Here is a 57671-nt window from a genome sequence, read left to right as displayed (position 1 = left end):
GTCGCGCCATGAGCCGCCGCCGGCGGCGTCGGGCGACATATGGGGCGTCACGGGTGGCGTCAGTTCCCGCGCAACTGCTATGCTGGGTTTCCGCGCGTGCGACACACCGTCGCGCGCCACGCCTCTTTAGCTCAGATGGCCAGAGCGGCCGCCTTGTAAGCGGCAGGTCGTCGGTTCGATCCCGACAAGAGGCTCGTCGCGTGCGGAACAGGCGTATACTGTGTGATGCGCCGGGGAAGCGCGCAGAACAATGCTTAACACGGGTAAGTCGTCTAGGAGCCTTCCCCCGATTACGGCGTCCTAGACAGGGTCAGGAGCGTCCCCCAACCAGCTCCGGCCCAGGTAATAAGGGGGCGGGAACTTCCCCTTCTCTCCCGCCCCCTTTTTCTTTTTCCTTTTCTTCGCAGACGGTGCGCTACGATGGGCACCGAGTGCGCCCGAAACCCGGCGGGCGGGAAAGAGGTTGATATGGCACGGCGATGGACCCCGCAACGATTCGTGATGTTGCGCCGTATCCGTGTGGCCGTGAGCGTCGTGGCGGTGGTCGCGGCGTGTGTGGCCACGTTCGCATTGTCCACGCGCAAGTCGGTGTCGTTGAACGTCAACGGCAAGACCACGACGGTCGAGACGTACGCGATGAGCGTCGACCGCCTGCTCGAGGAGCAGGGCGTGTCCGTGAAGACCCACGATCTCGTGCAGTCCACGTCCGGGAACACGCTGACCGACCATGCGGTGGTCACCGTGCGCAGCGCCTACCAGACCACCGTGAACGTGAACGGCGAGGAGATCCCGTTCTGGACCGTGGCGGACAGCGCCGACCAGCTCATCGGGTTCTTCAAGGCGAACGAGAAGCAGGCCACGAAGGTCACCGTCGACATCGACAACATCTACAACCAGTTGACCGGCGGGTTTGTCATCAACAAGGAGGGCCCGGTCACGGTCATCGCGGACGGCAAGACCTCCGAGGCGCCGAACGGCAAGCTGCCGGCCGCGTCCATCCTCGATTCCAAGGGCATCAACGTGGGCAAGGAGGATCGCGTCAGCGTCGAGGAGGACGGCGACCAGACCATCCTTCGCGTCAAGCGCGTGACCCACGGCCAGGAGACCCGCACCAAGTCGGTGCCGTTCGGCACCCAGACCGTCATCGACTCCTCGCTGGAGTCCGGCCAGACGGTGATCCGCCAGCAGGGCCAGGACGGCGAGGTCACGCAGGTGTACAACGTCACCTACGTGGACGGCGTGGCGGAAAGCGAGACGCTCGCCAGCGAGACCACCACGAAGGCGGCCATCGACCAGATCGTCGCGGTCGGCCCGGAGAAGGTCGAGAACCCGAAGCAGGACACCGGCAACGGCAAGGCCGACTCCGGCTCCAACAACTCGAACAAGAGCGACTCCTCGAACAAGAACAACGGAAACTCCGGTAACAGCGGCAATTCCGGCAACTCCGGGAACTCCGGCAACAGCGGGAACTCGGGCAACAATAACAACGGCAATTCCGGAGGCAACAACAACGGGAACTCCGGCAACTCCGGAGGCAACTCGGGCGGTAATTCCGGCGGCAACTCGGGCGGCAACAGCGGCGGCAACTCCGGTTCGGGCCGCCTGTGGCACCCGAGCGTGAGCCAGGCCCAGACCTACGCGGCCGCCGCGGCCGCCCAGCGCGGCTGGACCGGCGCCGACTGGGACGCCCTCGTGTGGCTGTGGAACCACGAGTCCGGCTGGCTGTGGTACGCGGACAACCCCACCTCCGACGCCTACGGCATCCCGCAGGCGCTGCCCGGATCGAAGATGGGCACCGGCTGGCAGGACGACGGCGCCGTGCAGATCGACTGGGGTCTGAGCTACATCGCCGGCCGCTACGGCACCCCCAGCAACTGCAAGCGCATCTGGCAGCAGCAGGGCTGGTACTGATCGCGGGACCACGCATCCCGCTCCCCCTCCCCGATCCCCTGTGGCATCACGACCCATGCGAAAGGTGATATGAACGACGTGACGACCGAATCCACGGAAACCGGCCATCTGCTCGGCGCGGCCGACATCCGCCGCATCGCCGACGAGGCGGGCGTGAGCCCGACCAAGAAGTTCGGCCAGAACTTCGTCATCGACCCGGGCACCGTGCGCCGCATCGTACGCGAGGCGCACATCGGCCCGGAAAGCCACGTGCTCGAGGTCGGCCCGGGTCTCGGTTCGCTCACCCTCGCGATCCTGGAGACCGGCGCGCGCATGACCGCCGTCGAGATCGACCCGCCGCTGGCCGAGCGTCTGCCGGACACCATCGCCGAGTTCATGCCGGACGCGGTGGACCGGTTCGCCGTCGTCAACCGCGACGCCCTCACCGTCTCCCCCGCGAACCTGCCGGATTTCGCGGACGGCAGGCCGTTCACGCTCGTCGCGAACCTGCCGTACAACGTGGCGACGCCGATCATCCTCACGCTGCTGGAACGTTTCGCGAACCTCGAATCGTTCCTCGTGATGGTGCAGAAAGAGGTCGCCGACCGTCTCGCGGCCACGCCCGGCAGCAAGATCTACGGCACGCCCAGCGTGAAGCTCGCCTGGTACGGCGAGGCTTCCCGCGTCGGCACGATCGGACGCAACGTGTTCTGGCCCGCGCCGAACGTCGATTCGGCGCTCGTCTCGTTCACCCGCACGCGCCATGATCCCGGCGAGGACGGGGCGGACGGCGACGCCGAGGCCCTGCGCCGGGAGACGTTCCGACTCATCGACGCGGCCTTCGGCCAGCGTCGCAAGACCCTGCACGCCGCGTTGAAGAAGACCGTGCCGGCCGGCGCGTTCGAGGCCGCCGGCATCGACCCGACCCGACGCGGCGAGACCCTCACCATCGGCGAGTTCACCGCGTTGGCCGGGGCGGTCATGGAGACGCGATCATGAGCGCCACCGCCGTCATGCCGTCGAGGACCGGCGGCGACAACGCCTACGGCCACGACGGTCGCCGTTCTCCCGCCATGGTGAGCGTCGACTGCCCGGCGAAGACGAACCTCACCCTCGAGGTGGGGCCGTCGCACGCCAAGTGGGGCGGACGCCACGAACTCGACACCATCTACTGCGCGCTCGACCTCACCGACACGGTCACCGCATGCGAGAAACCCGCGGGATCCGGCTTCTCGCTGGATCTCGCCGGCGAGCATCTGGGCGACCTGGCCTCCTCGTCGTCGGACATGCGCCGCAACCACGCCGTGCTCGCCCTGTTTGCGATGGCCGAGGAGGCCGGCCGCGAACCGGACGTCGCGCTCACCATCGACAAGCGCATCCCCGTGGGCGCGGGCCTCGCCGGCGGCTCGGCCGACGCGGCCGCCACGATCCTCGCGCTCAACGCACTGTGGGAGCTCGACTGGCCGCTCGACCGCCTGCGCAAGGTGGCGGCGACGCTCGGCGCGGACATGCCGTTCTGCGTGGCCGGCGGCTACGCGCGCGGCACCGGCTACGGCGAGGTCATCACACCGATCCTTCCCGGTTCCGACGAGGAACGTGCGCTGCGCGACGCCGGCTACGCGGGCGCGGTGCTGGTCGGCGCCTACCAGGCGCAGCTGAGCACGCCCGAGGTGTACGCCGCGTTCGACGCGGTCGGTGCGGGCGAGGGCGACCGGAACCATCTGCAGCAGGCCGCAATCAGCCTGCACCCGCGTTCCGGCAGGGCCGTCGAGGAGGCGCTGGCCGCGGGCGCGAGCCACGCGTTCGTCTCCGGATCGGGCCCGTCGGTGGTGGCGTTCACGCCCACGCCGGCCATCCGCCACGACGTGCTCGCCGCATGGGAACGTTCGAAGGCCGTGGACCGCATCATCGCGGCGCAGGCGCCCGCCGTGCCCACGGTGAGCGTCACGGTTGCACGCTAAGGTAAGTCAAGCACAGTGAACGAAAGGGAATCGAATGGCCGAACAGTATGACGAGCGCGAGGCACGCAAGGCGTATGTGCGTCGCCGTCAGAAGATCGTGTTCTCCGTCACCGGCGCGATTCTCGTGGTCGTGCTCATCGTCGCGTCGCTGTTCTACACCGGCGTCATCAACGTCAACCAGAAGGCGAAGACCGTCACCAAGCCGAACTACGGCGTGGCCGTGCCGTGCGCGGCGAAGAACGAGGACGGCAGTGCGATGAAGTGGTCGGACAACAACTCCGTCATCCTGCGCGTGCGCAACGGCACCGAGTTCTCCGGTCTGGCCGGCGCGGTGAGCGAGGCACTCAAGGACCGCCAGTTCGACGTGCGCACGGTCGACAACTACACCAGCTCCAAGGTGGAGCGCACCACCATCTACTTCGGCGTGAACGCCATCAACCCGGCGTACACCGTCAAGGAGTACATCCCGGACGCGGTGCTCGTCATGGACGACCGCCAGGACCGTCTGGTCGACGTCGTCGTGGGCGCCACCTTCAACAACCTCAACACCGAGAAGCAGATCAAGAAGGACGGCGACACCATCAAGGACTTCGAGGGATGCAAGACCGTCCAGGAGATGCAGAAGGCCGGTCTTCCCAAGGCCGCCGAGCACACCGCGATCAACTGACGTCGCAATCGTACGGGCCGCCGACTCCCCTGTGGGGCCGGCGGCCCGTATGTTTTCTCCGGTCATCTGTGAGTCAGCCGGAGCAAACGTATCCCAAGCACATCCTCCGCATACGAAAACCACGGTCTTACCCCGGGTAACCGGAGCAAACGTATCCTGATGAGATCCCCGAGTACGAAAACCCCGGTCTTAGCCCGTTCGGCCGGACAGAACGTACTGTAAAAATCTCCCCGGTTACGTTTATTCCGGCCCACCGGAGACGTTCACTCCGCCGCCGGGGCACCCACTTCTCCGGCCCACCGCTTCAGCTCCTCGACGGCGACGTCATGGTCGACGGGCCCGTTATCGAGGCGGTATTCGAGCATGTGCTTGTAGGCGCGGCCGACCATCGGGCCGGGCTCCAGGCCGAGGATCGCCATGATCTCGTTGCCGTCCACGTCGGGCCGGATCGCGTCGAAGTCCTCCTTCTCCTTGAGCTCGCGCACGCGCGCCTCCATCTCGTCCATCGCCTCGGCGAAGATGCGCGCCTTGCGGCGGTTCTGCGTGGTGGCGTCGGCGCGGGTGAGACGGTTGAGCCGCTCGTACAGGTGGCCGGCGTCCTTCACGTACCGGCGCACCGCGGAGTCGGTCCACGGCTCGTCCACGTAGCCGTGGAACCGAAGGTGCAGGTTCACCAGTTCGCTCACGTCGTCGACGATATGGTGGTCGAAACGCAGCGCCTTGAGGCGCTTGCGCGTGAGCTTGGCGCCCACCGCGTCGTGATGGTGGAAGCTCACCTTGCCGCCGGGTTCGAACCGACGCGTCTTCGGCTTGCCGACGTCATGCATGATCGCGGCGAGACGCAGCGTCAGATCGGGGCTCGGCACCGGGCCGTCGTCGTCGGTTTCGAGCGCGACGGCGCGGTCGAGCACGATCATCGTGTGCTCGAACACGTCCTTGTGACGGTGGTGTTCGTCGATCTGCAGTTCCAGCGCAGGGATCTCCGGCAGCACGATGTCCGCGAGCCCCGATTCGACGAGCGCCTCGATGCCGGCGCGCGGCCGGTCGGAAAGCAGCAGCTTGGTGAGTTCGTCGCGCACGCGTTCGGCGGACACGATGGAGATGCGTTCGGTCATCGCGCTGATCGCCTCGGCGGTCTCCGGTTCGATGGAGAAGCCGAGCTGGGCGACGAAGCGCACGGCGCGCATCATGCGCAGCGGATCGTCGTCGAACGACTGGCGCGGGTCGACCGGCGTGCGCAGCACGCCCTTGGCGAGGTCGTTCGCGCCGCCGAACGGGTCGACGAACTCCAGGTCGGGCACGCGCAGCGCCATCGCGTTGACGGTGAAGTCACGTCGGGACAGATCGCCCTCCAACGTGTCGCCGTAGGCGACCTCGGGCTTGCGTGAATCCGGGTCATACGTGTCGGAACGGTAGGTGGTGACCTCCACCTTGACCTCGGTGCCGTCCTCGCGCCGGCGCATCGCGCCCAACGTGCCGAACTTGCGTCCCATGTCCCAGAAGCCGTCGTGGCCGAAGCGGCGCAGGATCGGTTCGAACTGTTCGGGCCGGGCGGACGTGCAGAAGTCGAGGTCGTGGCTGCGGCGGTGCAGCAGCAGATCGCGCACCGGCCCGCCCACCAACGCCAGCTCATAGCCTTCGTCGGCGAACATGCGCCCCAATTCAATGGCTTCCGGCCAAACTTCGAAATTCACGCCAACCCTTTCGGACCGTTTCTGTATCGCCTACCAGCATACCGTCACTCGACATGCACAGGGACTTGAGTAAGGTGGAAGGCATGATTACGCCCGCGGACCTTGCGCGCATGCTCGGGCATGCCGACGATGCCGCGGTCAACCATGCCCGAAACGGCTTGGAACGGGACGTGTTGATGTACACGTCGCAGTCCGCGCCGCTGCGATCCGGCGACCGCGTCGAGACCGTGGACGGCATCGACGAAGACAGCGTGGAAGGTCCCGTGGAGGGGTCCTCCTCCCCCGATGTCAACGATGCGGACACGGATTCGGACACATCCCCCGTCCCCGACGCGCACCCGGGAACGACGGATCCCGGCATCCCCGCGGTCGCGGTGAGCGACGTCATCGACGCCGCCGGCACCATCGACACCGCGCAGACGGTCGCCTCGATGGTCGCGCGCGAGGCAGCGAAGGCGACCCCGATGTCGACGCCCACGCCGGCGACCGTGTTCGCCCGCGTGCGCGTCACCGGCTCCGACACGATGCCCGGCGGCCAGCGCGTCACCACGCGCGTGGAGACGTCCGTCACCGCGTCGGTCACGGTCGAGCCCGCCGTGCCGGCGGGGCAGACGGCGAACCCGCGCGTGCCGACGCCCGCCATGATGCCGCGCAAACGCACGTCCGACGGCCCCACGACGTTCGCGTCGCTGGATGCGCAGGAACTGCCCGTCGTGCGCGAATACTCCGCCGGCGGACTCGTGTTCGACGAACAGGGCCGTGTGGCGATCATCGCGCGTCATTCGCGCAGCGGGCATCTGGAGTGGTGCCTGCCGAAGGGGCATATCGAGAAGGGCGAATCGCCGCAGCAGACGGCGGTGCGCGAGGTGCACGAGGAGACGGGCATCCTCGGCGAGGTGGTCGAGTCGATCGCGACGATCGACTACTGGTTCACCGGCACGACGCAGCGCGTGCACAAGCTCGTCCATCATTTCGCGTTGCGCCAGATCGGCGGCGACCTCACGGTGGAGGGCGATCCCGACCATGAGGCGGAGGACGCGATCTGGGTGGACTTCAAGGATCTGGACGACGTGCTCAGCTACCCTAATGAACGCAAGATCGCATGGCTTTACGCCAGGAAACTGAACAGGCAGGCAGACGAGTGAACCGATACGCCCCCCTACGACGCGTGCAGGCATGGTGGCGCGTCATGGCTGGCCTTCTCCTCGCCGTGGCGTTCGTGGCGGGCGCCGTGGCGCTTCCGTCCATCGCCATGGCCGATGGGGCCTCCGCCGACGGGCAGACACAGACCGCCGCGAACGAAACCGCCGGCAAGAACGGGAACGCACAGACCGTGTCGCTGACCGAGGCCACGGCCGTCGTCACCGACACCTCCGGATACCATCTCAAGGCCACGGTGACGAACACCTCCGACACGGCATGGTCCGCCGGCGCGCTCACCCTGTCGGTCAACCCGATGTTCACGTTCAACTCCCGCACGGACATGCAGGAGTGGGCGCAGTCGGAAAGCCCGATCCCCACGACCTCGCAGCTCGGCGAGGCGGCCGTGCCCGCGCTGCAGCCGGGCGGCAACGCGACGGTGACCATCGACGCCGGCGCGGACGCGGACGCGCTCACGCGCATGCTCAACTGGGGTCCCAAGCCCCTGCTCGTCTCCTACACGCACGACGACACGACCGTCGAGACGCACACGTTCCTGACGCGTTCGTCGGCCGGGCTCAACAACGCGAACACCCCGCCGATGCAGATCACGATGGTGATGCCGCTGTCCAGCGGACATTGGACGACGGACGGCGAATCGCTGGAATCGCTCGTCACGCAGGGCACGACAGGCACGAACGGCGACGGCTCATCATCGCAGTCGTCGAACGGCTCGAACGGTTCGAACACCACGAACAACTCGAACAACTCGTCGACCACGACTTCCTCCGGCACGTCCGGCACCGGCGCCGCGGCCGCGGCCGTCTCGACCGACGCGGCCGTGCTCGACGGCGACCACACGCGTTTCGACCACACGCTCGAGCAGACGCTCACCAAGCATCCGAAGCTGCAGACCATCGCCGACCCCACGTATCTGGACGCGCTGGCGATGCCGCCCCAGACGAAGGCCATCATGCAGCCCGCCGGATTCGACATCACCGCCTACGCCGCGCAGGACAACGCGCAGCGCTACGCGGACGCCGGCGTGACCGACGCCTCATGGAACGCGGACGCCGCGCTGGCGCACTACCGCAGCGCGCTGGGCGACCAGAAGGCCGAGGCCTCCGCCATCGCATGGCAGGGCAAGGCCCAGTGGACGCTCAAGGCACTCACCGAGGCGCGCCGCCAGGGTTACACGACCGTCGTCTCCACGCATGATTTCGAATCGACGGACACCGACACCGTGCACACGGGCACGGCCATCGTGCCCACCGACGCGGGCGACGTCACCGTGCTCGTCGAACAGCGCGAACTGAGCAACCTGGCGAAAGGCACGGCCACCAGCCGCAAGGCCACGGCCGAGACCACCGAGGCGGGGCGTCTCGCCCGGTTCGTCGCGCAAAGCGCGTTCTACCAGATGGAGCAGCCGTACAACGAACGCAACCTGCTCGTCTGCTTCGACGAGGACGCCGACGCCGCCACCGTCGACGCGTTCATGAGTGCGGTCGAATCGGCCACATGGCTGGAATCCACCGATCTGGACACGCTGGCCAAGGCGTCCCCCTACACCACCGGCGACGAGGCGAAGGCGGCCGTGCCCGACGACGCCGGCCTGTCCAATACGGACGCGGCGGCCGTCGCGAACGCGCTGAGCGCGCTAGCCTCCAGCCGCGGCGACATCACGCGCTTCCGCGACGCGATCCTCGACAAGTCCGCGGTCTCCGCCGGCTCCTCCGCCGACGGTTCCGATTCCTCGAACGGCACGGCGCAGCGGGGCGCACGCCAATCCTCCGGAAGCCGCTGGGTCGGCGAGCTGCTCGCCGCGCACGACTCCCTCGCGTTGCACGCGCTGGCCGCCGGCGGCGGCAGCGACCGTCTCGCGGCATCCGGCACGACGGTCCTCGCCGGCGCGCAGCAGCTGTCCGCCGACGTGCTCGGCGGCGTGGCCATCACCCCGTCCGAGGCGGTGACGATGCTGTCGGAGACCGCGTCGATGCCGGTGACGATCAGCAACGACACCCCGTACCCGGTCACCATCCAGGTCTCCTCGATCACCGGATCGCCGGAGATCGTCACCTCGCGGCGCACCACCGTGACCGTGCCCGCCCGCTCCGAGGCGCAGGTGACGTTCTCGCTGCGCGCGGCCACCTCCGGTTCGGCCACCGCGCACATCACCCTGCAGGACCGCAACGGCGGCACGTTCGGCGGCGCGCAGGACACCGCCATCACCTGCGTGCTCAAGATCAACGACAAGACCGGCTTCGTCATCATCGGCTTCGCCGTCGCGCTCGGCGTGCTCGGCCTGTGGCGCCAGTTCAACCGTAAGAAGGACCCCGACGAATGAGTTCCAACGTCGGCCGCAACTCCCTGATCATGGCATCGGGGACGATGGCCTCACGCATCACCGGACAGATCCGCACGATCCTGCTCGCCGCATGCCTCGGCACCACCGGCATCGCGGCGAACGCCTACCAGACCGGCGCGATGATCCCGCAGGTCCTGTTCACCGTGATCTCCGGCGGCATCTTCAACGCGGTGCTCGTGCCGCAGATCGTGCGCACGCTCAAGGAGCATGACGCCCAGGAGCGCCTCAACAAGCTCATCACGCTCGCGATCGCGCTGCTCGCCGGCATGACGCTGCTCATGATGCTCGCCACGCCGCTGCTCACCATGCTCTACCTCGACCGCAGCTGGGGTCCGGCGGAACGCGCGCTCGTCAACGCGTTCACCCTGTGGTGCATGCCGCAGATCTTCTTCTACGGCCTGTACACGGTGCTCGGCCAGATCCTCGCCGCGAAGGACAACTTCGTCACCTACGCGTGGAGCTCGGTCGGCGCGAACGTGATCAGCTGCCTCGGCTTCACGATGTTCCTGTTCCTGTTCGGCCCGTCCTCCCGCGCACCGCTCGAGTTCTGGACCACCGGCAAGGTGGCGCTCACCGCCGGCGCATGGACGCTGGGCGTCGCGTTCCAGGCGGTCGTCCTGTTCGTCCCGCTCATGCGTCTCGGCCTGCACTACCGCCCGCAGTGGGGCGTGAGCGGCATCGGCCTGAAGGCGATGGGTCCGGTGGCCGCGTGGAGCGTGGGCGTGATGGGTGTGCAGGAGCTCGCCAACATCGTCAACGCGCGCATCACCAACGGCGCACCGTTCGCCGGCGGCGACCTGTACGGTATCGCCGGCAACGGCTCCTATCAGAACGCGTTCACGCTCTACATCCTGCCGTACTCGCTCATCGCCGTGTCCGTGGGCACCGCGATCTTCCCGAAGATCTCGCGCGCGGTCGCCGAGCATAACCTCGACGAGGCCCGCGACGACCTCAGCGGCGCCCTGCGCAACGTGGGCGTCATGATGATGTACTTCACGATGGCGATCGTCGTGATGCCGGTGCCGATCACCATCGCGCTGCTGCCCAGCGTCAACGTGCCCGAGGCGAAGCTCATCGCCGGGCCGATGGTCGCGCTGGCGCTCGGCCTGCCGCTCACCAGCGCGTACCTGCTCATCCAGCGCACGTTCTTCGCCTTCGAGGACGGGCGCCATCCGTTCCTGTTCCAGCTCACCGTGAGCATCATCCAGGTCGTGTTCGAAGTGGGCGTGATGCTGCTCATGCCGCCTCCCTACTGGACCGCCGGCGTGGGCCTGGCGATGACGGTCGGCTACCTGCTGAGCTTCCCCTCGCTCGTCGCCATGCTGCGACGGCGGTTCGCGGGCCGTCTCGACGGCCGCCGCATCGCCGCCGCCTACCTCAAGGCGCTCGTCGCCGCCGTCGCGGCGGGCGTGACGGCATGGCTGCTCACCGACCCGGTGATGGCCCTGCTCGGCGCCTCGCTGCCGCAGGACCGGCTCAACTGGCCGCAGGCGTTCGCCTTCTGCGCGATCACCGCGATCGTCACCGCGATCGTGTACGCGCTGGTGCTGCTGCTGCTACGTTGCGAGGAGTTCACCGCGATTGTGAAAGCAATGTCGGGACGTGTCACGAGAAGGGCGAACCGCTGACGTTTCGGCCATCCCCATGGCTAGAATGACAACAGCGTCATCGGCTCATCAGGTGGCGCATCAGCGCTTATGCATTACGGAGTCGAAGGAACTATGAAGCCTCAGCTGGGAGACACGCTCTTCAACCGGTACACCCTGGTCACCCTGCTTCGCGACGAGCCCGGCGTACAGGCCTGGAAGGCCAACGACCGCGTGCTCGCCCACGACTGCCAGCTGTTCGTGCTCACCGCCCCGAGCACCATCGAGGACATCTCCTCGCTCGCCTCGCAGCTGGGCCGCAAGAACGGCATCACGCCGGTGCTTCAGTTCCGCAGGGCGGACAAGGCCGCCGTGCTCATCACGCGCGTGGAGACCGGCCTGTCGCTGACCGAATACCTCAACGGACCGGCGAGCGGCACCATCAGCTTCGAGGCGATGCGCTCGATCATCGGCGAGGCCGCCGTGATCGCCGGCGCCCTCCAGCAGCCGCGCCTGTCCACCGACACGATCCGCATCTCGGTGCAGGGCGTGGAGATCGCCGACGCCCCGCTGTCCGGCATGCTCGCCGAACCGACGGGAGCCCCCGACACGATGCAGGGCGAGCAGCTCGCCATCCGCCAGCTGGCGGGCGTGCTGTACGCGCTGCTCACGCGCACCCCGTCCAAGCCGGGCACCACATACGACCTGAACGCCATCAGCGGCGACATCCCGCCGGAGTTCCGCGTGATCCTCTCCCGTGGCCTCGAACTGACCAACGAGCAGGGCCGCCGCGGCGAGCCGATGCTCACGCTCGGCGAGCTGACCGCGCTGCTGGGCGACTGCACGCCTCTCACCGCGCTGGCCGACCACGATCTGGCGCTGCCCACCGACCCGGGCAACGGGTCCATCTCCACCGCCATGCTGCGCCCGCTCGACGAGCAGGAATTCGTCGAACTGCCAGCCGGCGCCGTCACGTCGGAGAAGCTGCCGGACCTCACCATCCACCGTCCGCTCACGGAGGCCGAGGCCGCCCGTCACGCCGAACGCGTGGTGGCCGAGCAGAACCGACAGACCTTCGCCGAGATGCAGGCCGCGTTCGACAACTACTCCCCGCGCGTGCTGGGCCACACCGCGGGCACCGCCGGCGCGGACGCACCGTCGGGCATGGCCGCCAACGGCCGCCCGCTCGTCATGCCGGATCTGCCCGAGCGCCCGAAGTCGGCCGCCGCGGGCGGCGCGAACGCCGATTCCGGCAGGAATGGCCGCGGCCGCGGCGCCAAGTCGGACAACCAGTACCAGACGGTCGAATACCATACCGGCACCGACGACCTGTTCCACGATTTCTCGTTCCAGACCTACCCGTCCTCCGCGTCGGTGCCCGCGGGGCTCAACCCGGGCGAGGAGACGACGCGCATCCCCGTCGTGGTCGACCCGAACATGGCCACCGAGGCCATCAACGTGTCCGCCATCCGTCATCCGCATGACGCCGCCACGCACGGCACCGGCACCGCCGGCGCTCCCGCCGGTGCCGGTGCGGCCTCGTCCGCCCCGGCCGGCGCCCCCGACATGGATGCGACCATCACCACGTTCGGGCATCAGAACGCCGCCGCGGCGCCGATCGCCATCACGCCGCATCATGACGCCGCAGCCGGCAACGGCATGCCCGCCTCCGTGCCGCCCAGCTTCGCGCCGAGCCCGTCGCCGATCAGCGACGACACCTCCGCCGGCGAGGACCTGTCCGATCAGCGCCTGTTCGGCAAGATGACGACCACCGTGGTCGTGGTCATCGTCGCCGCCGTCGTGGTCATCGCCAGCCTGGTGTTCGCCCTGATGACGTTCACCAACACCAATTCGAACCCGCAGGACAAGGGCGTCGACAAGAACAACCAGTGGCCGGACCAGCAGAATCTGGACGACGTGCCGTTCGGCGACGAGTCCGGCAATGCCAACTCCTCCGGCCAGTCCGGTTCCTCGTCGAACTCGTCCTCCTCCGCCGGTTCCGAAGGCGGCATCGAGTACATCAACGTCACCGACGCCTATTGGCGCTGAGGCGCTGAATCGGGCGGGTCGTCTCCAGGACGGGCTGTTCGTCTTCGGCCTGGAGCTGATGCCCGTGCGCCTCGCTTGCTAGGCTGACGGGTATGACTGTACACAACGTTTGCATCATCGGCTCCGGCCCGGCGGGATACACCGCGGCCATCTATCTGGGCCGCGCCGGCCTGCATCCGGTCGTGGTCACCGGAGCCCTCGCGCCCGGCGGCCAGCTCGTCAACACCACGGAGGTGGAGAACTACCCAGGTTTCCCGGAAGGCATTCTCGGCCCCGATCTCATGGACGCGATGCGCGCCCAGGCCGAACGGTTCGGCGCCGAGTTCATCCCCGAGGACGTGACGTCCGTCGAATCCGTTCCTTCCGGTGAAACCGGCGAGGGCTCTTCCCCGCTGACCCGCTTGACCTTGGATTCCGGCGACGTGCTGGACACCCGTGCGGTCATCGTGGCCACCGGATCCTCCTACCGCAAGCTGGACGTGCCCGGCGAGGAGGAATATTCCGGCCACGGCGTCTCCTACTGCGCCACCTGCGACGGGTTCTTCTTCAAGGACAAGCCGATCGTCGTGGTCGGCGGCGGCGATTCCGCATTCGAGGAGGCCCTGTACCTCACGCGCTTCGGCTCGTCGGTCACGCTGATCCATCGCCGCGACGAGTTCCGCGCCTCGGCGATCATGGTGGAGCGCGCCCGCGCGAACGACAAGCTCACCCTGCTCACCAACACCGTCGTCACCGCCATCCACGGCGGCACGGCAGACACGGAGACCTCCGCGCCGACCGCAACGGGTTCCGCGGCAAGCGGCCTCAAGCTCGATCTCGGCGGCCGTACGATCTCACTGAACAAACCGCAGGGACAGCAGTCCCTTTCCCTTGGTCCCACACCGAACACCGGTGCCAACAATCTCCTCGGCGGCATCTCGTTGCCCGCCGCGGCACCGGCCGCCGGCAACGTCATGTCCATCGACATCCGCAACACCGCGACCGGAACGACCGGCACGCTGGACACGTCCGCCGTGTTCGTCGCGATCGGGCATTCCCCCGCCACCGCGTTCCTGGGCGACATCGTCGAGAAGGACGCCGACGGATACGTCATCGTCGACGGCGCGAGCACGCGCACCAGCCGTCCCGGCATCTTCGCCGCCGGCGACTGCGTCGACCGCGTCTACCGTCAGGCCATCAGCGCCGCCGGAATGGGATGCCGCGCCGCCCTCGACGCCCAGGAATACCTGTCCACGCTCGCCTAGTTTTCGTGGCGTTTGCCGTGAAGGGCGGTGAGGCACTATCGCGACACGACGCTGGAAATGAGCGGGAGATGAAGGAACGCGATGTCGGACCGTATGCTTGGCCGAGCGGCCTTGAGCGTGTCCGACATCGCGTTCCTTCATCTCCCGCGACAACGCACTTACCGAACGTTACGAACCGTATGCGTCACACCCACTGTCCGTCGGCGGACGACTGATCGCCACCTTCGGACTGACCGGGCATGAGGAGGCCGAGGATGCGGTCCATGTCTTCGGGGGACGAGAACACGATTTCGATGCGGCCGTGCTTCGGCGTGCCCTTGATGGACACCTTGGTGTCGAAGTGGTTCTCGAGGTTGCTCTTGATCGGCGAACCGGCCCACGGATCGTTCTTGCGCGTCTTCGGCTTCTTCGGCTCCTTGCTGTCGAGGTTCGCCAGCGCGACGATCTCCTCGGTGCTGCGCACGGACAGGCCCTCCGCGATGATGCGGTTGGCGAGCTTGTCCATCGCCTCGGGGTCGCTCAGGCCAAGCAGGGCGCGCGCATGGCCGGCGGTCAGGATGCCGGCGGCGACCTTCTTCTGCACGGAGCTCGGCAGGTTGAGCAGTCGCAACGTGTTGGCGATCTGCGGACGAGACTTGGACACCGACTTGGACAGCTGGGCCTGCGTCAGACCGAATTCGTCAATCATCTGCTGGTAGGCCGCGGCCTCTTCGAGCGGGTTGAGCGCCACGCGGTGCAGGTTCTCCAGCAGGGCGTCGCGGAGCATGTCGTCGTCGGCCGTGGTCTTGACGATGGCGGGGATCGTCTCCAGGCCGGCCAGCTGCGATGCGCGCCAACGGCGTTCACCCATGATGAGCTCGTACGGGCTGTCCATGCGACCGTCGAACTGGTTCGCCGGTTCGTGGCCGGCCTGCTCCTTGCGGGCGGCTTCGATCTGCGCGGCCGGACGCTTCCGTACGACGATCGGCTGCAGGACGCCGACCTCCTTGATGGAGGCGGAGAGCTCGTTGAGGTCGTCCTCGTCGAAGACGGACCGCGGCTGGTGCGCGTTGGGACCGATGTCCGTGAGCTTGAGCTCGGCAAGGTAGCCGCCCTCGACCGGCTTCAGTTCGACGTCCTCGGATTTCGCGGGCTTGTCATCCTTTACGGTTTCACGTGAAACGTTCTCGGCCGGGGCGACCGGAGCCGCTGCGGACGGTGCCGCCGGGGCGGCGATGGTCTCGCTGAAGAACATGTCGCTCGGATGGGCGATGTCGTTCAGCGCGGGCATGGCGGCGCGCTTCTTCGGTTTCGCTGGCTTCTTCACGGCCGGTTCGGCGGGCTTGTCGTCCTTCACGGTTTCACGTGGAACAACCGGCTGCACCTTCTTCAGCGCCGGCAGCGGCTTCTTCTGCTCGGTGGTCTCCTCCCCCGGCAGTTCCGGGAACAGGGCGCCGAGGCCTTTGCCGAGACGGGATTTCGATGACATGTCAGGCCTCCTTCATGCGAGTCGCGATGGCTTCCAATACGTTTTCGGAACGGCGCGCGATCTCCAGCGCGGCCTCGCCGTAGGAAATGGCTCCCATGCCGTGGGGATCGTAGGCGATGACGCTCTTGCTGAAGCTCGGCGCCTCGGAGATCTTCACGGTGCGGGGAATCGTGGTCTCCAGCACGATCGACGGGTAATGGTTCTTCACCTCGTTGAAGACCTCGCGGCTGAGCAGCGTGCGACGGTCGAACATCGTGACCAGCATGGTGGATACGGTCAGGCTGGGGTTGAAGTGGTCCTGCACGAGGCCGATGGTGTTGATGAGCTGGCCGAGACCCTCGAGCGCATAGTACTCGGCCTGGATCGGGATGAGCATCTCATGCACGGCGCACATCGCGTTGATGACCAGCAGGCCCAGGCTCGGCGGGCAGTCGATGAACACGTAATCGTAGTGGACGTCCGATTCGGCGAGGAACTTGTCGACGGCCTCCTTGAGCAGCGAGTTGCGGTTCGGCAGGTCGGCGACCTCGAGCTCGGCGCCGGACAGATCAATGGAGGCGGGCACCACGTCCAGGGTTTCGAAATCGGGGCACTGGTGCTTGACCTCGGCCAGGGTGAGCCGGCCTTCGAGCACGTCGTACACCGACGGCTCCCCCGACGCGTGACGCACACCCAACGCGGTGGACGCGTTGCCCTGCGGATCCATGTCCAGCACCAGTACCTGCGCGCCGTTGTTGGCCAGCGCCGCGGCGAGGTTCACGGTCGACGTGGTCTTGCCCACGCCGCCCTTCTGGTTGGCGACGGCGATGAGCCTGGTCTTGGACGGCTTCGGGAACGTCTGCTTCTGCAGCTGTGCGTAGCGGTCGGACTCCAGCGCGATCTCCGCTCCCACCGGGGACTGCCCCTCGGCGAAGATGCGTCTGATGGTCTGCTCGGCGGACTCCATCGGCTTCTTCTTTTCGGCCATGACTTCTCCTTGACGACTCAAACTTGCACCAGTTTCCCCATCCACATGGACAGGTGCGACCAGTGACCGATGTTATCCACAAAAATGTGGATAAGTGTGGATAACTCCACGGCTGGGTTGTGGACAGCGGTTATCCACAACCCCAAATCCTTGACGAGACAACGTTTTTCATCAACGCCCCCGTTTATTTGAAATTGTGGATAACTTTTGCATCCACGAAAAATTGTGGATAACCACAGGCTGTCGACGGTGCTCGATCATCGCTTGTCGACCAGCACGACATGCGTCGGATCCAGTCCCGGACCGACCTCGGCCTCGACCACACGCGGGTTCACGCCACGCTGCCTGCCGATCTCCTTCATCGCCTTGTCGATCTCGGCCTGTGCCGAACGGCCTTTCAGGGCGACCAACCTCCCCTGCGGTTTGAGCAAGGGCAGGGTCCAGCCGGACAGTTTCGTCATCGGCGCCACCGCACGGCAGGTCACCACGGCGTACGGATGGAGGCTGCGGTCGTGGCGCATCGCGTCGATGACCTCCTCGGAACGCGCGCGGAACACGGACACGTTCTTCAGTCCCATCTCGTCGCGGCATTCCTTCAGCCATGCCACGCGACGTTCCATCGGCTCGATCAGCGTGAACTCGTGATCCGGCAGGCATGCCGCGGCGACCAGGCCCGGGAATCCACCGCCGCTGCCGACGTCGGCCACCGTCTTGAAGCGCAGGCCGGAGGTCGCCTCGCGGATAAACGGCACGATCGCCGCCGAATTGAGGATATGCCGCTCCCAGATGATGTCGACGTCGCGCGGCCCGATGAGGCCACGCGGCTCCCCTTCCTTCTTGAGTTTCACGTGAAACTCCTGCAACGGCTCGAACGCATCGCCGAGGACTTCACGCAGAACAGGCGAACCATCCAACTGGTCGGTCATGAACGTATCCCTTGTTGTTCCTTATCGGACTATCGAATCGTACCCGTCACTCATCGTCGACGTCGGAGGCGTCGGCGTTGGAACGCAGGTAGATGGTGACGTAGCGGTGCGGCTCCTCGCCGTGGGAGCGGGACTTGAGCCCCTCCTCGCGCACGACGTCGTGGACGACCTTGCGTTCGAACGAGTTCATCGGCTTGAGGTCGACCGGCTCGCCGGTCTCCTTCACCTCGTCCACGGCGTCAAGCGCGATGTCGTGCAGACGCTGGCGCTTGCGCTTGAGGAACCCGTCCACATCCACGATGAGACGGGAACGCTCGCCGGTCTTCTGCTGCACGGCAAGACGGGTGAGCTGCTGGAGCGCGTCGACGACCTCGCCGTTGCGCCCGATGAGATGCTTGATGTCGGTGTCGTCGTCGGCGACGATCTGCACCATCGGGCGGCCGTTGCGCACGCCCATCTCGATATCGCCGTCGTAGTCGGCGATGTCCAGCAGTCCTTCAAGGTAGTCGGCCGCGATGTCAGCTTCGTCGTTGAGCTGATCCACCGTCTTGTCGTCATCCTGGGCCATGAGGTCCTCCTTCGATCATGGTTCGTATGTGAACAGTCTAAACCAGCCGTCCGTTCAAGCCCGGTAGGCGAGCCGGGGTGCTCCCCCGCTTCGGACAGCTCGGCCCGATGTTCCATGTGAAACATCGGGCCTTACTTACTCATCATTTCTTCTTGGGCTTGCGCTTGCGCTGTGGCTGCTGGCGCTGATAACCTTCGGATTCCTTGCGCTCGGCCTCGACCTTGGCCTTATCCAGAGCCTCCTCCTCGAGGGACTGCTGGCCGGACTTGGCGCGGCGCGCGTTCTCCTTTTCGTGGTCGCGGATCTCCTTGGCGTCGGCCGCCGGCGATCCCGGGGTCGGGAACGCGTACAGCTGCCAGAACGTACGCAGCAGGTTGCACACGTTGTTCGTCAGCCAGTAGACCAGCACGGCAAACGGCATGGTGATGCCGGAGAAGATGTACATGACCGGGAAGATCCACAGCATAGCCTTCTGCATCGAGGCGGCCTGCCCCTGCATGGTGGCGGGGTTCATGTTCTTGTTCATGCTGAGCCACTGCATGTAGAACATGCAGGCGCACATGAGCGCCACGAACACGCCGATGATGATCTTGACCGTCAGGTCGCCGGAACCGAAGGTGTCGGTGGTGTTGACCAGACCGAGGACCTTGGACTCGGAGAACTGCTTCGCGGTCTCCACGTCGAAGGCGCCGAGCGCAGCGCGCTTGCCGCGGGCGATGTACGGAATGGCGGACAGCACGTAGAACATGCACATGAAGACGGGGCCCTGGACCAGCATCGGCAGGCACGAACCGGCGGGGTTCGCATCGTTGTCCTGGTAGAGCTTCATCATCTCGCGGCTCATGGCCTCTTTGCTGGCCTGATCCGTCTTGCCCTTGTACTTGTTCTGGATCTTCTGCATCTTCGGCTGCAGCGCCTGCATCTTGCGCATCGACTTCATCTGCTTGTAGAAGATCGGGAAGATGCACGCCTGCACGAAGAGCACAAGGAAGATGATGGAGAAGACCCACGAGACACCGACCGGGTGCATGCCGAGCATGACCAGGAAGGAGTGGAACAGGTCCATGATCTGCGTCATGAGCCATTCGACCGGAGTCAGGATCTTGTACAACCAACCCCAGAAACCGGTGTCGAGATAGAATACGTTTTGGTTAATCATGGTAAGGGATCCCCCCATTCATCAGTCGGCAGCGGCGTCAATCGAGGTTCCTCATGGGCTTTGGACCAGCGGAAACGATAGAACGGCGAAAACCGCCGCGGCACGTCATCGATGCCGCCACGGCTCCACGGCCGGCATCGTAACAATCGCAGCACGGCCAACAGCCCGCCGCGGCAGGCGCCGAACCGACGAATGGCCTGGATGGCGTAGTTCGAACAGCTCGGGTAATACCGGCAGCAGGGTACGGCGCGATGCGCGGAGAAACGGCGCTGGTACCAGCGCACCCCGCGAATCATCAGCCCGCCGACTCCCCCGGCCGCGCGGTTCATCGTCCCTGCGCGATTCTGACGGCGACCTTCGCGAACCCGGACGCCACCTGCTCGTCCAACGAGGCGAACGAGGCGTGCGCGGCGGTGGGTTTCGCGCGCAGCACGATGTCGCATCCCTCGGGGAGGCGATCCTCATACTGCCGCGCCAATACGCGGAAACGACGTTTGACCGTATTGCGGGTGACGGCGTTGCCCACCGCTTTGGATACGGCAAGACCCATACGTCGTGCGTCACGCGGCACAACGCCTCGCGTATACGAATCGTCGCGCACCAGATAGTGCACGACGATGTCGTTGCGTGAAACCTTGTGACGGCGTTTGAGCACGGCGACGAAATCACCGTGGCTTTTCAGCCGTTCCACTGCGGTCAGCCGCCGACTGTCTGCGATCAGGCGGACAGGGACTTGCGGCCCTTGGCGCGACGACGGTTGATGACGGCGCGGCCGGAACGGGTGCGCATGCGCAGACGGAAGCCGTGCTTCATGTGACGGCGGCGGTTGTTCGGCTGGAAGGTCCTCTTCATAGTTGCTCCTAAGTCTTTCGGCCACGCTGACGCGCGGCTCCCACGTGAGTCAAGCTATATCAAACTACCCTCACCCCTCCCCCAACGTCAACACGAGGGGCATGTTATCCACATTTCGCCGGCGGACGCGACACGCCGCGACACGCCGGAAAGGCGTCATACCGCCGATTCCCGGCCCCGAGTTATCCACAAATTACACGAATGTTATTCACAACCCAATGATTGCAACACGCAAGCCTGTGGATAACTTCCAAGCATTGAGTAACAATGGGGGGCGCACTTTATTCGGACGGGCACCTGAGAGGAGGATCGATATGGCCGCCGAGTCGAATGACCCAGTGACGGAAGCCAACCATATCTGGTCCGACACGCTCACGCTGCTCAAGCACAACTCGTCGCTCACCCCGCGTGACAAGGGATGGCTGGAAGGCGTGTACCCGGAGGGCGTGTTCGGCACGACCATCGTGCTGTGCGTCGAGAACGCCGGGACCCGCCAGGCGTTGGAGAACGAACTGCGGCATCCGCTGCTGGACGCGATGAAGATGGTCACCGGTCAGGACATGACCCCCGCGTTCAAGATCGCGCCGCGCCGGGGTCCCGCCCCCGCGCCGGCCCCGAGCCGCAAGCCCGCGCCCCAACCGCAGAGGAACCGGGCCGAGCGCGCCGCCGCCGCGGCCGAATCGCCGACCATCGCCGATCTCGGCAAGGAGCAGCGGTTCGGTTCCAACGCGCCGGTGCCGAAGGTGCCGTCCACCATGCCGACGCCCATCGACGTGGCCACGTCCGCCGGATACCCGATGAGCCGCAACAAGGTGGCCCGCGATCCGGAGACGCATCTCAACAAGAACGCCACGTTCGACACGTTCGTCCCCGGCGATTCCAACCGTTTCGCCCGCACCGTCGCCCTGGCGGTGGCCGAGGGCTCGGGCCGCGACTTCAACCCGCTGTGTATCTACGGCGGATCCGGTCTGGGCAAGACCCACCTGCTCAACGCGATCGGCAACTACGCGCTCGTCAAGGACCCGGGGCTCAAGGTCCGCTACGTCAACTCCGAGGAATTCACCAACGAATTCATCGAGGCGCTGCAGAACACGACCCAGAACCAGGGGCAGATCGCCGAGTTCAACCGCCGCTACCGCGAGGTCGACGTGCTGCTCATCGACGACATCCAGTTCCTCGGCGGCAAGGAAGCCACGCTGGAGCAGTTCTTCCACACGTTCAACGCGTTGCATCAGGCGAACAAGCGCATCGTCATCGCCTCCGATGTGGCGCCGAAGAACCTCAAGGGCTTCGAGGCGCGACTCATCTCCCGCTTCGATTCGGGTCTGACCGTCGACGTGAAGCCGCCGGACCTCGAGACCCGCATCGCCATCCTGCGCATGATGGCCTCGATGAACCACAGCAACATCCCCAATGATGTGCTCGATCTCATCGCCGAACGCTTCACGGAGAACATCCGCGAGCTGGAGGGCGCGCTGACGCGCGTCACCGCCGTCGCCAGCCTGAGCAACCAGCCGGTCACGCGCGCGATGGCCGAGCAGACGCTGCAGGATTTCTTCACCACCGACGTGGAGGTGAAGCCCACCGACATCATCAGCCAGGTGGCGCGCTACTTCCACCTCACGTTCGAGGACATCACCGGCAAGTCGCGCATGAAGAACATCGCGATCGCGCGACAGGTGGCCATGTACCTCACGCGCGAGATGACCAGTCTGAGCCTCGTCGACATCGGCAAGGTGTTCGGCGGCAAGGACCACACCACGGTGATGCACGCCTGCGACCGCATCTCCAACGGCATGCAGGACCGTCAGGAGATCTACAACTACGTGATGGAACTCACCGTGCGCCTCAAGCAGGGCAACACCGACTTCAAACAAAAGCAGCAGTAGGCGTTTCGCCGGAATTCCGCGGCCTGCCAGCGGATCCTCCGGGCCCCGGTGCCCGTTGTCCGGGCGTATCCGGGCGTATCCGGGCGTATCCAGACGTGTTCCGGCACGTCGTTTCCGCGCCGCCACCGCGACCTTCCGTCCGGGAGAATCGTTTCTGACGAACGATTTCCGGGATTTTCGCGCACGCTCGGCCAAAACGCCGAAATCGTTCGCTGTGCGCCATCATGCCGGACGGCATGCCCGGACCGGGCCGGAGGAAACGGCCTCCATGAAACCGGTTCCCGAACGACGGCGACGATGCCGAATCCTCCCCTCGTCCGGGAGAATCACGCTCAGCGAACGTTTTCGACGGTTTTCGCAAGGCCTCGGAAAAATCATCGAAATCGTTCGTCAGGAGCGATTCTGCCAGCCGGAAACACCCTGCGACACTCCGACGAAGGCAAAAAAGTGGGGCAAAGTTATCCACATACTTATTCACAAATGTGGGTAACCACGGTGTATAACCGGTGGATTAGTCCCCTCTGGATGTGGAAAACCGGTGGATGAGATGCGTCCGATTGTGGAAAACCGTGGACGAAGCGTGGACCTGTGGATAACTCGGGTACTTATCCACACGATTTCCCGTGGGTTATCCACAATTCACCCACCATCGCGAGGCGAACAACCGCAAGCCCTGAACGGACTTTTTCCACACTATCCACAGGCCTTATTACGACTATTACCTTACGTTCTCCCTATCTCACCATCATCCCGACCCTTACGTCGGGTGCGGGCGAACGCGCGCAGCGCGGAGCCTCGCTAGAATGAGTCGCAGTTCGAAAAACCGATGAACATCTCCCGCATGCCGGACACGAGTGACCCGTCCGGATGCGCCAACCTCACGAAAGCAGGCACCATGAAGGTCGAAATCGATTCCGCCGCATTGGCCGACGCCGTGGCGTGGACCTCCCGCGTCATCGACGCCCGTCCGTCCAACCCGATTCTCGCCGGCGTCAAGCTGGAGGCCGCCGACGGAACGCTGCAGCTTTCCGCGTTCAACTACGAGATCTCCGCCCGTCACCACATCGAGGCCGGCGTCGACGAATCCGGCTCCGTGCTGGTGCTCGGCAAACTGCTCGCCGACATCACCAAGTCGCTGCCCGCGGAGAAGACCACCCTCGTCACCGACGAGTCCACGATGACCATCACCTCCGGCAAGTCGACCTTCACGCTGCAGCTCATGCCCGAGGCAGAATACCCGGATCTGCCCGGAATTCCGGCGAAACTCGGCCAGGTCGACGCACCGACCTTCGTGCAGGCGGTCGCCCAGGCGTGCGTCGCCGTCTCCCGCGAGGAGAACCGCCCGGTGCTCACCGGCGTGCGCATGCAGTTCGACGGCGACAAGGTGATCATGACCTCGACCGACCGTTTCCGCCTGTCGCGCGCCAGCTTCACCTGGACCCCGCAGGACATGGACGTCAACACGACGACCCTGGTGCGCGGTTCGCTGCTTCGCGATGTGTCCCGTTCCCTCGACGAGCACCAGAACGTGGTGCTCGACTTCGATGTGGACAGCCCGTCGCTGCTTGGTTTCGAAAACGCCGGCCGCACCTCCACCTCGCAGCTCATCGACGGCGAGTTCCCGGCGGTCGACCGTCTGTTCTCCGACGACTATCCGATCCAGGCGGTCATCGACAGGCAAGCCCTGGTCGGCGCCATCAAGCGAGTGGCCCTGGTCGCCGAGCGCAACGCCCCGATCCGCATGGTGTTCTCCGGCCAGGAGCTCACCTTGTCCGCCGGCGCCGTCGACGAGGCCCAGGCCACCGAGGTCATCGACATCGACATGGACGGCGAGGACATCACCGTCGCGTTCAACCCGTCGTACCTCATCGAGGGCCTGACCGCGATCACCGAACCGTTCGTGCGCATGAAGATGACCACCGCGGTCAAGCCGGTCGAATTCAACGGCCAGCAGGAGTCCGACTCCGACGAGTCGATGGACTACCGCTACCTGCTCGTGCCGATGCGCTTCAACAGCTGAGCCCGTTCCCCGAGCTCGAAAACCCCAAAAAGTGATAGCGATGGTGATATCGCAATAACGACACCGTCAAGCGATATCACCATCAATATCACTCTGATCACACAGTCCGTCCCCGTCGAAAGGCCGCAGCGTTGTACGTCTCCCGTCTCGCACTCGACCACTACCGCTCCTGGGAGCATCTCGTGGTCGACCTCGCGCCCGGCGTGAACGTGCTGCACGGCGAGAACGGCCTCGGCAAGACGAACATCGTCGAGGCGGTGGAGGTGCTGTCCACCGGCACCAGCCACCGCACCTCCTCCTCGCTGCCGCTCGTCGCACGCGGCGCGAGCAAGGCCACGATCCGCGCGAACGTGACCGACGGCGACACGACCACCACCTACGAGGCGACGATCGCGGCGCGCGGCGCGAACCGCGCCCGCGTCAACTCCGGTGCCTCCCGCTACCTGCGCGACATCGTCGGCGAGGTGCCGTCCGTCACCTTCGCCCCCGACGACCAGCGCCTCGTCTCCGGCGACCCCGCCACGCGGCGCAACTTCCTCGACCAGGCGGGCGCGCTGCTCGTGCCCCGCTACGCGGACATGCTCCAGCAGTTCACACGCATCGCCCGCCAGCGCGCGGCCCTGCTCAAGCAGCTCGGCGCGCGCGAGGGCGCGTTCGACGCGGCCCTGAGCGGCCTGGAGATCTGGACCGGCCAGTTCATCGAGGCCGGCCTCGCGCTCACCCGCGTGCGCGCCGACGTCGTGGACCGCCTCGCCGGCCCGTACGCCTCGATATACGCCCGTCTGGCGTCCGGACGCGGCGAGGCCGGCATCTCCTACGCCCCGTCGTTCGCCGAGGTCCTTCAGGCCCGGCAGACGGCCTCCGGGGCCGACGGGGAGGCCGCGGGCGACCCCCGTCCCGCGATCGCCGCGCACTTCCAGCGGCTGTACGCCGGCGAGGTGTCGCGCGGCGTGAACCTCATCGGCCCCCAGCGCGACGACCTGGCCGTCACGCTCGACGGGATGCCCGCCCGCGAATTCGCCTCGAACGGCGAGATGTGGACGATGGCGCTGGCGCTCAAGATGGCGCTGTTCGAGGTCGTGGCCGCCGACCGCGGTGCCTCGCCCGTCGTCATCCTCGACGACGTCTTCGCCCAGCTCGACGAATCCCGCCGCGAACAGATCCTCGCCTTCGCCGCCGCGCAGGACCAGGTGCTCGTCACCGTGGCCGCCGCGGGCGACATCCCGCGCATCGTCGGCGGCAAGGACGGCGACGATGCGCACGGCCCTGCCGTGAACGTCATCGACGTGGCTCGGCTGGCCCGCGGCGCGGATGCGCCGGACGCGCCCGGGGCGCCGCGAGGGGCGTCGGCGCGATGAGGCCGCCGATCGCCGTGACGCTGCGCCTCGACCCGCGCGAACTGCCGGCGCAGGTGTTCGAACGGTACGCGGCGCGCGAATCGTCGCGCAAGGCGCGCGCCGCCCGCGCCGAGGCCGCGTGGGAGAGCTTCGGCAAGCCCGGGCGCGACCCGGCTCGGCTCGGCGGCGTGGCGAACCTGCTCGCCCGCAACGGCGACTGGATCCCCCACCTCAAGATCTCCGAGCTCAACAACCACTGGGACCGCGTGGTGGGGCCCGCCATCGCGCAGCATTCGCACGTGATCGGCCTCAACGACGGCGTGCTCACCATCGGCACCGCCTCACAGGTGTGGGCCACGCAGCTCACCTACCTCATCCCCCAGCTCACCGACACCATCCGCCGCAACCTGGAGGGCCTGCCCATCGAGAGGATCCGCGTGGTCGGCCCCGCGGCCGGCTACAAGCGCCGGTGGACGGGACGGCGGTAGCGCCGCGGGCGGGCGACGCCCGGCCCGCGGCCGTGCCCCGCCCCCGGGCCGGCCGTGGAGGCCGCAATCCCCGCTAACGCGTTTCTACGGGGTCCTATAGCGCTCGTCGTGCAAAACGAGTAGAATCACATGCAGTATGGTCAAAACGCTCCATGACCCCGTAACGGGCGTTTTTGAGGCAATGGCCCGCGAAACAACCCTTCGCGTGGAGTTACATGCAGGGAACATGTAGGAAGGAAGCCCTGTGGCGGATTCGTTGGACAATGCCGAGAGCAAGGAAGAACAGCTCAAGGCGGCGGACGAACATATCAATACCACCGAATTGCAGGACGGCGAGCTCGACGAGTCGATGACCCCCGAGCATTACGACGCCTCCGATCTGAAGGTGCTCGAAGGCCTCGAGGCGGTGCGCATCCGCCCGGGCATGTACATCGGCTCGACGGGCCCGCGCGGCCTGCACCACCTCGTGTACGAGATCGTCGACAACTCCGTCGACGAGGCGCTGGCCGGCTACGCGAGCCACATCGAGGTGACGATCCTGCCGGACAACGGCATCCGCGTCGTCGACGACGGCCGCGGCATCCCGGTCGACATCGTGCCCGGCGAGGGCATCTCCGGCGTCGAGACGGTCATGACCAAGCTGCACGCCGGCGGCAAGTTCGGCGGCGGCGGCTACGCGGTCTCCGGCGGCCTGCACGGCGTGGGCATCTCCGTGGTGAACGCCCTGTCCACGCGCGTGGACGTCGAGGTGCGCCGCCAGGGCTTCCACTGGACCCAGACGTACCTCAACCAGCATCCGACCGACCGCCTCGCCAAGGGCGAGCCGATGGCCGAGGGCGAGTCCACCGGCACGTCCGTCACGTTCTGGGCCGATCCGGCGATCTTCGAGACCACCGTCTACGACTTCGAGACGCTGCGCTCGCGCTTCCAGCAGATGGCGTTCCTCAACAAGGGCCTCAAGATCTCCCTGACCGACCTGCGCCACGTGGACGAGGCCGGCGACGAGGTGGCCGGCGACGGCGACAACGCCGCCGAGGAGCTGCACCAGACCGTCACCTACCAGTACGCGAACGGCATCAAGGACTACGTCGCGTACCTGGTGAAGTCGCGCAAGGCCACGCCCGTCGAGGACGAGGTCATCAACTTCGACGCCGAGGACCTCAAGCTCGGCATCTCCGCCGAGATCGCGATGCAGTGGACCACCGCCTACTCCGAGGCCGTGCACACGTTCGCCAACACGATCTCCACCACCGAGGGCGGCACGCACGAGGAGGGCTTCCGCGCGGCGCTCACCTCGCTCGTCAACCGCTATGCGCGCGAGAAGAACATCCTCAAGGACAAGGACGAGAACCTGTCCGGCGACGACGTGCGCGAAGGACTCACGGCCGTGGTGTCCGTCAAGCTCACCACCCCGCAGTTCGAGGGCCAGACGAAGACCAAGCTCGGCAACTCCGAGGCGAAGACCTTCGTGCAGCGCGTCATGACCGACAAGCTCGGCGACTGGTTCGACGCGCACCCGGGCGAGTCGAAGAACATCATCCAGAAGGCCATCGAGGCCTCCCGCGCGCGTCTCGCCGCGAAGAAGGCGCGCGAGAACACGCGCCGCAAGTCGATCTTCGAGTCGGCCGGCATGCCGGACAAGCTCAAGGACTGCCAGTCGAGCAATCCGGAGGAGTGCGAGCTGTTCATCGTGGAGGGCGACTCCGCAGGCGGCTCCGCGATCCAGGGCCGCAACCCGATCACGCAGGCCATCCTGCCGCTCAGGGGCAAGATCCTCAACACCGAGCGCGCCAGCCTCGACCGCATGATGAAGTCCGACACCATCGAATCGCTGATCACCGCGGTCGGCGGCGGCTACGGCGAGGACTTCGACCTGTCGAAGGTGCGCTACCACAAGGTCATCATCATGGCCGATGCCGATGTGGACGGCGCGCACATCGCCACGCTGAACCTCACGCTGTTCTTCCGCTACATGCGCCCGATGATCACCGCCGGGTACGTGTACGTGGCCATGCCGCCGCTGTACCGCCTCAAGTGGACCAAGGGCCCGCACGACTTCGTGTACACCGACTCCGAACGCGACCGCGTGCTCGCCGAAGGCAAGGCGAAGGGCCGCCAGCTGCCGAAGGGCGAGGGCATCCAGCGCTACAAGGGCCTGGGCGAGATGAGCTACCAGGAGCTGTGGGAGACGACCATGGACCCGGAGCACCGCGTGCTCAAGCAGGTGCAGATCGAGGACGCCGCCGCGGCCGACGAGACGTTCTCGATGCTCATGGGCGACGAGGTCGAGCCCCGTCGACTCTTCATCCAGCGCAACGCCCGCAACGCCGCCTGGATCGACGCGTGATCCCCTGGGGATCCTTCTAGGACTTGGACGATAAAAGGACAATCAAGTGGCAGACGAGAACAACAACGACAACGGCCTGAACGAGGGCCAGGTCGACGGCCAGCCGACCGGCGACGGCTCGATGGAGCCGTTGAGCCCCCAGGAGGCCGACAACACCGACTACGGTCTGATGACCGGCGAACGCATCCAGCGCAAGGACCTTCAGGTCGAGATGCGCGAGTCCTACCTCGCGTACGCGATGAGCGTCATCGTGGACCGCGCCCTGCCGGACGTGCGCGACGGTTTGAAGCCCGTGCACCGCCGCGTGATCTACGCGATGTACGACGGCGGCTACCGCCCCGACCGCGGCTACAACAAGTGCTCCCGCGTCGTCGGCGACGTGATGGGCAAGTACCACCCGCACGGCGACTCCGCGATCTACGACACCCTCGTGCGCATGGCCCAGTCGTGGTCGATGCGCTACATGCTCGTCGACGGCCAGGGCAACTTCGGCTCCCCCGGCGACGACCCGGCCGCCGCCATGCGTTACACCGAGTGCCGCATGGCGCCGCTCTCGATGGAGATGGTGCGCGACATCGACAAGGAGACCGTCGACTTCGTGCCCAACTACGACGGCAAGACGCAGGAGCCGACCGTGCTGCCCGCGCGCTTCCCGAACCTGCTGTGCAACGGCTCGTCCGGCATCGCCGTCGGCATGGCGACGAACATCCCGCCGCACAACATGCGCGAGGTGGCGGACGGCGTGCACTGGGCGCTCGACCACCCGGACGCGAGCCGCGAGGAGCTGCTCGACGCGCTCATCGCCCGCATCAAGGGCCCCGACTTCCCGACCGGCGCGACGATCCTCGGCCACAAGGGCATCGAGCAGGCGTACCGCACCGGCCGCGGCCTGATCACCATGCGCGCCGTGGTGAACACCGAGGAGATCAAGGGCCGCATGTGCCTGGTCGTCACCGAGCTGCCGTACCAGGTCAACCCGGACCGTCTCGTCGTGTCCATCCGCGAGGCCGTGCGCGACGGCAAGATCCAGGGCATCGCCGACATGCGCGACGAGACGTCCGGCCGCACCGGCCAGCGCCTCGTGCTCGTGCTCAAGCGCGACGCCGTGCCGAAGGTCGTGCTCAACAACCTGTACAAGCACTCCCAGCTGCAGCAGACGTTCGGCGCGAACATGCTCGCGCTCGTCGACGGCGTGCCGCGCACGCTCTCCCTCGACGCGTTCGTGCGCCACTGGGTCGCCCACCAGCTCGACGTGATCGCCCGCCGCACCGCGTACCTCAAGCGCGAGGCCGAGGAGCGCGACCACATCCTGCAGGGCTATCTCAAGGCCCTCGACATGATCGACGAGGTCGTGGCCCTGATCCGCCGCTCCCCCGACGCCGACGCCGCGCGCACCGGCCTCATGGAGCTGCTCGACGTGGACCAGGTGCAGGCCGACGCGATCCTCGCGATGCAGCTGCGCCGCCTCGCCGCCCTCGAACGGCAGAAGATCCTCGACGAGCACAACGAGCTCATGAGGAAGATCGCCGACTACGCGGACATCCTCGCCAAGCCGGAACGCCAGCGCAAGATCGTCGGCGACGAGCTCGACGAGATCGTCGCCAAGTACGGCGACGACCGCCGCACGCGCATCCTGCCGTTCTCCGGCGACATGACCGAGGAGGACCTCATCCCGGAGGAGAACGTGGTCGTCACCGTCACGCACTCCGGCTTCGTCAAGCGCACCAAGGCCGACGAATACCGCGCGCAGCACCGCGGCGGCAAGGGCATCAAGGGCGCCAAGCTGCGCGAGGACGACGTGGTGGACCACTTCTTCCTCACCTCCACGCACAACTGGCTGCTGTTCTTCACGAACAAGGGCCGCGTGTACCGTCTCAAGGCGTACGAGCTGCCCGAGGGCTCGCGCGACTCGAAGGGCCAGCATGTGGCGAACCTGCTGCAGTTCGGCCCGGACGAGACCATCCAGGCCGTGCTGTCCATCCCGAACTACGAGGTGGCCAAGTACCTGGTGCTCGCCACGCGTTCCGGCAAGGTGAAGAAGACCGCGCTGGCCGAATACGATTCGCCGCGCCAGGGCGGCCTGATCGCCGTGCGCCTCATGGCCGACGAGAACGGCGAGGCCGCCGACGAGCTCATCGGCGCCGCGCTGTGCAACGCCGAGGACGACATCATCCTCGTCTCCAAGCTCGGCATGAGCCTCAAGTTCGCCGCGGACGACGGCCAGCTGCGCCCGATGGGCCGCCAGACCGCCGGCGTGCAGGGCATGAAGTTCCGCGACGGCGACGAGCTGCTCGCCATGGACGTGGTGCCCTCCGAGACCGACAAGGACCTGCTCGTCGTCACGGACGAGGGCTTCGCCAAGCGCACCGCCATCAGCGAATACCGTCTCCAGGGCCGCAACGGCTTCGGCGTCAAGGCGCTGCAGCTGGCCGAGGGCCGCGGCTCGCTGGTCGGCGCGGTCGTCGTCTCCGAGGACGACCAGGTGCTCGCCATCATGAAGTCCGGCAAGGTGATCCGCTCCGACGTGGCCGAGGTCAAGCGCACCGGCCGCAACACCCAGGGCGTCACCCTCGCCAAGCCCGACAAGGGCGACGAGATCATCTCCATCGCGCGCAACGAGGAGACGGACGGGGACGACGAGCCGCAGGAGGGCGGGGCCGCCTCCGAGGCCGCGCAGGCCGCCGGTGGGGCCTCCGATGGGGCCGTAGCCGCGGAAACCGTGAACAACGCCGGTCAGGCCGAGTAATCGTCTGCGAAGATTGCTAGTCTCGGCTAGAGATTCGCGGACATACGATCGCAATCGTGAAGGAGCAACATGAGCGACAACCAAGAAGAGCTGCACGAGGAGCACGTGCCTGAAGTGAAGCTGCCCGAGCGCCCCGAGTCCGGCGAGACCACCGCGCTGCCGGTGCAGTCCGTGCCGGAGGCTCCGACGGCCGCGGTGCCGGCCGCCGTCGCGCCCGAGGCCCCGGCCGAACCGGCCTCCGAGGCCGCGGAAGGCCATGAGCATGCTCCGCGCGTCGCCCGTTCCGTGTCCAACAAGCCGCTGATCGACGAGGAGAAGGCCCGCGAGCACGCCGAGTCCAAGGCGCAGTCGGGCATCAAGGTCCGTCCGGCCGTGCGCCGCGGCACCCCGCGCGCCCGCCGCATGAACCTGTCGCTCACCCGTCTCAACGTGTGGAGCGTCGGCAAGGTCTCCTTCATGATGTCGATCGCCGGCGCGCTCATCCAGATCGTCGCCGCCGCGCTCGTGTGGGTGCTGCTCAACGTGGTCGGCGTGTTCGATCAGATCACGCAGATCGTCGCCTCCACCGGTCTGAACGCCGACGGCTTCAACCTGGCGCAGGTGTTCTCGCTGCCCACCGTGTTGTCCGCGGTCACGATTTTCTCGATCATCGAGATCGTGCTGTTCACGCTCCTCGCCGTGATCGTCGCCGCGATCTACAACGTCGTGAGCTCCCTCGTCGGCGGCGTGCACGTCACGCTCGGCGACGACTGATCCAACGTACGGTCGGCGTACGGTCAAGCTTGCAGGGCCCGCTTCGGCGGGCCTTTCGCATATTCGGAGCCGATCATCGGGCTGCGTCGAAACTTCATCGAAGACGCGCCGCTATAGTGGTGCGCGATGCTTGGGTATTTGAGTTACTTCTCCACGTCGTTCATCATCGCCGTGCTGCTGTGGCCGTTCGTCGCGGCCGTGCTCACGCTGCCGATCCTCGCCGGCCTGTACCACCGCCACCACCGGTTGCGCGCGCTGTCCGTCGGCGCCTCGTACCTGAGCGTGCTCTACTTCACCGGTCTCGTCGCGTTCACGCTCTACCCGATGCCCGACGATCCGGACGCCTTCTGCGCGGCGCACGCGGGCGACTACGCGCCGCAGCTCGACCCGCTGCGCTTCCTCGAGGACCTGCAGTACGGAGGCCTGTACGGGCTGCTGCAGCTCGTCATGAACGTGGTGTTCTTCGTGCCCCTCGGCTTCGTGTTCGCCCGCTGGCTGCGCTGGCGCTGGTGGGCGGTGGTCGGCGGCGGGTTCGCCATGTCGCTGTTCATCGAATCGTCGCAGCTCACCGGATTCTGGGGCCTCTACCCGTGCGCCTACCGCCAGTTCGACGTCAACGACCTGATGACCAACACGCTCGGCGCGGTCGTCGGCCTCGGCGTCGCGCGGCTGTTCGGCGCATGGGTGCCGGCCGCGGCGCTGCCGGGCCGCGACGAGGTGAACACGCGGCCGGGCGCGCTGCACCGCACGGTCGCCTTCGTCATCGACATGATGCTCGTCGCGGCCGCCTACTTCCCGCTCACGATGGCCGTCGTATTGGCGTTCCATGCGCTCGCCACGCCGCTGGCGAACGGCGATTTCACGCTGTTCGGCGGGCTCGTCACGGTGGGTGTCGGCTGGATGAACGCGATCGCGCCGACCGCGGCCGCACTGGCGTTCCTGGTGTTCGAACTGCTCGTGCCGCTCACGCACCGCGGGCAGACGCTCGGCGGCATGTTCACGCATATGACCGTCGAGACGGTCACGCGGCACGGGGGCCGGCGTGCGGCGTTCTACGCCGTGCGCACGGTGGTGCTCGGCACGCTGACGGTCATGGCGATCACCGGGTTCGTGGCCGCCGGATCGGCGGATGATGGGGTCGCCGCGACCGACGGTCCGCTGCGCATCGCCGTGATCGGGTTCATCGTGCTGTTCCTATTCGCCATGGTCGCCCGCCGCATGCCGTGGGATTCCATTCCGGGCGAGCGGGCTGCTCATGTGGTCGGCGAGTCCGTTTCACCGATTTCTCCGGCCTCTCATTGCTGACCGTCGGTTCTGTGCCACAGCTGGCACGCAAGCGATGCGGAAGGCCGGCCAGGCGTCGGTTCCGTGCCGACCGTGGCATGGGGCCGACGCATATGGCTGGTCGCCGCTTCTTCGCCTCGCCGCAGCGGCCGGCTGGCGGCTGCTCCGCGATCAGAAGCTGGCGGCTACTCCGCGATCAGGGCCGTGGCGGCGTGCTTGGCGAAGCGGATGCTGGGCTTTTCGACCGCGTAGTAGAACGCGATGGCGAACGCCAGCGATCCGGCGACGGCAACGCCATCGGGCCGGTTGAGAATCCCATGCCGGGCCGTCCGCCATCATGCGTCTGAACTGTCTCGTTCAAGGGTGTTGTGATTACCTTAATCACAATTAAGGTAATCACAACACCCTTAGAAGTGTTATGGTGGGAACCGCAATCGAATCATCGAAGGAAACGGAGACTGACATGTTCGTGGCGCGAGAGCATGAGCTGGAGGTGCTGGAACGTCTGTATGACAGCGATTCGTTCGAGATGGTAGTGCTGTATGGTCGCCGTCGCGTCGGGAAGACCGCGCTGATCGATGAATTCGTCAAAGACAAACGGGTGCTGTATTTCACTGCGATACAGCAGAGCGCCAAGATGAATCTCGATGATTTCTCCCGCGTGGTGATGGAGTTCTTCGGTATGCCTTCCTCTACGCCGTCATTCGGCGGATGGCGTGAGGCGCTGTCGTTCGTCTCCGAGCAGGCGGGGAAGACCGGCGAACGTATCGTGTTCGTGTTTGACGAGTTTCCGTATGCCGCCGCGTCCGAGCCCGCGTTGCCGTCCATCATGCAGATCGCGATCGATCACGGTTTTCTGAAGACCAATGTGACGATGATTCTGTCCGGCAGCAGTGAAGGATTTATGGAAAATAACGTGTTGGGACGTAAGAGTCCGCTGTATGGGCGTCGAACCGCGCAGATTCGCCTGTTGCCCTTCGACTACGCCGACGCGGCGCGATTCCTCCCGGATACGCCCGCGCAGGAGCGGATTCGCTATTACGCGGCATTCGGGGGAACCCCCTACTATCTCGCGCGGATACGTGAACAGGACGGTTTCGAGTCCAATGTGCTGCGTCTGATGTTCGATGGTCTCGGCGTGCTGCGTGAGGAGCCGATGATGCTTCTGCGTCAGGAGCTGCGCGAGCCGGCGGCCTATTACTCGATTCTGCTGGCCATTGCAGGCGGCAACGCGACTCCGAAGCTCATCGCCGAACATGCCGGAGTCGACGCCGATTCGATCGGCGCCTACCTGAAGACGCTGGTGGGATTGCGTCTGATCGAACGCAAGGTGCCGTTCGGCGACGATCCGGCCAAATCGAGAAAAGGCATGTATATCGTCGCCGACCCGTTCTTCGCATACTGGTTCCGATTCGTCGGTCGCAACATGAGCATTCTGGAAAGCAATATCGGCGAAGCCGTGGCGAGAAAACTTGCGTTCGGCCCGGCGTTCGATACGTACGTGGGGCAGCAGTTCGAGACGGTGTGCGGTCAGTGGCTGATCCGACGCAACGCCGCCGGAGAGCTGCCCTTCATCGCCACGCGGTTCGGCAAATGGTGGGGCAACGATCCCATAGCGCGCGAGCAGACGGACATCGACGTCATCGCCGCCGACCCCATAGGGAAGTTGATTCTGCTCGGTGAATGCAAGTGGCGCAACGCATTCAACGAGTCCGAAGCCATCGAACGGCTTCGACGTCGATCCGCTCTGGTGAAGGGGTACAAGACCGAGGAGGCGTGGTTGACGTTGTTCACGAAGAACCCCGTCTCCGATGCCACACGAGCCCGTTTCGCCGGCGACGGTCACATGTCGTTCGTCACTGCGGATGATTTGTACGCGGAGCGGTGACCTGATGGAATCAGGAGGAATGAACGATGCCGGAACGCCTGATTCCGGTTTCATCGAGCGGCTGTACGCGGTGATGGAGCGGGAACTGGGTCCCACGGACTGGTGGCCGGCGGAGACGCTGTTCGAGATCATGGTGGGCGCGGTGCTCACGCAGAACACCGCGTGGGGCAACGTCGACCGTTCGCTGGCCGCGCTCAAGGCGGCGGGCATGCTGGAGCCGCATGCCATCGCGGCGACGGGTCCGATTGCGGCGGATTCGGAATCGGCTTCCCCATCCGGGGCGGCGACGAATTCGCCGGCGCTGGAGGACCTCATCCGGCCGTCCGGCTTCTACCGGAACAAGGCGCGTGCGCTGCGCTCGCTGAGCCGCTGGTACATCGATCGGTGCGGGGCCGATCCGGCCGGCGTCGCCGACGTGCCGGACGACGCGCTGCGCGCCGAGCTGCTGTCGCTGTTCGGCGTCGGCGGCGAGACCGCCGACGACCTCATGCTGTACGTGTTCTCCCGGCGCACGTTCGTCGCCGACACCTACGCCCGGCGCCTGTTCGCCTTCCTCGGATTCGCCGTGCCCGCCGGCTACCCGGCGTTCCACAAGGCGTTCGCTCCGGCCGTGCTCGCCTCCGGACTTGACGTCGCGCAACTTCAGGAGTTCCATGGCCTGATTGATGAGTTCGGCAAGGCCTACCGCGACGAGCGGGCCAAGGCCGGATCGTTCCTCGCCGGCTGGCGGTGAGGAACGGTGAGGAAGCGGTGAGGAACGGGGATTACGCCTCCTCGGAAGCCGACGGGACCGGCGTGGCCGGTGCGGCGGAGCCGGCCGGCGTGAAGCTGCCGCGGACCACGAGCCTGGTGGATAGGAACGTGTGGCGTTTGGTGTCGCCGCCGTAGCTTACCGACTCCACGAGCTGGCTGAGCGCGGTGTGCGCCATGGCCTTCAGGTCGATGGCGTAGGTGGTCAGCGGCGGCGACGTGTAACGGGCGATCGACTGGTTGTTGATCGAGATGAGCTCCACGTCGCGCGGCACGACGATGCCGGCCTGCGTGAACTCCTGCAGCACGCCCACGGTGATCGGGTCGGCGCTCACGATGAAGCAGTCGGGCAGGTTGGCGGCCAGTCCGCCGGGCCGTTCCCCCATCCGCGCGACGACTTGGCGGCCGAGCTCGCGGCCGGTGGTCACGCTGGTCTTGCCTCCCACGAAATACAGGCCCTCGGTGTCGAGGCCGAGCCGTTCGCACCAGTTGCGGTAGGCCATGGAACGGCTGTCCTCCGGGTACTCGTAGTCGCCCATCGAATAGCCGTCGCCGCCGATGAATCCGATGCGCGTCATGCCGCGGCCGCGCGCCTCGGTGATCGCGTCGAGCACGGTCTGCGCGAGGTCGGGCTGCACCGAATCGAACAGGTTCGGCGCCGGGTTCACGTCGATGAACACGCCGTGCGGCAGGACGCCGTGCAATCGTCTGAGGCTGTCGGTGGCGTGGATCTCCGGGCCGATGGAGATGAACCCGTCGTACTGGTCCGCTTCCGAGATGAGCCGGTCGATGTCGGAGTGGAACGTGAGCGTGACGTGGCGCTGGCCGGCGGCGGTGAGCAGCGCGTCGCGCAGTTCGGCGAAGTAGGCGTTCTGCAGCTCCTCGTCGTCGGCGAGCGAGGACAGCACGGCGACGTCGCGCAGGGAAGGCAGGGCGCCGCGGCGGTCCTGCACGTCGTAGCCGAGGCGTTCGCTCACCTCGAGGATCCGCCGGCGGGTCTCCTCCTTGACGGAGAACGTCGGGTCGCCGTTGAGGAGTCGTGAGACCGTGGCCGGGGAGAATCCCGCCTGCTTCGCTATTTCCTTGATCGTGACCATGGCGATGGATGTGCCCCTTTGCGGAAAAACCGTTGGTAAATACGTTTACTAACGTTCCATCCTATCGCACACGTCGCGTGGAGGCGTGATGCCGGGTCGCGGCGGCCATGCCTGCGGGCCGTGCGGCTGCCGTGCCGCCGTACGGCCCGCAGGCATGGCCCGACCGGCGATGGAGGCCGCCGGCGGCCTCCTATGCGTCTCCTACGCGTCCTCGCCGAGCAGTACGGCGCGGGCGATCTCCTTGCCGTACACGGGTTCGCCGTCGCCGTCCAGATCCTCCTCGAGGTGCCGCACGATGCGGGCGTGCGCCTGCTCGCTGAGTTTCACGCCGAAGAGGAACACGAGGAAGCTGATCACGATGAACACGAGCGGCATCCAGAACGCGAACCCCTTGAACGTGGCGATGTTCGCGGGGGTCATGTCCGAGGCGGTGGCCGTGCCGATCATGCCGGCCGCGACGGCCACGAACCCGACGAATCCGTTGGACAGGGCGCCGGCGATCTTGTCGAGCATCGGTCGCACGGAAAGCGTCACCGCCTCGTTGCGCCTGCCGGTCTTGAGCTGGCCGTATTCGACGGAATCCTCGAGGCACAGGATGCCGGTCATCTGGATGAGCGTCTGCGGCGCGTAGAAGAGGACCAGCGCGGTGACGACGACCGCGATGTTGGTCGGCGCGATGATGAACAGCACGTAGGCGCATCCCATCATCGCGACGCCGGTGAGGAACACGGCCTTGCGCGGGATGCGGCGCGTGACCACCGGGAACAGCGGCGCGAGCAGGATGCCCGCCACGAACGGGATGATGCCGGTGATCGAGAACAGTTCGGGGCGGGCCACGACGTACTTGAACAGGTACACCATCACGCCGCCGGTGGCCACGTTGGCGAACGAGTAGAACAGGTACGCGAGGGCGGTCCACAGCAGCTGGTCGTTGCGGCCGAGCGCCCTGAACGCCTGCAGCGGGTTGCCGTTCGCCTCGGCCTTGCGGCGCAGCGCACTGTCCTTCTCCTTGACGCCGAATCCGACGGTCCAGCAGGTGATGACGCCGATGAGGGCGCAGATCACGCCGAACGCGGTCCATCCGCCCTGCGTCTGCGTGGTGTGGTCGGCGGCGAACATCGTGGTGATCGGGATGACGGCGATGGTCAGGCCGTTGTAGCCGAGCGAACCGAACAGCGTGCCGGCGGAGGTGTAGACGGAGCGTTCGTGCGAATCGGAGGAGATGGCCGGGATCATGCCCCAGTAGGAGATGTCGCGCAGCGAGTAGAACACGTCGAGCACGATGAACACGACGACGAAGGTGACGATGAACGCGGTGGTGTTCACGTTCACCAGGCCGAACATGCCGGTGAAGATGACGAGCAGCAGCACGGCGGAGACGGTGCCGCCGACGAACTGCCATGGGCGGAAGCGTCCGATCCGCGTGGTGGTGTTGTCAACCAGGTTGCCGAGCAGCGGGTCGATGAAGATCTCGGCGATGCGGATGACCATCACCAATGTGGTGATGACGCCGATGAGCCGGGCGGCGAGGGCCTTGTCGACGCCGGCGAACAACGAGGTGGTCGCGTAGACCACGAAATAGGTGCTCAGGGCGTTGTAGAAGAGGGCCTGGCCGAAGTTGCCGAAGGCGTAGGCCGCAAGACGGCCCTTGTGGATCTTCGGGGTCGGTGTTGGGGATGCGGGGCCTGCTGTCGCCGGTGCGGGCGAAGGCTGCTGTGGCTGTGCGGGTTCGACGGTCGTTGTTGACACCGTTACCTTCTTTCGACTGTGAACATATCCGAACGCTGTTGTTCGGATTTGTTGCCGTCAGTGTATCGCGTTATTTGAATTAAGTAAAATCGTAACTAAAATAAATTACCGAACGATGTGAGGCGGGGCGGCAGATTTCGTTGGGAGAACAGCGATTTTCATGGGTTTTTCAAGAGGTCTCCGCGTGCCGGACGCTCGGCATGTCGCGTGCCATGCGTCCGTGATCACCGAAAACGCGTGGGCATGTCGGGTTGAGGGACGCAGTGGTGTCTGTTACATTTAGTAAATGATTTATTCCCGTGTGGAACCCACGGAGCCGTGGCGGAAACCGGGAAGGAAGGAACAGGCAACGACTATGACCAGTCCCACCGGAACCGAATCCCGGACCATCGCCGAACGCTTCTCCCCCGCATGGCTCACCGACCCGCGCGTGTTCGCCGTCAACCGGCTCCCCGCGCACTCCAGCCACCGCTACTACGACCATATTCCGGCGGCGCACGAGGCATCCGATCTGCGACAGAGCCTCGACGGCACCTGGCGCGTGACGATGGCGGACCTCGCCGACTACGGCACGGACGCGCTCGCCGACGCCGTCTTCGCCAGTCCCGACCACGACGATTCCGGCTATGACGAGATCGACGTGCCCTCCGCGCTCGAGGTCAAGGGCTTCCTCAAGCACCAGTACGTCAACGTGCAGTACCCGTGGTCCGGCCACGAGTCCCCGGTCGCGCCCGGCATCCCCGAACACAACCACGTGGCGCTCTACCGCCGCACGTTCACGCCCGCGCCGAAGACCGCGGCCGCGATCCGCGAGGGCCGCACCGTCACCCTCACCTTCCACGGCGCCGCCACCGCGATCGCCGTATGGCTCAACGGCACGTTCGTCGGCTATGCCGAGGACTCCTTCACCCCCAGCGAGTTCGACGTGACGGCCGCGATCCGCGAGGGCGCGAACACGCTCGCCGTCGCCTGCTTCGAATACTCCTCCGCCAGCTGGCTCGAGGACCAGGACTTCTGGCGTCTGCACGGCATCTTCCGCAGTGTCGAACTCGCCGCGCATCCGGCCGTCCACGTCGCGAACCTCAAGGTCGACGCCGACTATGACGCCGCGACCGGCGAAGGCACGCTCGCCGTCGCCGCGACGATCGACGGTCTTGACGGCGCGACATCGGCCGGCGTGACCGTCGACCTCGCGCTGCGTGACGCGAACGGCACGGTCGTGTGGGGCGAGACCAGGACCGCCGCCGACGTGACCGCCGCCGTGGCGGGCGGCGACGCGGTCACGTGGCGGGCGGACGTCGGCCAGGTGAATCCGTGGAGCGCCGAGGATCCGGCCCTCTACACGCTGGAACTCGTCGTCGCGGACGCCGCCGGCACGCTCGTCGAGGCCGTGCCGCAACGCATCGGCTTCCGTCGTTTCGCCATCGAGGACGGACTGATGAAGCTCAACGGCAAGCGCATCGTGTTCAAGGGCGTCAACCGCCACGAATTCGACGCGCGCACCGGACGCACCGTGCCCGAATCGGACATGATCGACGACATCCGCTTCTTCAAACGCCACAACATCAACGCCGTGCGCACCTCGCACTACCCGAATGAGAGCCGCTGGTACGAACTGTGCGACGAATACGGCATCTACGTGATCGACGAGACGAACCTCGAGACGCACGGCAGCTGGAGCGACCCCGGCGACGTGGTCACGGCCGACACCGCCGTGCCCGCGAGCCGCGACGAATGGCGCGAGGCATGCGTGGACCGCACGCGCAGCATGATGCGCCGCGACTACAACCACCCGAGCGTCGTGATCTGGTCGCTCGGCAACGAATCCTACGGCGGCGACGTGTTCCGTTCCATGCATGATTTCGTGCACGCGAACGACCCGCATCGCCCGGTCCACTACGAGGGCGTGTTCTGGCAGCAGGAATTCAACGACGTGTCCGACGTGATGAGCCGCATGTACGCCAAGCCCGCCGAAATCGAGGAACTGTACCTCGGCGACGACGCCAAGCCGTACATCTCCTGTGAATACTCGCATTCGATGGGCAACTCCACCGGCGGCCTGCACCTGTACACGGCGCTCGAGAAGCACCCGAAGTACCAGGGCGGGTTCATCTGGGACTTCGTCGACCAGGCGCTCGTCCAGCGCCTGCCCGACGGCACCGAGCGCCTCGCCTACGGCGGCGACTTCGACGACCGTCCGAGCGACTACGAATTCAGCGGCGACGGCATCGTGTTCGCCGACCGCACCCCCTCCCCCAAGGCCGCCGAGGTCAAGCAGTGCTACGCGAACGTCAGGCTCGTGCCGGACGCGCACGGCGTGACGATCACGAACGACAACCTGTTCGTGTCGACCGGGGACTACGTGTTCACCGCGCGCGTGCTCGTCGACGGCGTCGAACGCTGGCACGCCGACTACCGCTTCGACGTGCCCGCCGGCGAGACCCGCCGCGAGGCGGTCGGATTCCCGGCGATCACCGATCTGGTGGACGTGGCCGGGGCTGGTGCTGGTGGTTGCGGCTGCGGGTGCGCGGCCGGCGGACGCTACGAGGTCACGTACGAGGTCGACCAGCGGCTCGCCGCGCCCGCCGACTGGGCGCCGGCCGGGTACGAGCTCACGTTCGGACAGCACACGGCCGTCGTGTCCGTGGACGGTGCGGGGGCCGGCGACGCCGGTGATGCGTGCCGTTGCGGCCGCGACGCCGCGTACGGCAAGGCCGCGCCTCGCGCGACCGTCGCCGCCGACGGCTTCAATGCCGGCATCCACAACGATCATGACGAGATCATCCTGTCGAAGTCGCAGGGCGGCATCGTGTCGTTCCGCCGCGACGGGCGCGAGATGGTCATCCGCCGGCCGAACCTCACGACGTTCCGCGCGCTCGTCGACAACGACCGCGGCAACGGCTCCGGATTCGACCGCGCGCAGTGGTTCGCGGCCGGCCGGTACGCGCGCGTGACCGGCACGTCGGTGGAGACCACGGCCGACGGTCACGGTCTGACCGCGCGCTACGACTACGAACTCGCCGACGCCGCGCGCACGCCGGTCACGGTGCGCTACGACGTGGACGACCGGCTGCGCGTGCACCTGACGGTCGAATACCCGGGCGAGGCCGGCGCGGCGACGCTGCCCGCGTTCGGACTCGAATGGAAGCTGCCCGCGCGGTACGACCGACTGCGTTTCTACGGCCTGGGGCCTGAGGAGACGTACGCCGACCGTCTGCACGGCGCGAAGCTCGGCGTGTTCTCGCGCACGGCCGGGGAGGATTTCGCGCCGTACCTCGTGCCGCAGGAGACCGGCAACCATGAGGGCGTGCGCTGGGCGGAGATCACCGACGAGTACGGGCACGGCATGCGGGTTTCGGCGGGAGACGTGCGTGGTTGCGGTGCTTCGGCTGGTGCCGGTGTGGGTGTGGGTGCTGGTGCTGGTGTGGGTGCCGGTGCGGCGGGCGAGGCCTCGCCGTTCGCGGTGAGTCTGCTGCCGTACAGTTCGCTGATGCTCGAGGAGGCCATGCACCCCGACGAGCTGCCGCCGGTCCGCAACACGTACCTGCGTCTGCTCGCCGCCCAGATGGGTGTCGGCGGCGACGACACCTGGGGCGCCCCGGTGCACGACGAGTTCCAGTTGCCCGCCGACCGCCCCCTCAAGCTCGACGTGACCCTGGAGCTGCTGTAAGGAGTGTACGGGGCCGGAGGAGCCGGTGGAACCGGAGGAACCGGGGGGTCGGAGGAACCGGGGAGCCGGAGGAACCGTACCGGGACTGCCCATTGGTTGACGATGGTGGTCGGTTGCCTCCGGAACCGGGACACCCCTTCCGGAGCGGGCCCCATGATGGGGTTCCTGGTTTTCTGAAGCCGGAGGGAACGTACGTTGATGTCAGGTCGGCGTACGTTCCCTCCGGTTTGCCGTCGGGTAGCCGTGGTTTTCGTATGCCGGGACTGGTGGTTGAGTACGTTCTCTCCGGTTCTTGCCGGGGTAGCCGTGGTTTTCGTATGCCGGGACTGGTGGTCGAGTACGTTCTCTCCGGTTCTCTCCGGAGTGCCCGGAGTTTTCGTATGCTGCGGGCGGTGTCGGATACGTTCTTTCCGGTCGATATGCGTGGAGCCGGGGTTTCGTAATCCAAAGGATCGCTGGATTACGAAACCCCGGCTCCACGCGTGTGCCTGTACCGGCTGATGGCCCGTATAGGCCATCAGCCCACTGGTCGGATGATCCGCTTGGCCGACAGCCGAACGGCCGGCTTGATGATCCGACCCGTTCGGTCAGGCAGGCGGATGGTTATCCGGTCGGACCGTCACAGGACGCCCTGGGCGACCATGGCGTTGGCGACCTTGACGAAGCCGGCGGCGTTTGCGCCGAGCATCAGATCGCCCTCGTGGCCGTACTCCTTGGCGGCCTTCAGGGACTCGGCGACGATCGACTCCATGATGGACTTGAGCTTCGCGTCCACCTCGTCGAACGTCCAGTTCAGACGGTAGCTGTTCTGGCTCATCTCCAGGCCGGAGACGGCCACGCCGCCCGCGTTCGCGGCCTTGGCCGGGCCGTACAGCAGACCGTTCTTCTGGTACACGGCGATGGCCTCCGGCGTGGACGGCATGTTCGCGCCCTCGCACACGACCTTGCAGCCGCCGGCGACCAGCGCCTCGGCCGACTTCTCATCGATCTCGTTCTGCGTGGCGCACGGCAGCGCGATGTCGCACGGCACGGTCCACACGCCCGAGCAGCCCTCGTGGTATTCGGCGCCCGGCACGCGCTCCGCGTACTCCTTGATGCGGCCGCGCTCGACCTCCTTGATCTGCTTGACGACGTCCACCTTGATGCCTTCCGGATCGTAGACGTAGCCGTTGGAATCGGACACGGTGACGACCTTGGCGCCCAGCTGCTCGGCCTTCTCGGTCGCGTAGATCGCGACGTTGCCGGAACCGGAGATCACGACGGTCTTGCCTTCGAACGAATCGCCCTTGAGCACGCGCAGCGCCTCGGCGGTGTAGTAGCACACGCCGTAGCCGGTGGCCTCGGTGCGGGCGAGCGAGCCGCCGAACTCCAGGCCCTTGCCGGTGAGCACGCCGGAGTACTCGTCGCGGATGCGCTTGTACTGGCCGAACAGGTAGCCGATCTCGCGGGCGCCCACGTTGATGTCGCCGGCCGGCACGTCGGTGAACTGGCCGATGTGGCGGCACAGCTCGGTCATGAACGCCTGGCAGAAACGCATGACCTCGGCGTCGGACTTGCCCTTCGGGTCGAAGTCGGAACCGCCCTTGCCGCCGCCCATCGGCAGCGTGGTCAGCGAGTTCTTGAGGATCTGCTCGAAGCCGAGGAACTTGATGACGCCCTCGTTCACGGTCGGGTGGAAGCGCAGACCGCCCTTGTACGGGCCGATCGCGGAGTTGAACTGGACGCGGTAGCCGCGGTTGACCTGCACCTTGCCCTCGTCGTCCGTCCAGGCGACGCGGAACTTGATCACGCGCTCCGGCTCGACGATGCGCTCGAGCACGCCCGCCTTCTCGTATTCCGGATGCTTCTCGACGACCGGCTGCAGGCTTTCGAAGACCTCCTGCACGGCCTGCAGGAACTCCGGCTGGTCGCCGTCGCGCTTCTCGACCTGCGCATAGACGCGCTTGACGTACTCGTTCGTGAGCATAGTGAAACTCCCCTTTGGGTTGGACCATCAATAGACGTTTCCGATTGTAGGTGCGAATCATGGAAACGCTCAAGGGGTGGGGGCGAGATTCACCATCAGGTGGACGGTATGTCCAATGCGGTCGCGGGAGGTCGCGGGGCGGTCGCACCGCGACCACACCAGCGGTCGCGCCGTTGCCGCGGCGCCATCACGTCAGTTCGAGCGATTCGGCGACCTCGTCGACGATGGCGTGCATCGCCTCGCGCGCGCCGTCCGGGTCGCCGCGCCACACCGCCTCGGCGACGGCGTCATGCGCGTCGAGCGCGGCCGGCTTCGGTCGCTGCGGGTACATGTGCAGCTCGACCCGGCCCCTGAGCACGATGCCGATGATGTCCGCCATGCCGGCGAACAGCTCGTTGCCGCTGTTGAGCAGCAGCGACGAGTGGAAGCGCACGTCGAGGTCGTGGAAATCGTCGAGGTCGCCGGTCTCGCCGTGCCTGCGCAGTTCGGCCGCCATCACGGGGAACATCGCCCGCGCCTCCATCGTGGCGTTGCGGGCGGCGGCCGCCGCGGCGGCCGGTTCGACGGCCAGTCGCAGTTCGGTGAGCGTGCGCAGCTGCTCCTTGCGTCGGCTGGACATGAGCTTCCAGCGGATGACCTGCGTGTTGAGCGCCGACCACTCCCCGACCGGCCGCGGCACGAGGCCGACGCGGCGGCGCACGGTCACGGCGCACATCGATTCCAAGTATTTCGCGACCTCGCGCGCCACGGTGCGGGAGGTGGAGAAGCGCTCCTGGATGTCCTCGAGCGTGAGCGGTTCGCCGACGGGCCAGCGCCCGTCGAGGATGTCGACGGCGAGTTCGTCGGTGATGGCCTGGTGCAGCAGTCCGCTGGGCGTATCCGTGATACGGTTGCCGCTCGCGGTCGCGCCTGTCATGGAGGATGCCCCGGCGTTCGTGGCGGGCGTCGCGTCGCCGGTGGCCCCGCTTCCGTTGATGCCGTCGCTCATGGCGTTTCTCCTCGTCCGTCACTGCCTGATATGCGCAGTATACCGGCAAACATCGTCCGTAATACGACAATGGTCCTGCGAATTCTTCTAAAGGTACTACTTTTGATTTGACAAGTATGACTAAGACAGGATATAGTCATACTCAACAAATCAACGAGGTAGTTGACATCGACATCGCAGTTGCAAAGGAGAAACCGATGAGCATTCATGTTGTCGTCATGGGCGTCGCCGGATGCGGCAAGTCCACCGTGGCGGAGGCGATCCGCGACCGTCTGGGCTACACCATGGCCGAGGGCGATGACTTCCACCCGCAGGCCAACATCGACAAGATGAGCGCCGGCCACCCGCTGACCGACGAGGACCGCTGGCCCTGGCTGCGCGTCATCAACACGTGGATGGTCGCCCGCGAGGCGCTCGACCAGAACACCGTCGTCTCCAGCTCCGCCCTGAAGCGCGCCTACCGCGACCTGCTCAGCGAGAACGTGGACGTGTTCTTCGTGCATCTGGCCGGTTCCGAGGAGCTCATCTACAGCCGTCTGTCCGCCCGCAAGGACCACTTCATGCCGCCGTCGCTGCTCGCCAGCCAGTTCGCCGACCTGCAGCCGCTCGAGCCCGACGAGAACGGCGTGGTCGTCCCGGTCGACGGCACCATCGACGAGGTCGTCGAGCAGGCCGTCGCCGCCGTCAAGGCCTACCAAGAATCCAAGGTCCCGGTCGCGGCCTGACCTCCTCCCCGCTCCCCCATCCCGCAACGCAACGCCTGGCGTGCGGCCCCATGGCTCGACCCGGTCCATCGCGGTGAGCCGGACAAACAGACCATCCTTCCAATGACTGCAAGGAACATCCCATGAATCTCATCATCGCGGCCATCGTCGGCATCGCGGCCATCGTGCTGCTCATCGCCGTGGCCAAGGTCCATCCGTTCATCTCCCTCATGGTCGGCTCGTTCGTCATGGCCGTGTGCGCCGGCGTCCCGTTCGACGAATCGTGGAACAGCTTCACCGCCGGCGTCGGCTCGACCGTCTCCAACGTCGGCCTGCTCATCGGCTTCGGCGCGATCGTCGGCACCCTCCTGTTCGCCTCCGGCGGCGCCGACGTGATCGTCGACACGATCATGGCGAAGACGCCATTGCAGATGCTGCCGTGGGCGATGGCGCTCATCGCGTTCATCGTCGGCATCCCGATGTTCTTCGAGGTCGGCGTCGTCATCCTCATCCCGGTGGTCCTGTTCGCCGCGCGCCGCGCCAAGATGCCCGTCGTCCTGCTCGGCATCCCCGCCCTCGCCGGCCTGTCCACGCTGCACGCGTTCGTGCCGCCGCACCCCGGCCCGCTGGTCGCGATCTCCGCGCTCAACGCGAACCTCGGCGTCACCCTCGGCCTCGGCCTGCTCGTCGCCGTGCCGACAGTCATCATCTCCGGCCCGCTCATGGGCCGCATCATGGCCAAGTGGGTGCCGATCCAGGCGCCCGAGCAGGCGGCCGAGAAGGAGGCCGTCAAGGACGAATCCAAGCGCCCCTCCTTCGCCCAGGCGATGACCGTGATCCTCCTGCCCGTCGTGCTCATGCTCGCCGCGTCCGTCGTCGACCTGACCGGCCAGACCGAAACCGCGTGGGGCCGCACGCTCGTCTTCATCGGCACGCCGCTCACCGCCCTGTTCATCACCGCCGTCGTCGCGATGGTCCTGCTCGGCTTCATGCAGGGCCGCACCCGCGAGTTCATCAACGGCGAGGTCGGCAAGTCCTTCGCCTCCGTGGCCGGCATCGTGTTCATCGTGGCCGCCGGCGGCGGATTCAAGCAGACCCTCGTCGACTCCGGCATCGACGACGTGATCGCCAACGGCATCACCGAATCCGCGATGAACCCGCTCATCGCCGGCTGGCTGGTCGCCGTGCTCATCCGCCTTGCCACCGGTTCCGCGACCGTCGCCACCGTGACCGCCTCCGGCATCATGGTGCCGCTCGCGCAGGGCATGAGCCCGACCCACCTGGCGCTGCTCGTGCTCGCCATCGGCGCCGGTTCCGTGTTCTTCTCCCATCTCAACGACGCCGGCTTCTGGCTCGTCAAGGAATACTTCGGCATGACCGTCTCGCAGACCCTGAAGACCTGGTCCCTGATGGAGACCGTGCTCTCCGTCGTCGGCCTCGGCTGCGTCATGCTCCTCTCCCTCGTCCTGTGACGCCCCATCCCACCCAACCCACACCGCTGTGAAAGGAAATCTTGAAATGCAGATCGGAATGATCGGACTCGGCCGCATGGGCGGCAACATGGCCAAGCGTCTCACGGCCGGCGGCCACCAGGTGGTCGGCTACGACATGTCCCCCGACTCGGGCCGCGACGTCGATTCGCTCGAGGCGCTGGTCGCCGCGCTCGACGCCCCGCGCGTCGTATGGGTCATGGTCCCGGCCGGCAAGCCGACCGACGACACCATCACCCGCCTGGGCGAGCTGCTCGAGGCCGGCGACATGATCGTCGACGGCGGCAACACCCGCTACGTGGACGACGCCCGCCATGCCGAGGAGCTCGGGCGCCTGGGCATCCGCTTCATGGACTGCGGCGTGTCCGGCGGCGTGTGGGGCATCGACCGCGGCTACGCGCTCATGGTCGGCGGCTCGAAGGAGGACTTCGAGTTCATGCGCCCGATCTACGAGACCCTGAAGCCGAACGACGACCACGGTCTCGTGCTCGCCGGCCCGGTCGGCGGCGGACACTTCGCCAAGATGGTGCACAACGGCATCGAATACGGCATGATGCAGGCGTTCGGCGAGGGCTTCGCCACGATGGTCCGCTCCGATCTCATCGACGATCCGGCCGCCGTGATGACCTCGTGGAAGTCCGGTTCCGTCGTCGGATCCTGGCTGCTCGACCTGCTCGCCAACGCGTTCAAGGACGATCCGACGCTCGAATCGATGCCGCCGGTCGCCAACGAGTCCGGCGAGGCCAAGTGGATGATCGAGGCGGCGCTCGAACTCGGCGTGCCCACCCCGGCCACCGCGGCCGCGCTGTACGCCCGCCAGACCTCGCGCGGCGGCGGCGACGACACGCTGCGCGTCGTCTCCACGATGCGCGCCCAGTTCGGCGGCCACGTGACCAAGGCCTAAGCCGTACCGGCGTCGGGTTGTCTCCAGGCTCCAGGCTTCAGGTCGATCGCCGGGGAACGCCCAGCGCCGGCATGATACAAGCCCGGAATACGGCATGGACCGTATTCCGGGCTTCTTCGTATGGGTGCCTATAAAGCGGTGATGCACCTAGGCATCACGCCGCGCGGGCGATGGCCTGCTCATAGTCCTTGGTGCCCTTGAACACCTCGTGCGTCCACGGGTTGACGCCCTGCCTCTTCGCGCGCACGAGGATGTAGCCGAGCGCGAGCACGTTGGCGACGAGCGCGATGAGCGAGACCGTGAGGTTCACGTTCGGGTTGTTCACCGACTGGGTGGAGAACACCGAGTAGTCCTGGAACATCGGGAACACCTGCGCGAACATGCACCAGATGGCGAGCGTGTTGGCGCGGTTCTGGATCCATCCGCCCTTGTTCCAGATCGCGTTGGCGACGGTCGGGGCGAGCAGCAGCGCGAGGCCGCAGTACCAGGAGTGGGTGGGCAGGCAGTTGTACGTGTAGCAGAAGTTCCACAGGTCGTAGGCGACGATGAACACCCACGTCATGTCCGGCCAGAGCATGTCCTGCTTCTTCTTGGACACGTAGATGCCGAACCAGCCGGTCATGCAGGCGATGTTGAGGATGCCGGCCACGCCGTTGAACACGTTGTGCCAGCCGCCCATGAGCGTCACGCCTTCGGTGGACACCCACGTGGTGCCCCACGCGCGGATGGCGGATTCGAAGTCGGAGACGACGGCGATGAGGATGTTGATGGCGACGATCACGAACGGGAAGCACTTGAACCATTCGGATTTGCCGATGCTGCCCCACTTGTATTTGAGCGCCATGAAGCCGATGCAGCCGGCGGTGGCGGCGTACAGCTTCGCGTAGTGGAACCAGCTGGTCATGTGCACGTAGGTGGGGTTGTTGAGCGCCCAGTCGGCGCCCATCGCGGCGGCCGTGTAGATGGTCACGAAGTACACGGTGAGGATCGCCGGCACGACGAGGAAGGCGATCACGCCGCCGGTTTTCGTGCGTCGTGCGAGTTCGTTCGCGCCGATGAGGCAGCAGAAGACGAGGATCCATCCGATCCACTGGTAGACGGCGTTGTCGCCATAGACCTGAAACAGCATGACTGTCCTTTCCTTGCATGGCGTCGCGTGCGGCGGGCGGTCCTCCGTTGGTCCGCGCGGTGTCATGCGACGCCATTTTTTGACATGATGTCAATTTCTCTCGTGCCCTATTGTAGGACTGAAATTGACGCTGTGTCAAAACAGTGGGTGTTCTGCCGCCTCGAACACCCGTTATCGGCTTTTTGCAGCGTCAAATACCCGGATTCGGGGCCTTGGATCATTCATTTGACGCTGTAGATCGGGAATAACGGGTGTTTTGCACCCTGAATCCGCGCCGGCCTTGTCCGGCATCATTGCGAGACGACGAAGGCCCGCGGAATCAATCGGGATTCCGCGGGCCTTCGCCTGTAGGGGTGGAGCATGCCGGGTTCTGATGATTTGTTGCAATGACGCGGCTTTTCGGCGTATCAGAATACAAAACGACCCTATGAACGTCTGATTTTGCGCGTAGCGTTGGCCCGCGAGGCCGTCGTTTTTGAATTTGTGTGATGTATCTCACATTTCCGAAATCCGTCCGTCGAAGGGCGGATTTTGGCGTTTTCCTCGTTGTACCGGGGTTTTCGGAATACGCCTCTCTCCGATATTCCCCAAGTGTCATACGGGAAACGCCCGTAGGCGTACACAGAACAGAAAGGTGTCTACCATGGCAAGCTTCTCTCGCCTGACCTCCTCCGCTACCGAGGTCGCTACTGCTCTCCGTTTCATCGCCCTTGCGTCCTGCGCTGATGCGCCCGTCCAGATGGATGGCGACAAGCCCAAGCTGTACGAGGGCAAGGAGGTTCATCAGCTCGGCAACCTCGCCGTGAAGGCGCTTCAGAAGGATGGCTCGTGGGCCGTCGTTCAGAACGTGTCCGTCAAGTCCTTCAGCGTGAGGGATTGGCCGCAGTTGGTCGAACTCAAGCCCACGGGGCGTGTCATTCTCACGCCCTACGTCAATCGCTCGAATCGGCTCGCGTGGTCGGTGATCGTCGAGGATCTCGCTCCTGTGGATGCGAACCCCGGCAAGTGACGGAATCCGATTTGAGGGGGGGCGGTCTTGATTGGTGGTCGGCTGGCCCCCTCCCCGTTGGAAGGAGCTGATGATGGCTATTCCCGATGGCGTTGTGCCTCTGGCTGAGGCCCTGCAAGGCACGGGCATGGATCTGCCCGAGTACACCCGGCTGTGGGCCTATTTCGGCAACAAGCCCGTTGCCGTGGAAGGTTTGTGGGGGCCTGCTGGGCTTCGCCCCCTCGATGCCTGCATTGCCGATGGCGTGCTTTTCGACCCCGTGGCGATCGCCTTCAACGTCGGTCTGATGCGCCGTGGCATGACCGAGATCCGCCGCATGCAGGAGCAGATGCTGACCGATGGCGAAACCCGCGATTCACTCGCCGAGCAGATCGAGCGTGAATGGCGGCAGGAGAAACGCGAGGAAATCCGCGAGATGCGATGGGAGGCTTCCCGATGATACTCGCGTTCCTCGCATTGGATGTGACGTTTCAGCTGGGCCTGACGGTTTGGCTGATGCTTTGGATGGACGGAAGGAGACTCCGCTATGAGCGGAAGGAAACGGGCCGTGAAGGCTTGGCTGGAGCCGGGGGTGTATTCGGCTTTGCGGATGTGGGCGGCGGCGACGCCGGGCATGACCATCTCGAAGATGGTGGATCTAGCGATACGCCGGGAACTGGCCCGGTTGCAGGCCCAGCAGAAACCGCTGGACGTGACGAACTCCGACAAGCTGGAGGACTGGACGGAGGAGGAGATGGATCCGCGCGTGCGGGCCGTATCGAGGTCTCTCAGGACGGCTACCAGCGATGGAAACGGGAACGCGCCGAGGCGCGGGCTGCGCAAGACGGGAAGACGGCCCGATGATGCATGAACTGCTGGAATGGGCCACGTCCACGAGCGCGCCGGTATGGAGCGTGGCCGTCGCCCTTTTTGTGGGTATCTTCGCCCGCGAACTGACCGAAGCTTGGAACCACGATCGCGAACGGGAACGAGCAATGAGGGGAGGTGAGAACGATGATGCGACTGATTGACGGGGAACCATACATCTCACAATCCGACATGGCCGCGTTGGGGGAATGCTCCGACTCGACCGTGGCCTACCTGACCTCGCGCGGGGTCTTCCGCGAGTCGGTGAAACGAGCCTCGGGCCGGTATTGGTATCGGCTCGCGGACGCGCTCTCGTGGCGTGCGTCCTACCGGCAGGGGCGGTAGCGAAGAAGTTCCCCGGCTGGCCCCCGCGCTCGCGCGGGGGTCAAGCCCCCGAAGGGGGGCGCAGACGGGAGGCCGCGAATGCGGCCGAGCGCCAGTACTATAGGGGAACTTCTGTGACAAAACCTCAAAACCGTTGGAAACATTGGCCTCGCGGGCCATTCCAACTTCTGTGACAAAACAGTTCCACCTCTGTGACAAATCCACTTCTGTGACAAAAACGCCCCGTGAAGCGGCAACTCCACGGGGCGGGAAGGAAAACGACATGACGGACATATCCACCGACACCGGGAAGACTATCTCGTTCGTCCGCAAGATCCGCTACCCGGACAAGGAAAAGGTGCGCAAGCTGAACAACATTGCCGCGCATCCCCGTTCGAGATGCTGGATGGTCACCATCCCCGCGAAGTACGTGAATCGTGACCCGACGATACTGACCGACGTCGCGAAACGCCCCGGATGGTCATACATAGGCCAGATGGAGGAGGGCACCGGCAAGCGCTTCGAAGAGAACGAGGGGAACCGTCCGAAAGCGCCGGAGGGAACCGTGGATCCGGAAGGGAACCCCGTCCAATGGCTGTACGGAACCGATGGGTTGTACCAGGGGCTTCAGCACTATCATTTTTGCTTCTATACGCCTCAGATGCGCATGGGGTCTTTCGCGAAGCTGTTTCCCACGCAGGCCCATATCGACAACGTGCAACGCGGGAAGGAGGCCGTCGCCCGGTACTGCTCGAAACTCGACACCCGTATCGCAGGTCCTTGGCAAAGCGAGGGATTCTCGTTCGACGGCCAAGGCAAGCGCACGGATCTGACCGACAGGCAGGCCGCCCGGCAAACCGCATTCGACGGCACGAACCCCTTGACGCTGATCGCCCAGAATGTGGATCTCGCCCCCTACGCAAAGGAGCTGAAAGACGCATACGCCGCCGGGCAATACGAGCGCTCCAACAGCTACCGGGACGTGCAGATGCTGTATCTCATCGGAGACGGGCGCGTGGGCAAAAGCCTCTACGCGAAGGCATACGCCAAGCGTCGCAAGCTGCCGTTCTACATCGTGCCGAATCGCGGGCCGGATGGGACATGGCATCCATGGGATATGTACGACCAGCAGCGCACGCTGATCTGGAACGAATTCAACCGCGACAAAAAACCCGGCATGTCCCAGCTCCTCGAGTTCTGGGAGGGGGAGCCGCAAACCCAGCTCACGGCGAGGTACGCGAACGGTTTCGCCTTCTTCGACCGCATCGTGTTCACGTCGAACGTCGGGATACGCGATTGCTACGACGAGTCGGATCTGAAAAACCGCTCGGCATCGGTACTGGGGCGCATCACCACAGTTCGCGTCACGCTGGACGACGATCTGGACACCGTGCGCTTTGAAAAGATCGATGGGCCGACGTGGTGGGATGGATTGCCCGAGACGGAAAGCATCATCGGCATGATGGAGGAAGTCGGCATGACCGATGAGATGATACGCCACCACATCATCGAACGTCAGGAAGCCCTTGACGGGCGTCAGGAAACGATGGAGCAGGACGGGGAATGGGAGAACTCCCTGATGGAGGATCTGAAGGACTTCTGAAACCCCGTGGTACGGGCCGTAGCGGTACGCCGTGCGAAAGTGCCCGCCGCCCGGTGCCTCGGTGCCGGGATGTGACAGGCCGGTGGTGTGACGCGCCGTCCGGTGCCCCGACGCGGAGCCGCCGCTTGCAAGGCGTAGCGCTCGGGAACGTGCCGGACGCGCGTTGCCCCCGGCCCGGTGCCCCGACGTGCCGACGTGACGGAGCGGCGCGGTGCGGGGTTGCGTCGCGTACCGCGCTCGTACCACGACGGGATCAGACCGAAAAGGCCCCGGCCAGACTCTCAACGGCCTCGCTCTTCATCCCGAGGGTCTGGACGGTGTAGTACGCCGTCATCACGTTCGAGGAGTGGCCGAGGATCTTCTGGGCGGTCTCGATGGGGACGCCGCTCTGAGCCATCGCCGTGGCGCACAGGTTTCGGGACGTGTGCGGGTTCCAGCTCTTCCGCCAAGCCTTGCGCTCCTCCTCGCTGCTGAACCGGAGCACGGGCTTGTCGTTGTTCATCTGATGGGGCAGTTGGTTGATGTACGCCTCCAGCAGCTCGTACCAAAGCTGGCGGTGCTTCGACGGACGCAGCACATGACCCTTCGCGTCCAGCCACACGCAATCCCTCTCCCAGACGTACTCGCCGTGCCGATGACCGTTGCGGTGCATCTCCTGATCCAGCTGGAGGCCCAGCAGGGCCTTCCGCCACCGTTCGGGCAGGGGTATCGTCCGATGACCGGCGTCGCTCTTCGCGCCCGGCCTCAGGTACCAGCCGCTCAGCCCGCTTGTCTTCGGGTCGTGACGCTCCAGCACCTGACGGATCTCCACGGTGGCCGGCTGGCCTTTCCTCGCCCGCAGGTTCGTGAAGCACGACCATTCCAATCCCAGCAGCTCGGCGCTGCGCAGACCCAGCATCATCATCAGCACGCGCGGGTAGTCGTCGTGGTACGGGCACTCCGGCCTTTCCAGCCAGTCCAGCAGACCGCCGACCAGCTCCAGATGCGCGTCCGCAGTCCTCTCCACCAGCTCCCTGCGCTCCGGAACGTACTTGGGCTTCTTGACCAACGCCATCGGGCTGTGCCCCAGCACCTTCGTATCGACGGCGTAGGTGAAGATCGCCGTCAGCTCCTTGTGTATCGCGACCCTCACGCTCGGATACGGGCAAGCCTCGATGACCCGCACCGCGTCCGCGTCAGTGACGTCGCCGACACGCTTCTTGCCCATCGCTGGCAGGATCCAGTGATTGAACGTCTCCTTCTTCTTGCGCTTCGAATGCTCCCGGATCTCCGCCTCCGAATAGTGGCCGAGGTACCGCGCCGTGAACTCGTCCATCGTCGGGGTCTGCGGCCGCTCCAATCCCCGGCTGACCAGCCGGGACAGATTCTCGGCCCTCCGCTCCATGGCCTTCACGGGCGTGTCCCCATACCCGCGGATCTTCCTCTGCTTCCCGTCCACCGTCAGCGTCATCGCCGCGCACCACACGTCCTTGCCGTTGTTCTTCGTCTGGTAGACGGTGCCCAGACCCTTCATGCCACGTTGCTTTGCCATGCCTCAAATCGTAGCAGAAAACGACCCTACCAACGACCCTATGAACAGCAAAAAAGAAACCCCGGAACCTTGCGATTCCGGGGTTTCTTGTTGTGTTGTGGAGCATACCGGGTTCGAACCGGTGACCCTCTGCTTGCAAAGCAGATGCGCTACCAGCTGCGCCAATGCCCCGAATCATCGGAGATGATGCTATTTGGTTCTGGATAGAAAAATAGCGGCTCAAACATGGCCGCCAGATTTTTCCGTGGGCCCGGGAGGACTTGAACCTCCGACCTCATCCTTATCAGGGATGCGCTCTAACCACCTGAGCTACGGGCCCGATCCATCGCGCTTCAAAAGCGCAACGAGTAGATATAATACATGCGAATCGCGACCTGTCAAAGAAGAGAGCCCATCGGCGTGTCGCGTTGTCTGGCGCCGCGGCACAATGACGGGTATGCCCTATCGTCGTTCGCCGTCGCCCCGCGCCAATCCCGTGAACCGGGGTGCGCATGCCGTCGTATCCGCGCGCGTCGTCGAGGTGGACGGCATCGAGGTGAGGGTCGTGCGCAAACGCATCAGGAACATGTATCTGCGCGTCAAACCGCCGCTCGGCGACGTCGAGGTGTCCGCGCCGCCGCGGATGGCGGAGCGCCGCATCGAGGACATGGTGCGCGAACGCCGGGAATGGATCCTCGCGCAACGGCGGCGCATGGCCGAGGCGCGCCATCGCGCCGCGGAGGCCGTGGCGAACGACGCCGGTGCGGCGGGAAACCCGTCGGGCGACGCGAACGTCCCCTCCCCCGACTTCGACCGCACGCGGATCTGGACCGACGAGCGCAAGCGGCGGGCCTCCGACGCGATCGAGGCGGCGCTGCCCGCCCTGCTCGACAAATGGGGGCCGATTGTCGGCCGTCGTCCCACGCACATCACGTTGCGTCTCATGACCTCGCGATGGGGGTCGTGCACGCCGAAGACCGGGCGCATCAGGCTCAACCTCCAACTCGGGCTCATGGAGCCGCGGTTCCTCGAATACGTGCTCGTACACGAGATGACGCACCTGTGGGAACACGGCCACGGGCCGAGGTTCCAGGCGCGCATGGACTCCTACCTGCCGCGATGGCGGGAGCTGCGCCGCGAACTCAACCGTCGCGTGGTGCTCTGATCCCCTCCCGTTCCCTTCCGAGGGTGCCGCCCGCGGCATAATGTCCGGCGTGCCCATACAGTGATATGCGTCGATGCACGCATCGAATCGAGATATGCGCCGGTGGCCGGGTGGTATGGGAGTCGCCGGCGCATCCTCGGCATGAGGGAACACGACATAAGGGGAACATATGCGCAAGGGGAATCCGGGCGGGCGTATCGCCGCCGTCATCGCGGCCGTGCTGGGCATCGGACTGACGCTGTCCGGTTGCGGCACCACAGGCGACACGAACGCGAACACCGTAGAACAGACCGACGGCAAGCAGGTGGTCGTCGTCAACGACGTGGAACCGGCGAGCGGACTCGTCCCGTCGGACACGAACGACCTCGCCGGCTGGAAGGTCGTGACGCAGCTGTTCGAGGGCCTCGTCACGTTCAGCGACACCGGCAAGCTCATCTACGCGGACGCCGAATCGATCACGCCGAACGACGACGCCTCGCAGTACACGATCAAGCTGCGTGACGGACTGGAATTCTCCGACGGCGAGAAGATCACCGCCGAAACGTATGCGAAGTCGTGGTCGTTCGCCGCGAACGCCGCCAACGGCCAGATGGGCGCCGCGATCTTCTCCACCATCAAGGGCTACGACGAACTGCAGGACGAGCACGGCGACCGGAACGCGCAGCTGTCCGGCCTGAAGGTCGTCGACGACCGGACCCTGCAGGTCACGCTCGCCGCGCCCGACTCGTCGTTCGACTACAAGGTGGGCGACGTGGCGTTCCTGCCGCTGCCTTCCAGCGCGTACAAGGACATCAAGGCGTTCGGCGAGAAGCCGGTCGGCAACGGACCGTACCGGTTCGAGTCGTGGAGGCACGACGGCGAGATCAGGCTCACGCCGAACCCGAAGTACACCGGCCCGCGCAAGGCGCAGAACGGCGGCGTGACGTTCAAGCTGTACACGAACCTCGAATCCGCGTACGCCGACCTCACCGCCGGCAACCTCGACGTGCTCGACACGATCCCGTCCAGCGCGCTCGCCACGTACAGGAACGAAAGCTCGATCCAGTCGTTCTCCAAGGCCGGCCCCGGATTCAAGGCGTTCACGATCCCCTCGAACCTCAAGCACTTCACCGGCGAGGAGGGCCGTCTGCGCCGCGCCGCGATCTCGTACGCGGTGAACCGCGACCGCATCGTCGACAAGGTGCTGCGCGGCACCGCCACCGTCGCCACCGACTTCACCGCACCCGCCATCGCCGGTTACTCGAAGTCGCTCGCCGGTTCCGACGTGCTCTCCTACGACGCCGCGAAGGCGAAGGAGCTGTGGGCGAAGGCCGACGCGATCTCACCGTGGGACGGCACCTTCCGCCTCGCCTACGCCGCCGATTCCGGCTCGAAGCAGTGGGTGGACGCGATCGTCAACTCGATCAGGAACGCGATCGGCATCGATGCGAAATCGTATCCGTTCCCCACGCAGAAGGACTTCTCCGGCGCCGTGCGCGA

At 65.8% G+C, this 57671-nt stretch carries 46 protein-coding genes and 3 tRNA genes (1 of these 49 only partly in view); 32 read left to right on the top strand and 17 right to left on the bottom strand.

What is annotated here, in order from left to right:
- The first annotated feature begins 120 nt into the window (after nt 1–120).
- The 5 genes from GFD21_RS07720 to GFD21_RS07700 all read left to right on the top strand — a co-directional run bounded on the left by GFD21_RS07720 (nt 121) and on the right by GFD21_RS07700 (nt 4518).
- Nucleotides 121–194 (top strand) — tRNA-Thr (locus GFD21_RS07720).
- 274 nt (nt 195–468) lie between these two features.
- Nucleotides 469–1911: an aggregation-promoting factor C-terminal-like domain-containing protein gene (locus tag GFD21_RS07715; RefSeq protein WP_163197383.1), complete on the top strand. Its 1443-nt coding sequence runs from the start codon at nt 469–471 to the stop codon at nt 1909–1911.
- 69 nt (nt 1912–1980) lie between these two features.
- Nucleotides 1981–2889: a 16S rRNA (adenine(1518)-N(6)/adenine(1519)-N(6))-dimethyltransferase RsmA gene (rsmA, locus tag GFD21_RS07710; protein ID WP_163197382.1), complete on the top strand. Its 909-nt coding sequence runs from the start codon at nt 1981–1983 to the stop codon at nt 2887–2889.
- Nucleotides 2890–2963: 74 nt separating this feature from the next.
- The gene (locus tag GFD21_RS07705) at nt 2964–3851 is read left to right on the top strand and encodes a 4-(cytidine 5'-diphospho)-2-C-methyl-D-erythritol kinase (protein WP_225431738.1); all 888 of its coding nucleotides are present in this window, start codon (nt 2964–2966) and stop codon (nt 3849–3851) included.
- Nucleotides 3852–3885: 34 nt separating this feature from the next.
- Nucleotides 3886–4518, top strand: a complete 633-nt coding sequence (locus tag GFD21_RS07700; RefSeq protein WP_163197381.1) for a LytR C-terminal domain-containing protein — start codon at nt 3886–3888, stop codon at nt 4516–4518.
- A 263-nt stretch (nt 4519–4781) separates the two neighbouring features.
- Here GFD21_RS07700 and GFD21_RS07695 read toward each other — a convergent pair whose 3' ends face one another.
- Nucleotides 4782–6212, bottom strand: coding sequence for a CCA tRNA nucleotidyltransferase (locus tag GFD21_RS07695; protein ID WP_163197380.1), 1431 nt, complete (start codon nt 6210–6212; stop codon nt 4782–4784).
- Between the two features lie 110 nt (nt 6213–6322).
- Between GFD21_RS07695 and GFD21_RS07690 the strand changes: the two genes are divergently transcribed.
- From GFD21_RS07690 to GFD21_RS07670, 5 genes are all read left to right on the top strand, one after another.
- A complete protein-coding gene (locus GFD21_RS07690; protein ID WP_404801570.1) occupies nt 6323–7357 on the top strand; it encodes an NUDIX domain-containing protein in 1035 nt (344 codons plus the stop codon).
- 44 nt (nt 7358–7401) lie between these two features.
- The gene (locus GFD21_RS07685; protein WP_163197378.1) at nt 7402–9696 is read left to right on the top strand and encodes a DUF6049 family protein; all 2295 of its coding nucleotides are present in this window, start codon (nt 7402–7404) and stop codon (nt 9694–9696) included.
- Nucleotides 9693–11345 (top strand): murein biosynthesis integral membrane protein MurJ, encoded by a 1653-nt coding sequence (gene murJ / locus GFD21_RS07680; RefSeq protein WP_225431728.1) that lies wholly within the window; start codon nt 9693–9695, stop codon nt 11343–11345. The genes GFD21_RS07685 and murJ overlap by 4 nt, the downstream gene beginning before the upstream one ends.
- 93 nt (nt 11346–11438) lie before the next feature.
- Nucleotides 11439–13352 carry a protein kinase family protein gene (locus tag GFD21_RS07675; RefSeq protein ID WP_163197377.1) on the top strand — a complete coding sequence of 638 codons (1914 nt, stop codon included), beginning with the start codon at nt 11439–11441 and terminating at the stop codon, nt 13350–13352.
- 92 nt (nt 13353–13444) lie between these two features.
- The gene (locus GFD21_RS07670) at nt 13445–14596 is read left to right on the top strand and encodes an NAD(P)/FAD-dependent oxidoreductase (protein WP_163197376.1); all 1152 of its coding nucleotides are present in this window, start codon (nt 13445–13447) and stop codon (nt 14594–14596) included.
- Between the two features lie 184 nt (nt 14597–14780).
- On the opposite strand, the gene GFD21_RS07665 is transcribed toward GFD21_RS07670, so the two are convergent.
- From GFD21_RS07665 to rpmH, 8 genes are all read right to left on the bottom strand, one after another.
- Complete coding sequence (locus GFD21_RS07665) at nt 14781–16064, bottom strand: ParB/RepB/Spo0J family partition protein (RefSeq protein ID WP_163197375.1); 1284 nt, start codon at nt 16062–16064, stop codon at nt 14781–14783.
- A 1-nt stretch (nt 16065) separates the two neighbouring features.
- The gene (locus GFD21_RS07660; RefSeq protein WP_163197434.1) at nt 16066–17010 is read right to left on the bottom strand and encodes a ParA family protein; all 945 of its coding nucleotides are present in this window, start codon (nt 17008–17010) and stop codon (nt 16066–16068) included.
- 278 nt (nt 17011–17288) lie between these two features.
- Nucleotides 17289–17957, bottom strand: a complete 669-nt coding sequence (rsmG, locus tag GFD21_RS07655) for a 16S rRNA (guanine(527)-N(7))-methyltransferase RsmG (protein WP_163197374.1) — start codon at nt 17955–17957, stop codon at nt 17289–17291.
- 46 nt (nt 17958–18003) lie between these two features.
- Nucleotides 18004–18525 (bottom strand): Jag family protein, encoded by a 522-nt coding sequence (locus GFD21_RS07650; RefSeq protein WP_163197373.1) that lies wholly within the window; start codon nt 18523–18525, stop codon nt 18004–18006.
- Between the two features lie 142 nt (nt 18526–18667).
- Complete coding sequence (gene yidC / locus GFD21_RS07645; RefSeq protein ID WP_318643747.1) at nt 18668–19681, bottom strand: membrane protein insertase YidC; 1014 nt, start codon at nt 19679–19681, stop codon at nt 18668–18670.
- Nucleotides 19681–19980 (bottom strand): membrane protein insertion efficiency factor YidD, encoded by a 300-nt coding sequence (yidD, locus tag GFD21_RS07640; protein ID WP_163197432.1) that lies wholly within the window; start codon nt 19978–19980, stop codon nt 19681–19683. Before yidD ends, yidC begins: the two co-directional genes overlap by 1 nt.
- A 29-nt stretch (nt 19981–20009) precedes the next feature.
- Nucleotides 20010–20375 (bottom strand): ribonuclease P protein component, encoded by a 366-nt coding sequence (gene rnpA / locus GFD21_RS07635; protein ID WP_163197371.1) that lies wholly within the window; start codon nt 20373–20375, stop codon nt 20010–20012.
- 26 nt (nt 20376–20401) lie between these two features.
- Complete coding sequence (rpmH, locus tag GFD21_RS07630; RefSeq protein WP_007054596.1) at nt 20402–20536, bottom strand: 50S ribosomal protein L34; 135 nt, start codon at nt 20534–20536, stop codon at nt 20402–20404.
- Between the two features lie 314 nt (nt 20537–20850).
- Here rpmH and dnaA point away from each other — a divergent pair, with 314 nt between their 5' ends.
- The 10 genes from dnaA to GFD21_RS07580 all read left to right on the top strand — a co-directional run bounded on the left by dnaA (nt 20851) and on the right by GFD21_RS07580 (nt 36021).
- Nucleotides 20851–22425, top strand: coding sequence for a chromosomal replication initiator protein DnaA (dnaA, locus tag GFD21_RS07625; protein ID WP_163197370.1), 1575 nt, complete (start codon nt 20851–20853; stop codon nt 22423–22425).
- Between the two features lie 895 nt (nt 22426–23320).
- The gene (dnaN, locus tag GFD21_RS07620; RefSeq protein WP_163197369.1) at nt 23321–24445 is read left to right on the top strand and encodes a DNA polymerase III subunit beta; all 1125 of its coding nucleotides are present in this window, start codon (nt 23321–23323) and stop codon (nt 24443–24445) included.
- Between the two features lie 131 nt (nt 24446–24576).
- The gene (recF, locus tag GFD21_RS07615) at nt 24577–25803 is read left to right on the top strand and encodes a DNA replication/repair protein RecF (RefSeq protein ID WP_163197368.1); all 1227 of its coding nucleotides are present in this window, start codon (nt 24577–24579) and stop codon (nt 25801–25803) included.
- Nucleotides 25800–26270, top strand: a complete 471-nt coding sequence (locus GFD21_RS07610; protein ID WP_163197367.1) for a DciA family protein — start codon at nt 25800–25802, stop codon at nt 26268–26270. The genes recF and GFD21_RS07610 overlap by 4 nt, the downstream gene beginning before the upstream one ends.
- Before the next feature lie 244 nt (nt 26271–26514).
- Complete coding sequence (gene gyrB, locus GFD21_RS07605) at nt 26515–28617, top strand: DNA topoisomerase (ATP-hydrolyzing) subunit B (RefSeq protein WP_404801567.1); 2103 nt, start codon at nt 26515–26517, stop codon at nt 28615–28617.
- 46 nt (nt 28618–28663) lie between these two features.
- The gene (gene gyrA, locus GFD21_RS07600; RefSeq protein ID WP_318643744.1) at nt 28664–31363 is read left to right on the top strand and encodes a DNA gyrase subunit A; all 2700 of its coding nucleotides are present in this window, start codon (nt 28664–28666) and stop codon (nt 31361–31363) included.
- Nucleotides 31364–31558: 195 nt separating this feature from the next.
- Entirely contained in the window at nt 31559–32116 is a 558-nt protein-coding gene (locus tag GFD21_RS07595; RefSeq protein ID WP_404801569.1) for a DUF3566 domain-containing protein, read from the top strand.
- Between the two features lie 126 nt (nt 32117–32242).
- Nucleotides 32243–33421, top strand: coding sequence for a VanZ family protein (locus GFD21_RS07590; protein ID WP_163197365.1), 1179 nt, complete (start codon nt 32243–32245; stop codon nt 33419–33421).
- Between the two features lie 397 nt (nt 33422–33818).
- The gene (locus GFD21_RS07585) at nt 33819–35288 is read left to right on the top strand and encodes an ATP-binding protein (RefSeq protein ID WP_225431727.1); all 1470 of its coding nucleotides are present in this window, start codon (nt 33819–33821) and stop codon (nt 35286–35288) included.
- A gap of 19 nt (nt 35289–35307) precedes the next feature.
- Nucleotides 35308–36021 (top strand): endonuclease III domain-containing protein, encoded by a 714-nt coding sequence (locus GFD21_RS07580; protein ID WP_225431726.1) that lies wholly within the window; start codon nt 35308–35310, stop codon nt 36019–36021.
- Between the two features lie 31 nt (nt 36022–36052).
- Here GFD21_RS07580 and GFD21_RS07575 read toward each other — a convergent pair whose 3' ends face one another.
- The gene (locus GFD21_RS07575; protein ID WP_163197363.1) at nt 36053–37135 is read right to left on the bottom strand and encodes a LacI family DNA-binding transcriptional regulator; all 1083 of its coding nucleotides are present in this window, start codon (nt 37133–37135) and stop codon (nt 36053–36055) included.
- Between the two features lie 201 nt (nt 37136–37336).
- Complete coding sequence (locus GFD21_RS07570; protein ID WP_163197362.1) at nt 37337–38884, bottom strand: glycoside-pentoside-hexuronide (GPH):cation symporter; 1548 nt, start codon at nt 38882–38884, stop codon at nt 37337–37339.
- A 355-nt stretch (nt 38885–39239) separates the two neighbouring features.
- Between GFD21_RS07570 and GFD21_RS07565 the strand changes: the two genes are divergently transcribed.
- Nucleotides 39240–42554: a glycoside hydrolase family 2 TIM barrel-domain containing protein gene (locus GFD21_RS07565; RefSeq protein WP_163197361.1), complete on the top strand. Its 3315-nt coding sequence runs from the start codon at nt 39240–39242 to the stop codon at nt 42552–42554.
- A 619-nt stretch (nt 42555–43173) separates the two neighbouring features.
- Here GFD21_RS07565 and gdhA read toward each other — a convergent pair.
- On the bottom strand, nt 43174–44520 hold the full coding sequence (gdhA, locus tag GFD21_RS07560) for an NADP-specific glutamate dehydrogenase (protein WP_163197360.1): 1347 nt from the start codon (nt 44518–44520) through the stop codon (nt 43174–43176).
- Nucleotides 44521–44707: 187 nt separating this feature from the next.
- Entirely contained in the window at nt 44708–45436 is a 729-nt protein-coding gene (locus GFD21_RS07555; RefSeq protein ID WP_163197427.1) for a FadR/GntR family transcriptional regulator, read from the bottom strand.
- A 269-nt stretch (nt 45437–45705) separates the two neighbouring features.
- Between GFD21_RS07555 and GFD21_RS07550 the strand changes: the two genes are divergently transcribed.
- From GFD21_RS07550 to gnd, 3 genes are all read left to right on the top strand, one after another.
- Nucleotides 45706–46233 carry a gluconokinase gene (locus tag GFD21_RS07550; RefSeq protein ID WP_163197359.1) on the top strand — a complete coding sequence of 176 codons (528 nt, stop codon included), beginning with the start codon at nt 45706–45708 and terminating at the stop codon, nt 46231–46233.
- 122 nt (nt 46234–46355) lie between these two features.
- The gene (locus GFD21_RS07545; RefSeq protein WP_163197358.1) at nt 46356–47684 is read left to right on the top strand and encodes a GntP family permease; all 1329 of its coding nucleotides are present in this window, start codon (nt 46356–46358) and stop codon (nt 47682–47684) included.
- A gap of 46 nt (nt 47685–47730) precedes the next feature.
- Nucleotides 47731–48606, top strand: a complete 876-nt coding sequence (gene gnd / locus GFD21_RS07540; RefSeq protein WP_163197357.1) for a phosphogluconate dehydrogenase (NAD(+)-dependent, decarboxylating) — start codon at nt 47731–47733, stop codon at nt 48604–48606.
- Nucleotides 48607–48760: 154 nt separating this feature from the next.
- Here the strand turns inward: gnd and GFD21_RS07535 are convergent, their stop codons facing one another.
- Complete coding sequence (locus tag GFD21_RS07535; protein ID WP_163197356.1) at nt 48761–49735, bottom strand: DUF5692 family protein; 975 nt, start codon at nt 49733–49735, stop codon at nt 48761–48763.
- Between the two features lie 643 nt (nt 49736–50378).
- On the opposite strand from GFD21_RS07535, the gene GFD21_RS07530 reads away from it, so the two are divergent.
- From GFD21_RS07530 to GFD21_RS07505, 6 genes are all read left to right on the top strand, one after another.
- Nucleotides 50379–50744, top strand: coding sequence for a hypothetical protein (locus GFD21_RS07530; RefSeq protein ID WP_152358727.1), 366 nt, complete (start codon nt 50379–50381; stop codon nt 50742–50744).
- Nucleotides 50745–50814: 70 nt separating this feature from the next.
- Complete coding sequence (locus tag GFD21_RS07525; RefSeq protein ID WP_163197355.1) at nt 50815–51183, top strand: hypothetical protein; 369 nt, start codon at nt 50815–50817, stop codon at nt 51181–51183.
- 87 nt (nt 51184–51270) lie between these two features.
- Nucleotides 51271–51594, top strand: a complete 324-nt coding sequence (locus GFD21_RS07520) for a hypothetical protein (RefSeq protein ID WP_152358725.1) — start codon at nt 51271–51273, stop codon at nt 51592–51594.
- A complete protein-coding gene (locus tag GFD21_RS07515; protein ID WP_163146924.1) occupies nt 51584–51754 on the top strand; it encodes a hypothetical protein in 171 nt (56 codons plus the stop codon). Before GFD21_RS07520 ends, GFD21_RS07515 begins: the two co-directional genes overlap by 11 nt.
- Complete coding sequence (locus GFD21_RS07510) at nt 51738–51935, top strand: hypothetical protein (protein ID WP_152358724.1); 198 nt, start codon at nt 51738–51740, stop codon at nt 51933–51935. The genes GFD21_RS07515 and GFD21_RS07510 overlap by 17 nt, the downstream gene beginning before the upstream one ends.
- A gap of 262 nt (nt 51936–52197) precedes the next feature.
- A complete protein-coding gene (locus GFD21_RS07505; protein WP_152358723.1) occupies nt 52198–53517 on the top strand; it encodes a P-loop NTPase family protein in 1320 nt (439 codons plus the stop codon).
- 253 nt (nt 53518–53770) lie between these two features.
- Here GFD21_RS07505 and GFD21_RS07500 read toward each other — a convergent pair whose 3' ends face one another.
- From GFD21_RS07500 to GFD21_RS07490, 3 genes are all read right to left on the bottom strand, one after another.
- Nucleotides 53771–55048, bottom strand: coding sequence for a tyrosine-type recombinase/integrase (locus tag GFD21_RS07500; protein WP_152358722.1), 1278 nt, complete (start codon nt 55046–55048; stop codon nt 53771–53773).
- Between the two features lie 98 nt (nt 55049–55146).
- A tRNA-Ala gene (locus GFD21_RS07495) sits at nt 55147–55219 on the bottom strand.
- A gap of 74 nt (nt 55220–55293) precedes the next feature.
- Nucleotides 55294–55367 (bottom strand) — tRNA-Ile (locus GFD21_RS07490).
- A 117-nt stretch (nt 55368–55484) separates the two neighbouring features.
- Between GFD21_RS07490 and GFD21_RS07485 the strand changes: the two genes are divergently transcribed.
- Both GFD21_RS07485 and GFD21_RS07480 read left to right on the top strand, forming a co-directional pair.
- Nucleotides 55485–56192 carry a M48 family metallopeptidase gene (locus tag GFD21_RS07485; RefSeq protein ID WP_163197354.1) on the top strand — a complete coding sequence of 236 codons (708 nt, stop codon included), beginning with the start codon at nt 55485–55487 and terminating at the stop codon, nt 56190–56192.
- Nucleotides 56193–56361: 169 nt separating this feature from the next.
- Nucleotides 56362–57671 carry the 5' portion of a peptide ABC transporter substrate-binding protein gene (locus GFD21_RS07480; RefSeq protein ID WP_163197353.1) on the top strand. The gene runs 346 nt beyond the window's last position, so the window shows 1310 of its 1656 coding nt (coding positions 1–1310); the start codon lies at nt 56362–56364; the stop codon falls past the right edge of the window.

It is taken from the genome of Bifidobacterium platyrrhinorum (assembly GCF_010667645.1).
Lineage (GTDB): Bacteria > Actinomycetota > Actinomycetes > Actinomycetales > Bifidobacteriaceae > Bifidobacterium > Bifidobacterium platyrrhinorum.
The sequence above is the reverse complement of the archived record's forward strand: the minus strand, read 5'-3'. Positions and strand labels throughout refer to the sequence as shown.

Bases quoted from the DNA above. Each gene is read 5' to 3' on its own strand.
- GFD21_RS07485 (WP_163197354.1), top strand. From the start codon at position 55,485: ATGCCCTATCGTCGTTCGCCGTCGCCCCGCGCCAATCCCGTGAACCGG.
- rpmH (WP_007054596.1), bottom strand. From the start codon at position 20,536: ATGAAGAGGACCTTCCAGCCGAACAACCGCCGCCGTCACATGAAGCAC.
- GFD21_RS07670 (WP_163197376.1), top strand. From the start codon at position 13,445: ATGACTGTACACAACGTTTGCATCATCGGCTCCGGCCCGGCGGGATAC.
- gdhA (WP_163197360.1), bottom strand. From the start codon at position 44,520: ATGCTCACGAACGAGTACGTCAAGCGCGTCTATGCGCAGGTCGAGAAG.
- murJ (WP_225431728.1), top strand. From the start codon at position 9,693: ATGAGTTCCAACGTCGGCCGCAACTCCCTGATCATGGCATCGGGGACG.
- GFD21_RS07700 (WP_163197381.1), top strand. From the start codon at position 3,886: ATGGCCGAACAGTATGACGAGCGCGAGGCACGCAAGGCGTATGTGCGT.
- GFD21_RS07665 (WP_163197375.1), bottom strand. From the start codon at position 16,064: ATGTCATCGAAATCCCGTCTCGGCAAAGGCCTCGGCGCCCTGTTCCCG.
- GFD21_RS07650 (WP_163197373.1), bottom strand. From the start codon at position 18,525: ATGGCCCAGGATGACGACAAGACGGTGGATCAGCTCAACGACGAAGCT.
- GFD21_RS07505 (WP_152358723.1), top strand. From the start codon at position 52,198: ATGACGGACATATCCACCGACACCGGGAAGACTATCTCGTTCGTCCGC.
- GFD21_RS07515 (WP_163146924.1), top strand. From the start codon at position 51,584: ATGATGCATGAACTGCTGGAATGGGCCACGTCCACGAGCGCGCCGGTA.
- GFD21_RS07565 (WP_163197361.1), top strand. From the start codon at position 39,240: ATGACCAGTCCCACCGGAACCGAATCCCGGACCATCGCCGAACGCTTC.
- yidD (WP_163197432.1), bottom strand. From the start codon at position 19,980: ATGATTCGCGGGGTGCGCTGGTACCAGCGCCGTTTCTCCGCGCATCGC.
- GFD21_RS07535 (WP_163197356.1), bottom strand. From the start codon at position 49,735: ATGCTGTTTCAGGTCTATGGCGACAACGCCGTCTACCAGTGGATCGGA.
- GFD21_RS07580 (WP_225431726.1), top strand. From the start codon at position 35,308: ATGAACGATGCCGGAACGCCTGATTCCGGTTTCATCGAGCGGCTGTAC.
- GFD21_RS07585 (WP_225431727.1), top strand. From the start codon at position 33,819: ATGGTGGGAACCGCAATCGAATCATCGAAGGAAACGGAGACTGACATG.
- GFD21_RS07525 (WP_163197355.1), top strand. From the start codon at position 50,815: ATGATGGCTATTCCCGATGGCGTTGTGCCTCTGGCTGAGGCCCTGCAA.
- GFD21_RS07510 (WP_152358724.1), top strand. From the start codon at position 51,738: ATGATGCGACTGATTGACGGGGAACCATACATCTCACAATCCGACATG.
- gnd (WP_163197357.1), top strand. From the start codon at position 47,731: ATGCAGATCGGAATGATCGGACTCGGCCGCATGGGCGGCAACATGGCC.
- dnaA (WP_163197370.1), top strand. From the start codon at position 20,851: ATGGCCGCCGAGTCGAATGACCCAGTGACGGAAGCCAACCATATCTGG.
- GFD21_RS07675 (WP_163197377.1), top strand. From the start codon at position 11,439: ATGAAGCCTCAGCTGGGAGACACGCTCTTCAACCGGTACACCCTGGTC.
- rsmG (WP_163197374.1), bottom strand. From the start codon at position 17,957: ATGACCGACCAGTTGGATGGTTCGCCTGTTCTGCGTGAAGTCCTCGGC.
- GFD21_RS07520 (WP_152358725.1), top strand. From the start codon at position 51,271: ATGAGCGGAAGGAAACGGGCCGTGAAGGCTTGGCTGGAGCCGGGGGTG.
- GFD21_RS07545 (WP_163197358.1), top strand. From the start codon at position 46,356: ATGAATCTCATCATCGCGGCCATCGTCGGCATCGCGGCCATCGTGCTG.
- dnaN (WP_163197369.1), top strand. From the start codon at position 23,321: ATGAAGGTCGAAATCGATTCCGCCGCATTGGCCGACGCCGTGGCGTGG.
- GFD21_RS07660 (WP_163197434.1), bottom strand. From the start codon at position 17,010: ATGGAGTCCGCCGAGCAGACCATCAGACGCATCTTCGCCGAGGGGCAG.
- GFD21_RS07715 (WP_163197383.1), top strand. From the start codon at position 469: ATGGCACGGCGATGGACCCCGCAACGATTCGTGATGTTGCGCCGTATC.
- GFD21_RS07705 (WP_225431738.1), top strand. From the start codon at position 2,964: ATGGTGAGCGTCGACTGCCCGGCGAAGACGAACCTCACCCTCGAGGTG.
- GFD21_RS07550 (WP_163197359.1), top strand. From the start codon at position 45,706: ATGAGCATTCATGTTGTCGTCATGGGCGTCGCCGGATGCGGCAAGTCC.
- GFD21_RS07610 (WP_163197367.1), top strand. From the start codon at position 25,800: ATGAGGCCGCCGATCGCCGTGACGCTGCGCCTCGACCCGCGCGAACTG.
- GFD21_RS07590 (WP_163197365.1), top strand. From the start codon at position 32,243: ATGCTTGGGTATTTGAGTTACTTCTCCACGTCGTTCATCATCGCCGTG.
- GFD21_RS07575 (WP_163197363.1), bottom strand. From the start codon at position 37,135: ATGGTCACGATCAAGGAAATAGCGAAGCAGGCGGGATTCTCCCCGGCC.
- GFD21_RS07685 (WP_163197378.1), top strand. From the start codon at position 7,402: ATGGCTGGCCTTCTCCTCGCCGTGGCGTTCGTGGCGGGCGCCGTGGCG.
- GFD21_RS07690 (WP_404801570.1), top strand. From the start codon at position 6,323: ATGCTCGGGCATGCCGACGATGCCGCGGTCAACCATGCCCGAAACGGC.
- rsmA (WP_163197382.1), top strand. From the start codon at position 1,981: ATGAACGACGTGACGACCGAATCCACGGAAACCGGCCATCTGCTCGGC.
- GFD21_RS07500 (WP_152358722.1), bottom strand. From the start codon at position 55,048: ATGGCAAAGCAACGTGGCATGAAGGGTCTGGGCACCGTCTACCAGACG.
- GFD21_RS07530 (WP_152358727.1), top strand. From the start codon at position 50,379: ATGGCAAGCTTCTCTCGCCTGACCTCCTCCGCTACCGAGGTCGCTACT.
- GFD21_RS07555 (WP_163197427.1), bottom strand. From the start codon at position 45,436: ATGACAGGCGCGACCGCGAGCGGCAACCGTATCACGGATACGCCCAGC.